Genomic DNA, 57,671 nt, shown 5'->3' on the forward strand with positions numbered 1-57,671 from the left:
CTTCTTACGAAAACCTCTTTGGGATAATTTAGGACAAAATGGTAGAATTTGTTGATGGATTCATAGAGTTCCGTAGAAATAAGGTCCCGTGCACTGTTGGCATTTTCCCTGGCATATTTTACATTGTTCAAAATGGACGATACAAAACTGGGGTCCACGCCAATTTTGAACAATACCTCTTCCTCCACCAGTGTTCCATTGGAATCCTTATCAGGTTCCCCAACCATAAACAACATCGACCTAAGAACAAACTGTCTGTCCTGGGAAATTTGGTTAGGTGCGTCCAGGGACGAAAAATAATTCACGTTCATATAACGCGCAATGTGCTCGGAACGTTCAATGTATCGTCCCATCCAGAAAAGATTATTGGCTACTCTTGCTAACATGTAGTATTTATTTTTTTAAGACCCAAGTGTCTTTTGACCCGCCGCCTTGGGATGAGTTCACGATTAAATTTCCTTTTTTCAACGCCACACGGGTCAATCCGCCTTTTAAAACGAACTCCTTGTCCTTGCCTAGAATGGTAAACGTTCTTAGATCTACATGACGCTGTTCAAAAGATTCGGAATCATCGATATAGGTTGGATGTACGGAAAGTGACATGATGGGCTGGGCGACATATTTTCTTGGATTTTCCTTTATCTGTTTTCGTACTTCCTCAATTTCCTGTTGGGTAAGCCTGTTGCCTATGGAGATACCATAACCACCTGCTTCGTCCACAGGTTTTACGACCAGGTCCTTTATATTTTCCAATACATATTGCAACTCGTCCGGTCTGCTACAATGATAGGTATGCACATTGTTTAGGATGGGTTCCTCTTTCAGGTAATATTTAATGATGTCCGGCATATAGGTATAAACCGCTTTATCATCGGCGACTCCCGTGCCAGGTGCGTTTGCAAGTGTTACGTTCCCTTTTTTGTAAGCGGCGAATAGGCCCGGTACGCCCAAAGCGGAATCCGGCCTAAACTCCAATGGATCCAAAAATGCATCGTCAATTCGCCTGTAGATTACATCCACCTTTTCAGGTCCTTTGATGGTCTTCATGTACACAAAATCGTTTTCAACGAACAGGTCACGTCCTTCTACAAGTTCGACCCCCATGGTCTTTGCCAAGTAGGAATGTTCATAAAAAGCGGAATTATACATGCCCGGCGTGATAACAACGCAATTTGGGATATCTACACCTTTTGGTTTTACGGATTCCAATTGCTCCAATAGGTTTTCCGCGTAGTCCGTAACCGTATAGGTCTGGTAATGGTTAAAAACCCCAAAGAGGGCCCGTTTCAAGGCCGTGCGGTTGCAGATTACGTAGCTCACTCCGGACGGACATCTAATATTGTCCTCCAAAACATAATACTGGCCATCTTTGTGTTTAATGATATCGGTTCCCGATATATGATTGTAAATGCCACCGGGTGGATTGAGCCCTTTCATTTGATCCAAGTAATTGGCCGAAGACGTAATGAGTTCCAAGGGAACGACCTTATCCTTTAATATATTCTTATCGTGGTAAATGTCCCACAGAAAAAGGTTCAATGCCTTGGCCCTTTGAATGGATCCCCTTTCAATGATGTCCCACTCCTCCGGGTCGATAATTCTTGGGAATAGGTCGAAGGGAAAAATCTTTTCCTGAACATTGTCCTCACCATAGACCTGAAAGGTTATTCCCTGATTGAAAAAAGATGCTTTGGCCTTGGAGTTAAGGTTGATATAATCCTGGATGGAATGCCCGCCATAAATATCAAAAAGCTTTTGATAGATATCCTTTATGTTTCCTTTACTATCGTAAATTTCGTCATATAAATCAGGGTTTCTCTGATAGGAGGAAAAAATTTGGTTCTCAACGTTAGACATACAATTTGTTTTCATAAAAGGTAAAAAATTTTATAGAAAAAACGCTTAGTATTTCAACATAAATAGGGTGCTTAAATTTTCTTTTCTATAAAAATCCTGCGACTTTTTTGTTTAAAAACGTGTTTCTCCAATTAGGACACCATCGGTTAAGAATTTAGCCGTAAATTATCTATTTTTAACTCCTAACTAAATTTTGAAACCAAACATCCAAGTTGTTTTTTTCACGTATTCATTTGCGACTTATTGGATGTAAACAGTAATTTTTAAGAATCAATACCCATTAATACATGAAAAAAACATCCCCGTTATGGCTGTTTTTGGCCATACTATCCCTATCACCGGTTTTTGGTCAGTTTTCAGAGAAAAAAAAGGATTTCCAAAAGTTTGAAGGCCTTTTCGATTTCTATTACGATTCCAAAACCGACAAAATTTATCTAGAGGTACCCCAATTGGAAAAGGAGTTTCTATATGTTTCTTCCTTGAGCAGTGGCATCGGAAGCAATGATATTGGCTTGGACAGGGGGCAATTGGGAAATGAACAGGTAGTCTTTTTCAGGAAGGCCGGAAACAAGCTCCTTTTGGTGCAGCCTAATTTAAAGTTCAGGGCCTTGACGGACAATGCCCTTGAAAAGAAATCCGTGGAGCAGGCCTTTGCAAAATCCATTTTATATGGTTTTCCCATTGAAGAGGAAAAAGATGGGAAATATATTATTGATATATCGGGGTTTTTAATGCAGGATATCCATGGAGTTACGGAAAGACTCCAAAGCACCGATCAGGGAAGTTATACGCTGGACAAGGAAAAAAGTGCCATGGCGATGGACCGTACCAAGGCCTTTCCAAAAAATATTGAATTTGATATTACCCTAACCTTTAAGGGAAGTCCCAAAGGAAGCTATGTGAGAAGTGTGGTGCCCAACCCTGGATTGATTACCGTGGCCCAGCATCATTCATTTGTGGAACTCCCCGATGACAATTTTGAAAAGCGCGAGTTCGACCCCAGGTCAGGGGCCTATCCCTTTTCCTATTACGATTATGCGACTCCCGTTGAGGAGTCCTTGATAAAAAGGTTTATCCCTAGGCATCGGTTGGAAAAGAAAAACCCCGATGCCGAGGTCAGTGAAGCGGTAGAACCTATAATCTATTATTTGGATAACGGAACCCCGGAACCTGTTCGTAGTGCCCTTTTGGAAGGTGGCAGGTGGTGGAACCAAGCATTTGAGGCCATTGGGTATAAGGATGCTTTTCAGGTAAAAATGTTGCCGGACGATGCGGATCCTTTGGATGTTCGCTATAATGTCATTCAATGGGTGCACAGATCTACTAGGGGATGGAGCTATGGTTCCAGCGTGTCGGATCCCAGAACCGGTGAAATAATTAAAGGACATGTTAGTTTGGGAAGTTTACGAATCCGTCAGGATTTTTTAATTGCACAGGCTTTGATGAACAAGCCTTTTGCGGAAAGGGACGATAATTACCAGCCTATGTTGGATTTGGCCTTGGCGAGAATCCGTCAGTTATCGGCACACGAAATAGGGCATACTTTGGGCTTTTCGCACAACTTTGCCGCCAGCACCAATGGAAGGGCTTCGGTGATGGATTATCCACATCCCCAGTTTTCGGTCAAAAATGGTGAAATCGATTTTTCCAATGCGTATGATATGGGCATCGGGGAATGGGACAAGGTAATCGTGGCCTATGCTTATAGCGATTTTCCCAAAGGTACCAATGAGCGGGAAGCGTTGAACGAAATTTTGGAAAAAGCAACTTCGGATGGTCTACGGTACATATCCGATCAAGATGCGCGTCCACAAGGCGGGGCCCATGTATTCGCCCACCTTTGGGACAACGGAAAGTCTATCAGTGACGAATTGTTGGATATGTTGAAGATCAGGGAGACCGCCATCGCAAACTTCTCTATAGACAATATCCGCACCAATGAGGCCAATTCCGTTTTGGAAGACGTTTTCGCACCCTTGTATTTTTTCCATCGGTATCAAACAGAAGCGGCAACAAAGATCATAGGCGGTTTGGATTATAACTATACCGTAAAGGGGGATGGCCAATTGACCGTTGCCCCTGTAGATAAGCGAACTCAGGAACAAACCTTAAAGGCAATTTTAAGGACCTTGGATGCCGATGAAATTGCAATCCCAAAGGAGAAATTGAGTTTGTTCCCTCCCAGGGCCATTGGTTTTGGAAGTACCCGGGAATCCTTTAACGGCAAGACGGGCGTCACCTTTGACGCACTTTCCGCTCCAGAAACGGCCGCCGATATGACCCTTGGACTATTGCTACATCCGGAAAGGGCTTCCAGATTGATCCAACAAAAGGCTTTGGACCCCAACAATCTTGGATTGGAAGAGGTATTGGCCGAAGTAGTTTCCAATACCTTCGGGAAAAATCTGAAAAATTCCTATAGCAATGAGGTACAGCAAAATATCAATTTTAGGGTGCTATTTCATCTGATGAACTTGGTAGCGAGTGATGCCGTCCATCCGCAGGTAAATGCGATCGCCAACATGCAGCTAAAAAAATTGAATGCCATGAATATGGAAAATGCGGCTATCAAAGGGGAAATTAGCCGTAGGATCACTGATTTTTATGAACACCCAGATGAATTTAAAGTTGTCGATGCGCCAAAGATTCCGGATGGTTCGCCCATAGGCATGGATTGTTTTCATTAATCCAAAGTAGTATCCTGTAATGACAATAAATTTGATAAGCGACACGGTCACCAAACCTACGGCTGGTATGCTGGATGCCATGATGTCTGCCCAAGTTGGGGACGATGTGTTCAAAAATGACCCTTCGGTCAATGCTTTGGAGGAAAAAGTGGCCACCATGTTCGGGATGGAGGCGGCACTTTTCTTCCCGAGCGGTACCATGACCAATCAGACCGCCATAAAATTGCATACCCAACCCGGAGAGCAATTGATCTGTGATAAATATGCCCATGTTTTTAATTATGAAGGCGGAGGTGTGAGTTTTAACAGCGGCGTTTCTTGTCGGCTCTTGGATGGACACCGGGGCATGGTTACCGCAGCACAGGTAGAATCGGCCATAAATCCACCCGATTTTTATCACAGTCCGTTGACTTCCTTAGTATGTATTGAAAACACGACGAACAAAGGGGGTGGTGCCTGTTGGGATAATAAGGAATTAAAGAAGATTAAGGCGGTTTGCGAAAAGCACGGTTTGCATTATCATTTGGACGGCGCCAGATTGTGGAACGCCTTGGTGGCTAAAAATGAATCGCCGGAACAGTATGGCGCCCTCTTTGAAACTATTAGTGTATGTTTGAGCAAAGGCTTGGGATGCCCGGTGGGTTCCGTACTTTTGGGAAGCAAGGAGCATATTCACCATGCCTTACGGATACGAAAAATATTGGGTGGGGGCATGCGCCAGTCGGGATTTTTGGCCGCTGCAGGAATCTATGCTTTGGACCATCATATTGACCGACTTTCGGAAGACCATCAAAAGGCGGCAGAAATTGGTAAGGAACTAACGAAGCTGTCCTTTATAAGGAAAGTGGAACCCATAGAAACCAACATCATCATTTTTGAAATTGAGGAGGATTTTATGTCCAGTGCCGACTTCAACTCCAAATTGCAGGAAAAGGATATCCATATCATAAGCATGGGGCAGGGAAAGTTGCGTATGGTAACGCACATGGATTATACCAATGAAATGCACGACTATTTTTTGGAAACCTTACGGCGTTTCTAGGTTATCTAAAATTGGCCCTTTTACGGTTCCAGGATGTTTCGTAGGTTTTTGATGCCGTTTTCCATACCGGCTTCGGAGTTGTAAAAACCACTGCTGCCAATTACGGTTCCTTGGTCGTTTTTTAGATTGAACAGAAATTTACCCTCGAAATTCGTTTTGCGTTCGAACCTTTTAGTTGGAAGTTCGACATTCTTTAGTTCGTTAAGCGTATGCTCCATGGATTTGGAATCCTTAAATTCCACACTTTCCAACAGCACTTTTCCCGTGGCAGATTTTACCACAAACTGGTAAAATTCATCATCCTTGTTTTTGACCTCGATCATACCAATTCTTTCTTTTAAAGATAGGTAATTTCAAAGAATAGGGACTGGAAAACGTTCAAGCCATCGCCATAAAGTTCAACGCTCAGTCTTACCTACAAATCAAAACTTTATTTCTTGGGAGTGCCATGTAGGCCTGCCAAACAGTAGCTTACTTCAACAAAGAATCCATTCCTGGAATATTGGGCATTCCTTCCTTGGCAACAGACGCCAATTCGGTTTCGTTTATGCTCGTCGCCCTTTTAATGGCCTTGTTCAGCGTTAAGATTAGAAAATCCTCCAACTGCTCCTTGTCGGACAAAAGTTCTTCTGAAATTTCGATTTTTTTTATTTCCCTATTGGCGGTGATAGTTACGGAAACGGACCCATCGGAAGATTTTTCATCGATAAGGACCGTGTCCATCCGCTTTTTGGTCTCTTCCACTTTTTTTTGGGTTTCCTTTAGTTTGCCCATCATACCCATCAAATCTCCGAACATAGCTGATTTTTTTGTTTTCGTTTATATTTCAAAGGTACTAAAATGTTCATATTCGTTGCGGATCCAAAATCGGCCTAACATACAGAAACGCTCCAAATAATAAGTTCTATTTTTGCGACCATCTTAAAATTGAAAAGAGAACAGAATGACACAGCGCAATGCACCGGTAGCCAAAAAACGACCTAAGGAATTAGTTGCCCATAACGATGTTAGAATCGATAATTACTACTGGCTTAACGAGAGGGAAGACCCTGAGGTTTTGGCCTATTTGCAAAGTGAAAACGACTTTTACAATGCCATGACGGCGCATACCAAAGCTTTCCAAGAGGCACTTTTTAAGGAAATGAAGACCAGGATCAAGGAAGATGATGCCTCCGTACCCTACAAGCTAGATGGATATTGGTACAAGACCAGATATGAAGTAGGGGGTGAATATCCCATTTATTCCCGTTTCAAGGAAACCTTGGATTCCGAAGAAGAAATCATGTTCAATGGGAACGAGATGGCAGAAGGTTTCGAATATTTTAGTTTGGGCGGAATCGCGGTCAGCCCCAATAATACTTTGGCCATTTTTGGTGTGGATACCGTTTCAAGAAGGGAATATACACTTCAGGTAAAGAACCTTGAGACAGGTGAAATATATCCAGATAAAATAGAGAATACCACAGGTGGCGGTGTTTGGTCCAACGATAACAAAACCTTTTACTATACCAAGAAGGAACCGGTTACCCTAAGATCGGATAAAATATACAAACACGTTCTGGGAACCCCCGTAGCAAAGGATGAGTTGGTGTTTCATGAGAAGGATGATACTTTTAGCACCTTTGTGTACAAGACAAAATCTAAAAAGTATATTGTAATAGGTTCCCATAGTACCTTGACCTCGGAGTTTCAGATGCTCTCCTTGGAAAGACCGGAGGAAGGTTTTAAGGTATTTTCCCCTAGGGAAAGAGGGGTGGAGTATTCAATTTTTCATTTTGAGGACTCTTTCTATATCCTGACAAATAAGGACGGTGCTACCAATTTTAAGTTAATGAAGGTGGGAGAGGATAGCACGGAATCCAGGAATTGGCAAGAGTTCATTCCGCACAGGGAGGATGTGCTATTGGAAGATGTTGATATTTTCAAGGATTACTATGTTCTTTCCGAAAGGGAAAACGGACTCAACCAGATTCGGATAGTCCGTTGGGACGGTTCGGATGCCTATTACCTGCCTTTTTCAAGTGAGACTTATACAGCCCACGTGGGCAACAATCGGGATTTCGACACCCAAATTTTAAGATATAGCTATAATTCATTGAGAACTCCAAGTTCTGTAATCGATTTCAATATGGCCACCAAAGAGGAGACCGTCATGAAGGAACAGGAGGTACTTGGGGGAAATTTTGATAAGGACAATTATATTGAAGAACGTCTTTGGGCCACGGCAAGGGACGGGATAAAAATTCCTATTTCCTTGGTATACCATAAGGATACGGTTTTATCCAAGAATACCCCGCTTTTACAATATGCCTATGGCTCATATGGGTACACCATAGACCCCTATTTTTCAACGGTACGCCTCAGTTTATTGGACCGAGGTTTTGTCTATGCCATTGCCCATGTAAGGGGAGGTGAGTATTTGGGGAGGAAGTGGTATGAGGATGGAAAGCTTTTAAAGAAGATGAATACCTTTACGGATTTTATCGATTGTTCGAAATACCTGATTGAACAGCAATTGACAGGTCCCGATCATCTGTATGCCATGGGTGGTTCCGCAGGCGGTCTTTTGATGGGCGCTGTCATCAATATGGCCCCTGAGCTTTACAATGGAGTAATTGCTTCAGTACCCTTTGTTGATGTGGTCACCACAATGCTTGATGATTCAATTCCACTGACTACCGGGGAGTATGACGAATGGGGCAATCCAAACGATTTGGAATTCTACAACTATATGAAATCCTATTCTCCGTATGACAATGTAAAGGCCCAGGGTTACCCCAATTTGTATGTCTCCACGGGTTTGCATGATTCCCAAGTGCAATATTTTGAACCTGCCAAGTGGGTCGCCAAATTAAGGGAATTGAAAAAAAATGATACCTTTTTATTTTTTGATATCAATATGGAAACTGGTCATGCAGGGGCTTCCGGCAGGTTTGAGGCACTTAGGGAAGCCGCAAAGGAATATGCATTTCTGTTGGATTTGGAAGGAAAAATAGTACTGTAGAAAAAAAATAGTAGATTTGTAGCAAATTTTAACAAATCTTTGATTTGCTAAAAACAAAAATCGTACCCCCCTATGGAAAATAAGATAAAGGCTAACAACAATATCTTAGAATTAATTGGGAAAACACCCTTGGTGAAACTTAACAGGATTACCGAGAATCTTACAGGTGACTTTTATGCCAAAGTTGAGGCATTCAATCCAGGTCACTCCTCCAAAGACCGCATCGCAATCCACATAATAGAAGAGGCCGAAAGGAAAGGCCTCTTGAAGGAAGGCAGTACCATTATTGAGACAACTTCTGGGAATACTGGTTTTAGTATTGCCATGGTAAGTATTATCAAGGGGTACAAGTGTATTCTGGCGGTCAGTTCTAAGTCTTCTGCCGATAAAATCGATATGCTACGTTCCATGGGTGCGGAAGTGTATGTTTGTCCTGCCCATGTGAGTGCGGATGATCCAAGGTCCTACTACCAAGTAGCGAAACGTTTGCATGACGAAACCAAGAACTCCATATATATCAATCAGTATTTTAATGAATTGAATATGGAGGCCCACTATCGATCAACAGGTCCTGAAATTTGGGAACAAACAGCCGGACAGATTACGCACTTGGTGGCCTGCAGTGGGACGGGTGGTACTATTTCCGGTACGGCCCGATATTTAAAGGAACAAAACCCGAATATCAAAATCATTGGAGTAGACGCCTATGGTTCCGTTTTAAAGAAATATCACGAGACGGGAACCTTGGATACCAATGAAATCTATCCGTACAGGATTGAAGGATTGGGTAAAAATTTGATTCCAACTGCCACGGATTTTGAGATTATCGATGAATTTATAAAGGTCACCGATGCGGAAAGTGCACATACCGCAAGGGAAATTTCCAGAACGGAAGGCATTTTTGTAGGGTATACCAGTGGAGCCGTTATGCAGGCCGTGAAACAACTGGATGAATTGAACACCTTTGATGCGAACAGCAAAGTCGTTGTTATTTTCCCAGATCACGGTTCACGGTATATGAGTAAAATTTACAGTGACCAGTGGATGGAAGACCAAGGCTTTTTGGAGGCCAATCCAGTGGAAGCGAAACAGGAAATCCAGTTCATTAAGTAAGCTGAGGTTTAAGAATACTACCAAAAGCGGGCTTTTTGCCCGCTTTTTTTTATTCATATCTACCTTGGGGAAAGCCCACGAGGCATTCTTCGAAGACGAACTTTTTATTTCGTGACTAACCTAGGTATAGTAAACCCTTTGGCGGTGCCAATAAATTATTTGTGAATGCTGTCCAAAAATTTTTACTTTTGCAGGCAGAACCAAAACTAGGTGATGAGAGATTTATTTGAAAGAATCATAGAAAATAAGGGCCCGTTAGGTAAATGGGCTTCACAAGCAGAGGGATATTTTGTATTTCCTAAATTGGAAGGTCCAATTTCCAATAGGATGAAGTTCCAAGGAAAGGATGTAATTACCTGGAGTATAAACGATTATTTGGGTCTTGCAAATCTACCTGAAATAAAAAAGGTAGATGGTGAAGCAGCAACGGAGCACGGAGCAGCGTACCCAATGGGCGCACGTATGATGAGTGGTCATACGGACTACCACGAGCAATTGGAACGGGAATTGGCAGAATTTTCCCAAAAAGAGGCTTCCTACTTGCTTAATTTTGGTTACCAAGGGTTTATGTCGGTTATCGATGCATTGGTTACAAAGGATGATATTATTGTGTATGACGTGGATTGCCACGCCTGTATTATCGATGGTGTTCGATTGCATATGGGTAAAAGGTTTACGTTTACCCATAACAATGCCGAGAGTCTGGAAAAGAACCTTGAGCGAGCCACCAAAATGGCGGACCAAACAGGAGGAGGTATTTTGGTAATCTCCGAAGGTGTTTTTGGGATGCGGGGCGAACAAGGGATTCTTAAGGAAATTGTCGCGTTAAAAAAGAAGTTCAACTTTAGGTTATTGGTAGACGATGCCCATGGTTTTGGAACGTTGGGCAAAACCGGAGCAGGTGCAGGTGAGGAGCAAGGTGTTCAGGATCAAATAGATGTGTATCTGGCCACATTTGCCAAATCCATGGCTGGTATTGGTGCTTTTGTTGCGGCCGATCAAGAAATAATCGATTACCTAAAATATAATTTGCGGTCCCAAATGTTCGCAAAATCCCTTCCAATGGTTTATGTGAAAGGAGCTTTAAAACGTTTGGACATGTTACGTACCATGCCGGAGCTTAAGGCGAAGTTGTGGGAAAACGTTAACGCCCTTCAAAACGGTTTAAAGGAGCGAGGTTTTGATATTGGGACCACTACTAGCTGTGTCACCCCTGTATATTTGAACGGTAGTATTCCAGAGGCGATGGCATTGGTAAAGGATTTGAGGGAAAATTACGGTATTTTCTGTTCTATTGTAGTATATCCAGTGATTCCTAAAGGGTTGATTTTGTTGCGTTTGATACCAACGGCAACCCATACCATGGAGGATATTAGCGAAACTCTGGATGCTTTTTCCGCTATTAGGGACCGATTGAAAAACGGAACCTATAAAAGATTATCCGCAGCGGTTGCAGCGGCTATGGGAGAGTAGCGTTCGATTTTTCAATAAGTAATAAATAAAGCCCAAACATTAAGTTTGGGCTTTTTTATAGGCTTTTTCTATAGGTTCTTCTTCTTTTGTAAACCTCTGGGCTAAAGTGCTTCCACATTTGTTTTATGGCAATGTTTTCTTCCAACTCTGGAGTTCTGTAACACATTTTTATACCTTTTTCCGTGAATACCTTGTAATATTCATTGAATATGATGGCGGTAACACCTTTGTTCTGGTATTCAGGGTGGATGCCTATCAAATAAAAGATAGCATCCTTACTGTTCCTTTTTGCCGATAATAGATGAAAAATCCCAAAAGGTAACAATGTGCCATTGGCTTTTTGCAAAGCCTTGGAATAAGAGGGCATTACGATGGCAAAGGAAATTACCTTGTCATTTTTGTCCAGAATAAATTTGATGTACTCCGGATTGATAAAACTGATATATTTTTTTTTGAAATAGGCCTTTTGTATTTCGGTAATGGGAACAAAGGAAGAAAGCTTTGCGTAGGTTTCGTTAAAAAGGTCGAACATCTCGTCCACATAGGGCATAACCTCCTTGGTGCTTGTAAAGTTCATTTCTTTTAGGCCATACCTCTTTTTAACAATGTCATTAAGTTTGGTAAAGAGTGCAGGATCTGCATTACTAACGGGGAATTTGTTCTCCATGTACTCCTTCTCCTTTACAAATCCAAAATTGGCGTAATGCTTTTCATAATAGGGATGGTTATACCAAGTGACCATAGAGCCAATATGATCAAAACCTTCCACAAGTACTCCTACTTTATCCAGATTGGAAAAACCTACCGGTCCCTCCATAAATTCAAGTTGGTTTTCCCTTCCTATTTCCGCAACTTTTTCCAAAAGTAGTTTGGAGACATTGGGATCGTCTATAAAATCGAACCAACCAAATCGCATTTTCTTGATCTGTTGCTGCTCAATTTCCAATCGGTTGATGATAGCGGCGACCCTACCAACAATGGAATGATTTTTATAGGCTAGAAAAAATCGGGCATCCGCATCTTTGAACACGGGGTTTATATCCTTGTTAAAAGAGTCAAGTTCGTCCTTTATAATAGGGGGAACCCAATATTTGGAACCCTTGTAGAGCGAAAAAGGAAAGGTTACGAACTTCTTTAGCTCCTTGGTATTTGCAACCTCTTTTAATGTGATCATCGATGCTTCTTAGAAGCATCAATATTAGGAATATTAATCAATACCTAAAAATTAAGCAAAGGTTAAAAGTACTAAGGGTATCGAAACTTAGAAGTCAATTTCGCTGTCGTCCCTATTTCCTTTTTTCTGGGCCTTTTTGAGTTTTCTCAATTGCTTTTTGGACGGTCCCAAATCCACGTCTTCCGCACCGCTTCCCCGGGATTTTCTATCTTTTCGTTTCTCCTTTTTCATGGAGTTTTTCTTGATGGCACCCCCATTTTCATTGGACTTTTGGTCTTCGATGGGTACCAATTTATCTTTGTGGAAGTCAAACCTATAGGAGCCCCCGGCATTCACAAAAACACGGGACGGTGTATTTTTAAAACTTGCCCCTAGTCCCATATCCACTTGAAGTTGCTCATTGAACAAATAGGCAACCCCTCCACGTAATAGTAAATCTGAATAGCGATCGCTGTGTATTCCCTGATGTTCCAAAAAGGTACTCCATTTGGGGTTTCTAAAGGCATGTGAGAAGGAAATTATATAACTCAATTCCGGGTCATCGGTTCCAATTCTATCATAAGCCGTATTGGTGATCATGACCATTCTTGGCGTCATTCTACTCTGTGTTGCAATCATTACTCTGGGCGAAACGGTGGGTTCTCCCGGATAGTAGGGATTGTCGCCCAAAACAAAATTGGCTCCCGCATACAGGGAGACGGCAGGCAACAAGTTTTTAAACTGGAACTTATGATTGGCGCGCCAACTATAAAGATTGGGTTTGTTTCGCTCCGGATTTTTATACGGGTCGTAGATTAAATACTTAAGTCCCAATCTGTTCCTGGAAAAATCCCTTCTCTTGGCCTTAAGGTCGAAGAATTCGTATATAATGTCCTGATCTTGAAAAGTACCTTCATAATTTAGTTCCAATCGCTCAAACAACAATCCGTATCGCAAGGAGAAGTTGGATCCCCAAGAATCAGATTGCGTATTCAAAAGTGCATGGTCGCTCTGTTCATAAAAAAGGCCCATTTCCAACTGCACGACATTTCTTCCAATGGCATAGGCACTTACGGAAAGTCCAGGCCTGTTGGAATTTATAACATCCGTATATTGGGCCAGGACGGACATAGGTGCAATCAATAAAACCAGTAGTTGTAATAGGATTCTTCTGCTACTAAAGGGCTTGCCCATGGAAACGACTTTATAATTATTTTAATACTTTGAATCTAGTTATACAACGTGATAATTGTATTTTTGATATGTAGCAATCCAAATAAATGGCATTTTTAAAAACTATATTGGTAATTCTCTTGGTGTACTACCTGCTGAAAATTTTGGCAAGGATGTTCGCGCCGAAAATATTGAATTACGCGGCCAAAAAGACCGAATCACATTTTAGGAAGACCTTTGAAGGATTCCAGCCAGAATCCAATCAGCAAGAGGAGCAAGTAGGTGACGTTATCATCAAAAAAAAGTCGGCCAAGAAAAGGAGCAATTCCGAAAAAGTTGGGGAATATATCGATTTTGAAGAAATAGACTAGTTATCTTTGTCTAACCAACCACCGGAACATGAAGAAAGGTCTAAAATTCTTTATTACCCATTTTTTTGTCACCGTATTCCTTATCATCGCCGCACTGGCCTACTTTCATCCAGTACTTCAGGGAAAGGTAATTTTTCAGAATGACATTGCCCAGTACACGGGCATGGCCAAAGAACAAAACGATTTCAGGAAAAGAACGGAAACAGAGCCTTACTGGACCAACAGTGCTTTTGGGGGCATGCCCACGTATCAGTTGGGGGCAAACTATCCCCACAATTATGTCAAGGAATTGGATCGGGCCATCCGATTTTTACCAAGGCCCGCAGATTATCTATTTCTTTATTTTATCGGATTTTATATTCTTCTCTGTTGTTTGAAGGTAGATTATAAACTGGCCATTGTAGGGGCTTTGGCCTTTGGCTTTTCGAGCTATTTGATCATCATCATTGGAGCGGGGCACAATGCAAAGGCCCATGCATTGGGATATTTGCCCATTCTTTTGGCGGGCATCGTGTTGGTTTTCAGAAAGAAATACCTATCCGGATTTTTAGTGGCGGCCTTGGGAATGGCACTCGAAATTGTGGCCAACCACTACCAAATGACCTATTATTTCATGTTGCTGGTACTGGTTTTGGGGATAGCGTATTTGGTCGATGCCATCAAACGAAAGGAATTAAAGCACTATGTTATCTCGGTTGGAATTTTGGTAGCGGCTGTCGCATTGGGTATTGCCGCAAATGCCACAAGCCTTCTGGCCACGAAGGAATATGCAGATTGGAGTACCAGGGGCAAAAGTGAACTGACCATTAATCCTGATGGTTCCCCAAAGGCGAGCACGGATGGATTGAGCAAGGAGTACATCACGCAATGGAGTTATGGAATTACGGAATCCTTAAACTTGTTCGTTCCCCGGCTATTTGGTGGGGCAAGTCAGGAAAACCTAGGTGAGGACTCAAAATCCTTCAACTATTTGATAGACAAAGGACTGCCCAGGTCCAGTGCCTTGGATTTTGTTAGCGGACTACCTCTTTATTGGGGAGAACAACCCGGGACATCCGGTCCTGCCTACATTGGGGCCATTATATTTTTCCTGTTTATTTTGGGATTGTTCTTGGTCAAGGGAAAACATAAGTGGTGGTTGTTGTTTGGGGTGTTGATGTCATTGATGCTTTCCTGGGGAAAGAATTTCAGCGGACTCACAAACTTCATGATCGATTATTTTCCACTGTACGATAAGTTCAGGGCGGTTTCCTCCATCCAGGTCGTATTGGAATTATGTGCGCCCCTCTTGGCCATCTTGGCCTTGAAAAAGATATTTTCACCTAAAGTCCCTCCCTCGGATAAGTTGAATTCCTTAAAATATGCCGGAGCGGTAGTTTTGACTCTAGGAGTCTTGTTGTTCCTTGTCAAGGGAATGTTCGATTTTACGGGGCCTTCGGACGAACGGTTGCGCATGACCGGTTTAGAGGAACTTCCTGAAATGTTGCGACTGGACCGTAAGGCCGTGTACACGAACGATCTTATTCGGTCATTGATTTACGTGTTGATAACCGTTAGCTTGGTCTGGTTGTATCTCAAGGGGAAACTCAAGGAAAATTGGGTCGTATTGGGAATCGGAATGCTCGTGGTATTTGATTTGGTAGGGGTGAACCTTAGGTATGTGAACGCCGATAATTTTGTGGCCAAACGAAGGATGCTTGAGCCATTTCAGGCTACGGAAGCGGATAAGCTGATTATGGAAGACGATGGGGTATATAGGGTTTTTGATCAGACCGATGGTTTTGATTCGGCAAAAACGGCCTATTTCCATCAAAGTATTACCGGTTACCATGCGGCCAAACCTGCAGGCATGCAGGATTTGTATGAGTTCCATATCTACAAAGGGAATCTTTCCGTATTCAATATGCTGAACGTTAAATATGTGATTCGGCAAGACCAGGAAGGCAACATATTCCCCATTCAAAATCCGGATGCCAATGGAAATGCTTGGTTTGTTAGTAAGCTGAAGCCCGTAGAATCCGCCAACGAAGAGATACTCGCTTTGGATAGTCTGGATACCAAGAACGTTGCCGTTTTTAATTCCGAAAAAATAAGGAATATCAATCGTCAAGGTTTTCAAGTGGATTCCACCGCCACGATTCAATTGACGGACTATGAGCCCAATCACCTGACCTACAGTTCCAACAATCCAAATGCGGGTGTTGCGGTTTTTAGTGAAATGTACTACCCAGAAGGTTGGAACGCCTATTTGGATGGACAACGAACCGACCATTTTAAGGTAAACTATGTTTTAAGGGCGATGCGTGTTCCCGAGGGAAAACATACCATTGAATTCAAGTTTGAGCCGGAAGTCGTAGAACAAGGTAGCACGATTGCCTTGGCAAGTACCATTCTCCTTGGTTTGGTGCTTTTGGGTGGCATTGGATATTCTTTTTGGAGAACCAAAAAAGGAGAAACTTCCAAATGAAACGCGTTTTGGTCATCACGTATTACTGGCCCCCGGCAGGCGGCCCCGGAGTACAACGATGGTTAAAGTTTGTAACCTATTTTCGGGATTTTGGTGTGGAGCCGGTGGTTTACATTCCCAAAAATCCACATTATCCTTTAAAGGATGCCTCTTTGCTTGATGAGGTTCCAAAGGATATCAAAATCATTGAAAATACAATTTTTGAACCCTACGGACTTTCAAAATTGATATCCGGCAGGAAGACCAAACGAATAAGTTCCGGTGTCATTTCCGAGAAGAATCAGTCCGTATTGGAACGGGTCATGCTTTGGATACGGGGAAATCTTTTTATTCCCGATGCCCGAAAATTTTGGGTGAATCCGTCCGTTAAATTATTGGGTCCTATTTTGAAGGAGGAAGGGATAGAAACCATCATTACTACCGGACCCCCGCACAGTGTACATCTTATCGGACTTAAATTAAAGGAGCAATTGGGGCTGCAATGGATAGCCGACTTTAGAGATCCTTGGACCACTATTGGATATCACAAAAAACTGAAGCTAACGACATCGGCACAAAAAAAGCATAAGGAACTTGAGCGAAAGGTCTTGAATACTGCCGATAAAATCGTGGTCACGAGCAAGACCACGAAGCAAGAATTCCAGGGCCTTACCCCAAAACCCATCAAAGTAATCACCAATGGTTATGACATGGGGGAAAGAAAGCCCGTTACCTTGGATGAAAAGTATACCATAGCCCATATTGGATCTATGCTTACCAAACGAAACCCATGTAAATTATGGAAGGTGTTGGGTGAATTGGTGCGCGAAAATCCGGAGTTAAAAGAATCCCTACAATTAAATTTTGTGGGCGTCGTGGGGCAGGACATCCTGGATTCCCTGAACGAATTCGGTTTAAATAGATATGTTACCATCATGGGATATGTACCCCATGAGGAGGCGGTTTTATATCAGCTGAAATCACAAGTATTATTATTGGTGGAAATCGATTCCGAGGAAACAAAAGGAATCATTCCTGGAAAATTCTTTGAATATGTACGTTCAGGAAGGCCTATTTTGGGTATTGGGCCTGAAAATTGGGAAGTAGCGGAAATGATAACGGAAACGGCATCGGGCGAGGTTTTTAACCACACCCAGGAGACGGAGCTTAAGAAGGTACTTTTAAACTGGTTTCAGCAGTTTCAGAATAATTCATTAAAATCATCGGCTACGAATATTGAGCGCTACAGCAGGCGTGAACTAACGAGGCAATTGGCAGATTATATTTAGCATGGGCATCGTACTAAAACAATCCTTGAGCAATACCATGGTTACCTACCTTGGATTTGCCATTGGTGCGGTAAATACGCTATTTCTATATACCAATATTATGCAGCCGGAACATTATGGTCTGGTTCAATTGATTTTGTCCGTATCCGGGGTTCTTATGCCTATCTTGGCCTTTGGAGTGCCCAATAGCCTTGTAAAGTTTTACAGTAGTTTTAATACCGAAAAGGAGCAGGACCAATTTTTGGGCATGATGCTTTTTCTACCGTTGCTCTTTATCGTTCCTATAGGTGTAATCAGTTTTTTTGCCAATGAGGCCATTGGGAAATTGCTATCAAATGAAAACCCGGTTGTGCGGGACTATGTTTGGCAAATATTCCTGATCGGAATTTCCATGGCCTATTTTGAGGTTTTCTACGCATGGGCCAGAATCCGGATGAAGTCGATTTTTGGAAATTTCATGAAAGAGATTTTTTGTAGGATAGGGCAGAGCCTTTTACTGGTTCTCCTTTGGTTGCAGGTACTGGATGTGCCCCAATTCATCAATGCCTTGGTGGGGTTTTACATTTTGAGAGTGGCTATCATGAAGTTGTATGCGTACCGACTTCGGTTTCCAAAATTGGCCGCTGTACTACCTTCCAATTGGCGGGAAATCCTTCAATACAGTGCCTTGATAATCTTGGGAGGGTCTACCGCCATTGTACTTATGGAGGTGGACAAGGTCATGCTCAACAATTACTTGCCCATTGAAAACGTGGCCTTTTATGCCGTTGCAGGCTTTATGGCTACCGTAATTGCCGTACCCAGTAGGGCGATGCATCAAATAACCTACCCCATGACGGCCGAATATATCAACGCCAATGATATGAAGTCGCTTGGAGAATTGTATCGGAAAAGCTCCCTGACCTTATTCATAGTTTCATCCTTGCTGCTGATTTTAATACTGCTGAATTTACAGGATTTGTACAAACTTTTGCCATCGGATTATAGTGAGGGATATATCATTGTGTTTTGGATAGGTTTGGTAAAAGTCTATGATTCCTTGTTGGGCAACAATAACTCTATATTGTTCAATTCCAAATACTATACATCTGTGTTGTTTTTTGGTGTTTTATTGGCCATTTTGGCGATAGGTTTCAATCTTTGGTTGATACCAAAATTTGGGCTGCAGGGAGCTGCCATTGCCAGTTTTTCGGCGTTTTTTATTTACAACTCATTGAAGTTGTACTACGTGAAAACCAAGTTTGGTCTTCAGCCTTTCACAAAGGAAACTTTAAAAGTCCTTTTGTTGGTACTAGGGTTAGCGCTTGTTTTTTCCGCGATACCGTTTTCATTTCACCCCATCTTAAATATAGGGGTCAAAAGTATTTTAATTTCGGTGGTTTATTTATTGATACTTTATAAATTCCGAATTTCAGAGGATATCCATGCCGTTTTGCATAGATACTTGCGTAGAAAATAATTTATATTTGACGTGATTCTTCCGATTTTCGTAAACCGTACTGCTCTTTATAAACTTTAAGCAAAACTAAAAATAGGTTTACAATTAAGGGACCAAAAATTAGTCCTACAAATCCAAAAAGGGGTATCCCCAGAAGTACACCAATAAGGGTTATCAATGGATGGATGCTATCCAATTTTTGAAGTAACAAAAGCCGAATAAGGTTGTCAGTAGAACCTACCACGACCATTCCGTAAATAAAAATTCCCCACGCCTGAAAGTCGTTTCCACTGGCCAGACTCAAAACGAATACCGGAAAAATCCCGACAAAGGTCCCAATAAAAGGTATCATGGATCCTATGGTGACGATTACGAACCAAAACCACGGATTATCAATGTCGAAAATAAAAAAGCCTATAAGAGCGATAATTCCTTGTGCAATTGCTACCAAAGGTATTGCTATTGCGTTGGAACGGACCACCTTGTCTATTTCATTTCCCAGGGTAACCAATGTTTTATTGCTCAACGGAATATATTCCATTAAGGAATCCCTCATTTCCTTTGGACCTATGAGCATGTAATATAAGATGATCAAAAGTACCCCAATGGAAACAACTATGTTAAGGGTGCCACTTGCAAAGCCCGAAAAGTTGTCAGTAACCCACCCCGATGCCTGTTGCGGGTCAATGGCATTTGAAATATCATAACCCAAATGCTTTTCCAATACGAAGACTTGTTCCTTAAAAGCACTGATAACTTGTTCCGATTTATCGGCCAAGTTACCAATTTTAAATCCTAGCATATAAATGGCACCGGATAATGGGATGCAGATGCCAATGGTGGCCAAAGTAATCAGAATAATTGCGGACCACCTTTTTCCCAATCGGGTCTTTTGGAGTCTTTTCATCCATTTTCTTAGGATGACATACAACGTAAGTGCTCCCAAAACCCCCGAAATATAGGGTAACATGGAGTCGAATATGAGCCAGCCAAAAAAAAGAATCAATATTAGCAGTAATAATTGCCGGATCAACTTTGGATGTATTTTTTTCAATCTACTTATGGAATTAGGTTTTTGGGAAGCTACCAGGTTTTGATCAAATAGATTGATGCACATGGTGAAATATGTAGTCTAATTGCAATTTGTATCAAATTAAATTGGATTAAAATATGTCAAAGAAATTCCTATCAGCAAAAAAAAGCCCTGCAGCAAACGAATTTGCTACAGGGCTAAACAACTAACCAACCTAAAAACTATCTTTAATTATTCATAATTCCTTCGAGAAGCTGATCTTGAATTGCTACTTCTGGTAGTACCTCGGGACGGTGCTTTATTCACCGACCTTGTAGATCTGCTTACCGTGCTCCTATCGTTAGAAGGAGTTTTGGAAACGGTCCTTTTAACGGTTCTCTGGGTTACTTTTCCACGATCGCTACCACGGTTCACCGTACTTCTTTTGACAGGTGCATTATAGGTAGTGGTACTTCTTTTAACCGTAGTACTTCTTGGGGTTCTGGTTACTTCCCTAGTGGATACTACTTTTCTTTTTTCGTTACCTCTGACCGTATTGTTACTACCTCGGTTTACCGTTGTGGCACTGCTTCTGTTCACGGTAGACGACCTTCTAACGGTATTGTCATAATTTCGTCCGTTGTTTCTTGAAGCTACACTTCTACCAGATTTAAAATCATCACTTCTTCTAGCCGTATTGGTATTGGAACGGACGCTGTTATTGTTTCTATAGGTCACGCCCTTATTACCTCTGTAGGAGTTCTCCCTAACCGCCACTCTATTGTCATTTCTATAAATGCTGGCCCGCTCGCGCCTTACTTGATTGTACCTGTGCTCCCTACCGATCTCTACATAAGCCCTACGGGTGTTGAATCTGTAAGGTCTGTAATAGGTGTATCTAATTGGCGTGTAGAACCTTCTGTAAGGTCTGTTGAAAACCAAGGCGAATCCTATGGCCGGTCTTACGAAAAATCCATGGAATGGTCGGTATACATAATGTCTGTTATAGATGTTTATGAATCCGGTATGGTAATCGTAAAATCCCCTGTTATCATAGAAAACGAACATCCCACCAACGCTGCGTACCCTATTGTTTCTATATCTAATATCCACGTCGCCTATTTGGGTAACCCTACCATAAAAGTCGTAATAAATAGGAACGTTTTCCACTTGAATCACCGCACCGTAATCATCATACTGTGCGTAAGGGCTATAATCATATCCTGAGTTGAAGGTTATTCCATTTCTTCTTCCAGTAACATAATCCTCAATGTAGAAATCGAACTCCCCATCTGGATATACTGAAAACGTAATGCCATTTTCAACAAAAATAAATGAGTTGTTGTACCTATAAGCATTGCGCGTTGCAACCTTATCTTCTACTGTACTTTTGGCCAAGACACCTGTAGTGCCCAAAATTACCGCCGCAAAAAGGAGTACAAAATTTTTCATGATATAAGGTTTTAAATTCTAAGTGCAACTATTTGCACTCGCCTGATATAAAACAAACAGCGTGCCAAAAATTTATCAATCCATGTAAAGTATTGATAAACAGAATATTAAAAAATAATTAACTCCCCTAAATTTCTATTCTAAAGGGATTATAGCTTTACCTGAAGATATTTCGCCGTAAAAGATTTGGAGTTTTTTGCCACTTCCTCAGGGGTGCCCTCTGCCAAAAGATATCCCCCGTTTTCGCCGCCACCGGGACCTAGGTCGATTATATAATCGGCACATTTGATAAGGTCAATGTTATGCTCAATTACTACAATTGAGTGTCCTTTCTTTATCAAGGCGTTGAAGGATTTCAAAAGTTTTTGGATGTCGTGAAAATGGAGTCCGGTCGTTGGTTCGTCAAATATAAAAAGTGCCTTGTCCTTTGTAGCACCTTTTACCAAAAAGCTAGCCAATTTGATACGTTGTGCCTCACCACCGGATAGGGTAGAGGAGGATTGCCCTAAGGTTACATAGCCCAAGCCCACATCCTGTAAAGGTTTAAGTTTGGCAACAATCTTATTTTGTAACCCAATTTCAAAAAAAGCGATGGCATCGTCAATGGTCATATTGAGAACATCATCAATATTCCTATCGTTGAAGGTGACCTCCAATACGTCCTTTTTAAACCGTTTTCCGTTGCAGGTATCGCATTCCAGATGAACATCGGCCATGAACTGCATCTCTACAGTGATTTCACCTTCTCCCTTGCACTTTTCGCATCGGCCACCATCCACATTAAAGGAAAAGTGTTTCGCTTGATAATTCCTGATTTTGCTCAGTTTTTGGCCCGCATAGAGGTTCCGTATTTCATCATAGGCCTTTATATAGGTAACCGGATTGGAGCGGGAGGAGCGTCCTATGGGGTTCTGGTCCACGAACTCCACATGTTTTATGTGCTTATATTTACCCTTTACGGAACTGAACTGGCCGGCCTTTTCACCATAACCTCCCGTTTCTTTGAGAATGATGGGATACAACAGTTTTTTTACCAAGGTGCTCTTTCCACTGCCCGATACCCCCGTAACCACGGTAAGCATATCCAAGGGAAAGGTCACGTTGATATTTTTAAGGTTATTGGCTCTGCACCCAATAATTTCTATATGGTTTTTGGAAGTCCTTCTTTCGATGGGGACCTTTATTTCTTTGGTACCGTTCAAATAACTGGCAGTTAGGGAGGTGGAATTTAGGATATCCTCCATGGTGCCTTGGGCTACGATGTTTCCGCCATGGGTACCGGCTTCCGGGCCAATATCTATTACCTCGTCTGCAGCTTTCATGATATCTTCGTCATGTTCCACAACGATGACCGTATTGCCCAAATCCCTTAGTGACAGCAATACTTCGATCAGGTTTTCCGTATCCTTGGGGTGAAGCCCAATACTGGGTTCATCCAAAATGTACATGGAACCTACCAGACTACTCCCCAAGGAAGTGGCCAGATTTATCCGCTGGCTCTCCCCACCGGATAAGGTATTGGACTTTCTATTCAGGGTTAGGTAATTAAGTCCTACTTTGTCCAAGAACCCCAAACGAGTATTGATTTCCTTTAAAAGCCTGTCGGCTATTTTGGCATCATGTTGAGAAAGTTCCAAATCGCTAAAAAATGGTATCAACCGCTCAATGGGCAGTCCCACCAAATCCGAAATGGACTTGCCGCCAATTTTTACATATTCCGTCTCCGGTCTAAGTCTTTTCCCATTGCAAACATTGCATTTTGTCTTGCCGCGGTACCGGGAAAGCATCACCCTATTCTGGATTTTATAACTTTTTTCCTCTAGTGTTTCAAAGAATTTATGAAGGCCGATGAAATGCTTGTTCCCGTCCCAGACCAATTTTTGTTGTTCTTCCGATAGTTCAAACCAGGGTTTGTGAATGGGAAAATCGAATTTATAGGCACTGTTCACCAACTGATCGCGGTACCAGCCCATGCTTTCGCCCCGCCATGGAAAAACGGCATTCTCATAAATGGAAAGGGCCGTATTGGGTATTACGAGGTCTTCATCGATACCGATGACATCGCCATACCCTTCACATTTAGGACAGGCCCCATAGGGATTGTTGAAACTGAAAAGATGTACGTTCGGTTCTAGAAATGTCATGCCGTCCAGTTCAAACTTATTGCTGAATAGGCGTTGGTTGGAATTTTCCATCTCTTCAATGATACACTGCCCTTTCCCTTCAAAAAAAGCATTGTCCACGGCATTAGCCAATCGGTTATAAAAATCTTCATCGTCCTTGGTTATGATTCGATCTACCACTAGGTCAAATTCCTTACCAATATCGGCAGGTGCCTGATCTATTCGAATTACCTTGCCTTGGTATTTTATACGGGCATATCCTTGCTTGGAAAATAACTGGAGCGATTTTACAGAATTCCTGTCCTCCCTAATTTTTATGGGGGCCAAGAGCAATAATTTTGTATCGGTTTCAAAGTTCTTAACGTATTCAATAACATCGGATACGGTATTCTTCTTTACCTCATTACCTGATATGGGCGAAAAGGTTTTCCCAATTCGGGCGTAGAGCAGCTTTATGTAATCGTAAATTTCGGTAGTAGTGCCAACGGTCGATCGTGGATTCGTTGAGTTTACCTTTTGCTCAATGGCTATGGCTGGGGCAATGCCTTTTATATAATCGACTTTGGGTTTGTCCAATTTCCCAAGGAATTGCCTAGCGTAGGAGGAAAGGCTTTCTACATACCTTCGTTGCCCCTCGGCAAAAAGTGTATCGAAGGCCAAGCTCGACTTACCAGAACCCGATAAGCCTGTTATAACTACCAATTTGTTCCTGGGAATTACAACATCGACATTCTTAAGATTGTGCAATTTAGCACCCTTTATAATTATGTTTTTTTTAGGGTCAACCTGGGATAGTGTAGTCATAGCATTCAATAAAATTGCAAAGATACACTATGGAGTTTAGCTAAAAATCCAAATGCCACAAATCTCATTTCATCGAGTAGTTTTTCACATTTTTTTTGGAGTATTTATTTTTTTATATATTTGAACTTCAATAAAAAAGAAGTGCCTATAGCCTAAAATTACTTTTGAAGTTAAAAATAATGTAAAAATCCGCTTGCCCCATGGGCTTTCGGACCCCCAATTTAACCCACAAAAGTAAGGCTTATGTTACAGGAACTTGAAGATTCCCATTTGGTTAAGGATTACATGAACGGTAACGAAAGGGCCATTGAGGTTCTAATCAACCGTCACAACGCACGTTTGACAGGTTTCATCTATTCCAAAGTAGGGGATCGGGAACTCACCGAAGATATTTTTCAGGATACCTTTATGAAAGTCATACGCACACTCAAGCGAGGTGCTTATAATGAAGAAGGTAAATTTTTGCCTTGGGTAATGCGTATTGCCCACAATCTAATTATAGACCATTTTAGAAAAAGCAATAGAATGCCCATGTGCGATGGAACGGATTCGTTCAACATTTTTTCGTTGATGGGTGACGAAAAATTAAATGCCGAAAAGCAATTGATCAAGGAGCAGATCGATACGGATCTGTTAAGAATGATAAAGGAACTTCCCGAGGACCAACAACAAGTTTTGCATATGCGTCTATTTAAGGATATGAGTTTTAAGGAAATTTCTGAAAATACGGGTGTAAGTATCAACACGGCTCTGGGCAGGATGCGCTACGCGTTGATCAACCTTAGGAAGCTTGTAGAAGCCAATAGTATAGTTTTAACGAATTAATTGGTAACAGGTCGAGTGGATCTACTATATTGGTTCCGTTGGCGTTTTTTAGATGTAACCAAAACGGAAGAATATGGAAAAAATTTACCAGACTACAGAAAACACTTCTAAAAAAGTATCCGCGAAACCTGAAACGATCAAGTTTTTACTGGATTATTCAAAATCACTCAATATAACGGAAGCCAAAGGCATACAATTTGAAAGTAATTTGAACTAGTTATATTTTCTACTATACTACAGGAACCCCGGGAAAGCATTTCCCGGGGTTTTGTGTTTTATCGATTAAGGTACTACTAGCGGAGGTTTACCACATCCAGGTATTTACATAGCCTTTTTTAAATGGCGTAAGTAACTATTAAAATGTGTATTTATTGTACAGAAAATAAGTTTCCATGTTTTCACATCAGAAAAAGGCGGTTTTACAACATACTTTTTCCTACAGGGTGTGATTTATCTAGTTTTATATCAGAATTGAACGACTAATTACAATTAATTAATAACCAAATCAGGATCCCCACCCTGTCACCTAATGAAAGTAACTAATATGGAATTACAGATTGAAGATTCAGAACTAGTAAGAGATTATATCAGCGGCGATGAGAAAGCATTGGAAATCCTTATCCACAGACATAATCAACGTATTACAAGCTTTATTTATTCCAAAGTATTGGATAGGGATATAACCGAGGATATTTTCCAGGATACCTTTATCAAGGTTATCAAAACCCTTAAAAAAGGAAACTACAGTGAAGAGGGCAAGTTCCTACCTTGGGTAATGAGAATTGCGCATAACCTTATTATAGACCACTTTAGGAAAAATAAAAGGATGCCAATGTTTGAGGGGAATGAGGATTTCAATATCTTTTCTGTAATAGGTGATGACAAATTGAATGCCGAAAAGCAGTTGATCAAAGATCAAATTGATACGGATTTAAGGGAACTGATCGAAGAATTACCGGATGATCAAAAAGAAGTTTTGATTATGCGTATCTACAAGGATATGAGCTTCAAGGAAATTTCCGAAAACACTGGGGTTAGTATCAATACGGCACTGGGGAGAATGCGATATGCCCTGATCAACATTAGAAAAATAATCGAAAAACACAATATCGTTCTAACGAATTAATCCTACTCAAGAATAGCTGAACAATATTTCCATTTTAGTTGCGTTAAATTAATGTAACAACAATGGAAATATGGAAAAAATCTACTCTAATTATCAGGAAAGAACTGAGTTTAAAAAAGTTTGCCCAAAAACGATCAACTTTTTGTTGAGTTTTTCAAAGGCTTTGTACGATGTAAAATACAAGGACTTGGAGTTCGAAACTTATTTAAACTAGAATACTGACCCGCTTAGCGGGTCTTTTTTTTATGTAAGTATTCATCGATTACGGATTTCCTTCCAATCGTTTTGGTGATGATATCCTTCTCAAGATCCCAACCTCTAGCTGGCGAGTAATCCCTGCCGTACCAAATGATCTGTAGATGTAGGTCGTTCCATAATGGCTTGGGAAACAACCTTTTGGCGTCCTTTTCAGTTTGCACGACATTTTTTCCGTTTGAAAAGCCCCATCGGTACATCAACCTATGGATGTGCGTATCTACTGGAAATGCTGGTATACCAAATGCCTGTGAAACCACCACACTGGCGGTTTTGTGACCTACGGCCGGAAGTTCTTCCAATAATTCGATTTCCTTAGGAACCTCCCCGTTGTATTTTTCAATCAAGATTTTTGACAGTCCATGTATTCCTTTGGATTTCATGGGTGACAGCCCAACGGGTTTAATGATTTCCCTAATTTCCTCCACCCTCAGTTTTACCATGTCAAAAGGATTGTCCGCTTTTTCAAAGAGTAGGGGGGTAATTTGATTGACCCTAACATCCGTACTTTGGGCGGACATGAGGACCGCGATCAAAAGGGTGTACGGATCCTTATGTTCCAGAGGAACGGGAATGGTGGGATATAGTTCCTGTAATTTTGAAATAGCGAAAGATACCTTTTCTACCTTCGTCATTTTTGTTTAATTTTATAAAAATAATATTGAACAAAATATAAGATAATTGACTATGAAAACACTAAAGGAAGGGGATAAGGTCCCCCAATTTTCAGCCAAAGATCAAGACGGCAATACTATTAATTTATCCGATTATAGCGGAAAGAAATTGATTGTTTTTTTCTATCCCAAGGCAAATACCCCGGGCTGTACTGCCGAAGCATGTAACTTAAGGGATAATTACAAAGCACTTCAAGGTGCTGGTTATGACTTGCTTGGTGTTAGTGCCGACTCCCAGAAACAACAATCTAACTTTAAGAACAAGTATGATTTTCCATTTCCGCTCCTGGCCGATGAGGACCACACGGTCCTGAAAATATTTGGGGTGTGGGGTCCAAAAAAATTTATGGGACGGGAATATGACGGTATTCACAGAAAGACGTTTGTAATCAATGAGGAAGGTACAGTGACCAAGGTTATCGACAAGGTAAAGACCAAAGACCACGCCGCCCAGTTATTGGACTAAAAAAACCCCCGTATAGGGGGTTATTTTTTTTCTATTTCCTTTTCAATTTCTTCCGGTTTCGAAAGTTCTTTTTTATTGAATAGGTTTTTTTCCTTGATGATTTCTGCAATACCTTCTGGCAGCATTTTTTCCCATCCGTCTTCACCGTTCATGATTTTTCTCAGTACGTCCCTAGAGAAAATATCCATGATATCCGGTTCATAGTCTATAATGTCCATGACCTTACCGTTATACTTGAAGAATTTGTAAAGCTCCTTCATCCTTGGATGCACCTTTACATTGTTGCTGGTCATGACCTGGCCGGTATCCGGGTTTTTCATTGGATACAGATACACCTGTAAATCTTTAAAGAATAATTTTCCAAAGGCCTCCAAAATACCACCGCTCAAGTGGCGATAGTACTTTTCATCAAAAATATCGACAAGATTGTTGACTCCCATAGTAAGTCCGATCCTATTCTTGGTGTAATTGTTGAAATACTCTACCAGTCTGTAGTATTCCTGAAACTTGGAAATCATAACGAAATGCCCAAGGGAGCATAGTAGTTCCGCACGGTCCATAAAATCTTCCTCGTCAATTTCTCCGGATGCTTTTAGGTTCGACAACGTGATTTCAAAGATTACAATACTGTTTTCTTGATCAACCTGTGGATCTCTAACAAAAATATCATAGGACTTATGGAACATGTCCATATTCACTTTGGTAACCGGTCTAAAACTACCTCTAAGGGCTAAAATATTCTTTTTGTAAAGTACTGCGGCAGGCAAAAGGTTGTTTCCGTCCGGACCGAACATTACCGCGTCGGTCATATCGTTTCTGATCAGTTGAAGACTCATCAATCGGTTGTCAACATCCTTGAAATTGGGCCCTGAAAAATTGATCATGTCAATTTCCAAGGTGTCCTTGTCTATATGATCATATAGATATTTCAACATTTTCTTGGGCTTGTGGTACTTGTAAAAAGCACCATAGATCAAGTTAACTCCCAAGATACCTAAGGTCTCTTGTTGCAGCCTGGCCTCGTTTTGTTTAAATCGTACGTGCAGGACTATTTCGTCGTATTCTTTCTGTTTGGGGTCCAATTGATATCGGATACCTACCCAACCATGTCCCTTATAACGTTTTGAGAAATCTATGGTGGCAACGGTATTGGCATAGGAAAAGAAAACCCTGTTGGGGTGTTTTTCCCGGCTGATTCGTTCCTCCATCAACTGCATCTCATATTTGATCATGGTTTTCAGCCTGGCCTGCGTTACATAGCGGCCGTCTTCCTCCACTCCATAAATGGCATCGCTAAAATCCTTGTCATAGGCACTCATGGCCTTGGCAATGGTACCAGAGGCCCCGCCCGACCTAAAGAAATGACGAGCTGTTTCTTGTCCGGCCCCAATCTCGGCAAACGTGCCGTAGATATCGGGATTTAGGTTGATTCTTAAAGTTTTGGCTTTGATCGAGGGTATATTCTCGAAAACACTTTCTCTCTTTAAAACTGAGGCCATTCCTATAAATTGTTTCAACAAAGTTATGAAGAAAGGGCAACCTAACGGCGAAACCAATCAAAAAAATGCGGCTTCCCATTAAATTACGTAGGGGCCTATCGCTTTGCCGTAAGCTTATTCCTATTTGGGCCGCTATTTCTTAAATAAGGATTACATTTGGTGAATATGGATGAAGGCCTTAAAGTTACTTTTCTAGGAACGGGAACTTCCCAAGGTGTACCCGTCATTGGTAGTGAACACCCGGTGTGTTTGAGCGAGGATTCCAGGGACAAAAGACTTCGGGTGTCCGTCTTGCTTTCTTGGGGAGGCTATAACTATGTGATTGATTGCGGACCGGATTTTAGACAACAAATGTTGGTCAATAAGGTTAAAAAACTGGACGGGATCCTGTTTACCCACGAGCATTCGGACCACACGGCGGGCATCGATGATATTCGGCCTTATTTCTTTAGGCAAGGGGATATTCCCATATTCGCCCATAAACGGGTGGTGAAATCCTTAAAAAGACGCTTCGATTATATTTTTCAGGATAAGGACAGATATCCGGGGGCACCTTCCGTGGCAATCAATTTGGTGGAAAAGGATACCGATTTTGAGATAGGGGACCGTCGCGTCACGCCCATTCAGGTAATGCACAACAGGCTAAAGGTTTTTGGCTATCGCATAGGTGGTTTTACCTATTTGACCGATGTAAAATCAGTTGCCGAGGAGGAACTTGAAAAGATAGTGGGCACCAAGGTATTGGTGGTCAACGCCTTGCGCATAGAGCCACACCATTCCCATTTTAACTTGGAAGAAGCGCTGGACTTTGTGAAAAAGGTGAAACCACAGCGCGCCTATTTTACCCACATAAGCCATTTGTTGGGTTTTCATGCCGAAGTTGAAAAGAGTCTTCCTAAAAATGTACATTTGGCCTACGATAATCTCACTATTGCGATATAAACCATGAAGAAGAACATTTATTTGTACCTGTTTATTTTTTCCGCCCTGATCTGTCTATATCTCGCGGTTAGAGGCAGTAAAATGTCCGTAGTGAATACGGCCAGGATACAAAGCTTGGAGGGCAAGGTTGAAAACCTTAAGGATTCCCTGCAACAAAGTGAATTGCGTGCTTTGGAAATGCAATATTTTTCCTTGGAGAACAATGACGATGCCCTGGCCTATTACGACCATTTGGAATTGGAAAATCCTACGCGTTATATTTCCGATAAATTACTGGAAACCAACGAATCCCAGGGGGATAATCCGCTGGTACCTTATGAGGGTATGCAAAACGATTTTAAGATCAACAAAATCAAGGTGCTGAACCACAAATGGATTTTGGCCGATTTTTCAGATGGAATGTATTGGGGCGAAATCCTGATTCGCTATGAGCTAAAGGACGATCTGGGCGTCGATTTTACCCTTATAGACCAATTATTATACACCCGAAGCAACTAGCGGTTTGCTTCCAGCCACTTTTTAAAGGCATAGAAATTCTGCGGTGCCACCCCGTGTCCCACAGGAAACTCCTCAAATACATGGGAAACTCCCAATTTGTCTAGAAGTAGCGGAGCCTTTTGCGCCCATTCAATAGGGATCACTTGGTCCACCTGTCCGTGCGAGGCATAGATTTTTAAAGAATCGAATTTATTTTTGGTGTATCCTTCTTTTAGAATCCGCTCGTTGATATAGCCGCTTAGCGCGACCACTCTTTTGATTTTTTCGGGATAGGAGAGGGCAACGGCATAGCTAAGGATGGTACCTTGACTAAATCCCAGAAGGGTTACATCCGCTTCATCCAAATGATAGGCAGTACAGGCCTCATCGATAAACGTGCGGATTTTGTCCCGGGATTCAATCGCCTGCGCATCGTCGCTCCATTTTCCCTGTTCGTTGTCAAAATGAATGGCGTACCAAGCATAGCCAAAAGGTTGAAGGGTATAGGGCGCCCTCACTGAAATGATGCAATACTCGTTGGGCAATTCGTCCGCAAAGGAATAAAGGTCTTCTTCATTGCTGCCGTAACCGTGCAACATAAACAGTACGGGGGATTTTCCCTGCTTTATGGAGGAAGGTTTTATGATGTGTTCCAAGGATAAGGGGGCCGTCGTCATGTACTATTGAATAAAGGTGAACCATTTTTGAAAATAGGTCCCAATGATGGGGACAAGTTGCTTTTTGTTGTTCAGGGCACCCAAAAACCCATAAAACCAAAGGGCCAGATAACAAATATAAAGTCCGTAAAGGCCGTACTGATTGTACCAAACACTGGAAAAAAGCGCAAAGGCATGGAACAACAGGTGTATCCCAAAAGCCTGCCGTATATGGAACCTGGCAAATTCATGTTTGGGCTCCACGTTCATGGTAATGGCGATAAGGGCCCCAATGAGGGTCAAATAGGAAATGATGGCCGTGTTTTTTCCGGCTACTGCATTTGCTGCCATACTACTCGTTTAATTGGACTTGGTTGTTGGCAATGGTTCCCAGCACTTTTCCCTTCAGGGTATGGCCCAGAAAAAGACTGTTCTTTGAACTGCTTTCTATATGGGATTCCGTAAAGGTATATTCCTTCGTTGGGTCAAAAAGCGTCAGATTGGCCTTGGCACCTTCTTTTAGTTCCAGATTTTCGATTCCGAAGGCTTCCCTGCCCCGGGTTAGGATGTCAATGGTTTCCTCGATTGAAAAAAGCTGGTTCAAGGCCCCAAAACTGCTTTCAAGTCCTGTAGTACCGTAATCGGCATTGTCAAATTCCACCTTTTTCAGTTCTATGTTCAAGGGGCTATGGTCACAGGTCACAAAATCGATGGTGCCATTTTTAACCGCTTTAAGGAGTTCCTTGGAGTCCTTGGAAGTGCGTAACGGCGGAAGGACCTTGTAGTTCGTGTCAAAATCTTCCAACGCGTCGTCCGTATGGAACAGGTTATGAACGGCCACGCTGCAGGTTACCTGTAGCCCTTTTTTCTTGGCCGCTGCCACCAGTTTTACGGAATCTGTGGTACTTAGGGTAGGGATGTGCAGTTTGCCGCCGGTATATTCAAGGATGAACAGGTCCCTGGAAACCTGAAGTTCTTCGGCCAAGGCGGGTATGCCCTTTAATCCCAGTTTGGTACTTACGACCCCTTCGTTTACGATGCCCTTTCCGGCTATATGGGTGTCCAGCGGAAAGCTTATTACCATACCGTCAAAATTTTGTGCGTACTGCAGGGCGATTTTCAACAGGTTTGGGTTGGAAACGGCATGCTTGAAATCGTAGAAGCCCACGGCCCCTGCGTTCTTCATATCGTACAGTTCTGCCAAGGCCTCCCCTTTGCCACCAACGGTGAGGTTTCCCAAGGGGTGCAGCTTGGTCAAATGCCCCTTGCCCGCGTTTTTTAGAAAGACGATATCGGAACTACTATCCGGCAGCGGAAAACTGTTAGGATTTAGCACGATGTCCGTAAATCCGCTCTTGGCGGCCGTATCTAGCCCGTTTTCAATGGTTTCCCTTTCCTCATAGCCCGGTTCGCCAAAGCTTATCCCGGTATCCATCCATCCTACGGAAACATGTAAATTGGGGAATTCAATGATTTTTGTCTTCGCCGGCGCATCGATGGAGGTGGCAATCTTTTCTATAAGGCCGTTCTTGATTAATATATCCCTCTTCTTAAGGTGGTTTTCCTTGGTTGCCCCATTTACAATCTTTACCGATTTTAGAAGTATGTTCATCTAAGCCTTATTTTAAGAACCTCTGAAGTGCGGATTCCATTAGTACAAAAACCAGTGCTAAAATAGCAAACCATTTCCAGAATTCGTTGACGCTGCTTGATTTTTGGACATCCTCAAAAAAACGGGAAATGGAGTCAAAGACCCGGTCGCTTTCAACCGAACCGATATCCAAATATCTGAGCTCACTTTCCTTGCGGTCGTAGTTGAAACTTATTTGGCCAAGGGCCTCATTACCGTTGCTAATTTGAAAGATTCCGTCCGTTTTGGGGTTTTCATCAAAGGTCAGTTGCACTTTTTTTGGCAGGGAAATTTGTTGGGGAATAAACTCATAATCGTCCTTTGCAACCTTCAAAATACGGTCCTTGGAAAGGGAGATGGGTATTTCCAAAGTCGCTTGGGTCCCTAGGGTCTGGTACAGTTGGGGCAATTTTAGGCTGTTGCGGGCCATGTTGTAAAATGTGGGAACGATGAGGGGGGAATTCTTAAAATTGGAGTTTTGCTGGTTTAAGGCCGATGCAAAGAAAAAGGCGTTTTCGTTCCCTGTCAAAAATGCGTTCCCGTTCTGGAACGTAAGGACTTTAGGACCTTCGGAACTAAAACTGTAGAAACTTTCTACCTCCGGATATTGAAAATTCGTCACGCGTTTGTTGAACACATTTTTATAGATGGGATGCTCGAACGCAATACCGGAAATGGAGGCCTTCTGGGGTAGCAGTGGGCCGTAGCTCGTATTGAAATAGGAAGCGGCAAGACCGTTATAGGAGGCTATATCGATGCTCTGTGCGGGAATGACCACAAAGCTGCCCCCGTTCGCAACAAAGGTACGCAACGTACTTTGCAATCCGGCGGGAATCTGCTCCAATTCATTCAATACCAATAAATTATAGTCTTCAACGGCACTGTAATTCACTTGGCCCAAGGGCGTGCTCCCGAAATCAAATTCGTCCGGGCCGTAAATTCTTCTGAGGAATTCGGGGTCGTTTTCCGAGATGGCCAGCACCCTGATTTTCTTCGGACTGTCCAAATTGAAGTAAAATTCGTTGTCGTATGAAAGTCCGGTGTCCGAAATAACGATCCTACCGGCGATGGCCGCATTGGCGGGTACGGAAAACGTGACCGATGCATTTCGGCCGTTCGCAAAGGGCGCAGCAGTTTTCGCGATTAGATTGTCCCCATTATAAAGGGAGACCGGGTGGCTTTCTAGGGTTTCATTGGAGGATAACACAGCGGTCAATTCCACTACCGCATTGTCCGATTCCGAAATATAGACCGAATCGATGGAGACGTTCAGCAAATCCTGTGGCACCTGTTTTATAAAATAGATATCGGGGTTTTCCTCCGTATCGGGTAGGGGTCCCAGACGTTCTTGAAAATCGGAAATAAAAACGGTCCTTTTAATAATGTCCGGGTCGTTTTGGAAGAGGGTAGTACTGCGTAACAGTACCTGGTCCAAGGACAGTTGATTGGTGCTGGGTGCCAGGTCGATGAGCTCATTTTGTATGTCCGCAATTTCCACGTCCTCGAACACCCGATCATTCGTCAATAGGGAAAACGAGCTGTTTTTTGGAACGTTCTTTATGATTTCCTGCACCATGTTCTGCAGGAGGGAGCCGTTGTCCAATTTCGCCTCCATGCTAAAGGAATTGTCCAGGTAGATGACCGTTTGCTGGGGTTTTAGGGCATTTTCATTGGCACTGAAGGGCTGGGCGAACGCAAGGATCAAACTGGCAAAGATTCCCAGTCGGGCCAAGAGGATAAGCCACTTTTTGAGTACACTGCTCCTTCTGGATTCCGAAACGACCTTTTTGAGCAGTTTTACATTGGTAAACGGCGTTTTTTTGAATCTGCGGAGCTGAAAAAGATGGATAATAATTGGAATGGCTAGAAGCAAAAGGGCCCAAAGAAGTTCTGGATATTTAAACTGCATTCCTTAACGTGATTGGTCAAAGATAGGGATTTTGTTCGTAGGAGTAGACGCGGTTTTTTTATTCTTCTGGTGATTATCGTAACCGAAAAATTAGCAGAAAAAGAAATAGTCCGTCATGTGCTTCAAACCCAGTTTCTTAAAATACCCTCTTATTTCCTCTTGGGCCTGTTCATTGGCCACGGTCACGATGCTTTGTGAAGCACCGATTTTAGCCAGTTCTTGAAACGAAAGTAGGGTCTTGCCATAAATTTTCTTCCCGATTTTCTTTGGATTGTTGCAGATCCATGTGAATTCGATATGCTGTTCGATCAGGGATTTGGCAATCTTTTTCCCCTTAAAACCCGCGCCCCAGACCACGAGCAGGCGTTTTGGATTATAATCCAGCTTTAAAAAATAATGGAGCTTGATGTCCAAAAAATAGTTTTGGGCGTAGTGTTCGCTGGTTCGGGAAGTGCGGTGGTCATAGTCCCTCCAATACAGTAAGGTTTTATCGCAGGGAATGATGTTGAGTCCGGCTTCATAGAACCGAAAGGTAAGGTCGTAATCCTCTGGATATCGATATGGATTAAAACCGTCACAGGCATCAAAATCAGTTCTATGCACCATCCAGCAGGGGGAGGGAATGACACATTCCTTATAGATTTCGCTAAAATTGCTGCCCTTTGCCGTTAGTCGGTTGAGCCATTTTTCATAGCGGTCGTAGCCATCGCTAATACCCCGGAGCGAGAAGTATCTTACCTGCCCCACGGCAACATGTCCCGGGCCATGTTCCAGCAACGAATTTGTCATAACCTCCAGTCGGTCTGGGGTCATGATATCGTCGGAATCCATTCGGGTGATGAAGGTTCCGTTGCTTTGGGCATAAGCCGTCTGCAAGGCATGGATCACACCGGCACCGGAATTTTCAACCACCTTGATACGCGCATCCTTACTGGCATATTCCTGTACGATTTGCAGACTTTCATCCGTGGAGTGGTCGTTCACGGCGATGACTTCCCAAGATGGGTAGGACTGTGCCAAAATAGAATCCAGGCATTCCCGGAGATAGGGCGCCGTGTTTTTAAAGGGAATGAGGATGCTTACCAAGTTTGCCTTCATTCCGGAAAAGTACTAAAATAAGCACTTTATAAGCAGCATTTAATGGGACGGTAACTTCTATGGCTTTGTAGACCGGAGCCATTGTAGCCATCTAGCCAATGCCTTACGGTCCTCCTTTTCCCTATTTTGTGGCATGAATAAAGGACCTGATTTTGAAAAATCCAACTAAAACATATCCAAGAAAATAGCATAAAAAATAGAAGTTTGAGGTCCCTTTCAATGACCAAATAAAATAATCGTTGGCTCTCATTCTTGAAGGTCAAAGAACGATTATTGATTTTAACTAATAACGTAATACCTACTTTTGGTCAAAGGTTTTTCCATAGGCTTTCGCCTTTAGAGGGGTTTACCTCATCATTTTGGACATTCACAACATAAAATTGCCATTGTCTTCATTATTCTTAAAATTGGTTTATTATTAGAAAAAATGAGTGTTCGCAGTTTTTTGGTTGTTTTACTGTTATTGTCCTCCATATTGGCGGTTGCACAGAATCTACCGCCAGTTGGCAATGACGATTTTTACAATGTGGGTTACCAAATCCCATTGGCGATAGATGACCTGCAGGGTGTTTTGGCGAATGACACGGATGCCAATTTTGGCACCAACCTTCGATCTAGGACAGCTCCTGTTATCGGACCAAGTTCAGGAAGCCTTACCTTGGATACTGATGGTAGTTTTTTGTACACTCCCAATACAGGGTTCGTTGGTACTGATAGTTTTACCTATAGGGTATGTGATGAGGGTACTCCAACGGAGGTAGTATCCAGATTTGATTTTGACGATCCCAATTTGGCCCTGGCTACCATTGGACCAAATGCAACTTCTGTAAATCCTTCCGCAGGTCAGACAGGTTGCGGAATCTATTTTCCATCAGGTGCCGGTGGTTCTGCAGGTTTTGACATCAATATACCTAATACGGGAGGTATTTTTGATTTTACCAGTTTTACGATTTCCTTTGAATACGAAGATCAAGAGAGTACTGCAGATATAATTACTGCCGGAAATTTTAGGGTATACCACATTTCGGGCAATAATATGGGGCTACGGGTAGACGTCATCAATGGATCAACCGGTTTGCCGGATTCCTTTACTGTGAATTTAGGAAGTTTTGTTTCCGGTAATGTGCCATATACCATACATTATGACGAACTCTCCGGAAACGTTACCTATACGGCAAATGGTGCAACCAGCGTTTTTGCATTGGCACCCGCCTTTTCTCCCCTAAATACGGGGTTGGCCACAAACATTATTTTGGGTAGGTTCATGGATGGTAGTGGATCTTCACGGCCCTCATTGTGCAGCATGGAATTTGTGGACAATAGCTACCTGTGCGATACCGCAACGGTATATTTAAACGTTGTCGCCAATATCGTGACGAATAGAAGAATTACGTATAGGGTAAAGCGCAATTGACGAGCCTTTGTTGTTTTTGACCTTCCCTTATTCTGTCCAAATGGCACCTATGACCAAAGGAAATTAATACATTGCGCATTGTGGACTGGGTGGCAAAAGTTGTAGAAGAAATGAATGCCATCGGATTTTTTGAATATTTCTACTATTGGATTATTTATTTGAATTGAAGCAGGTGGTAAGGCTTCCAGTTTATGGTATTTCCCGGAATAGGCACGACTACGTACACACAAAAACCCTCCACAAATTGCGTTTGTTGGTTTTGTATTTTCATCCGCTTACAAAAGCGCGCTTTTGACGGTTCTTAAAATACAAAACCCGCAACTTTCGTTGCGGGTTTCTTTTGCGGAGGAAGAGGGATTCGAACCCCCGGAGGTGTGACCCTCAACAGTTTTCAAGACTGCCGCATTCGACCACTCTGCCATTCCTCCTTAGCGGGTGCAAATATAAAACCCTTTTTTCATCTTTTAAAAACTTTTTGGACTTTAAATTATGTGCAAAAGCTATTAAATATATTATTTGAACAGTTCTGACATAGATGTATTGATTCTAAACAAGTTACTTAAAATATAGTGTTAAAGTTTTCGTTATGGTTATCTATTTAAGGTTTGTTTAAATACAAGTTGACCATTACACTTTTCTTATGCGGGTATCCTTGCTATCAAGTTTTTTTGTGTTTTTTATGTACTCCCTTTTCGTAATTACGGGTAAAAAAAGTCCCTTCGACAATAAAAGCGGTAATTCATTTATTCAAAAAACGCACGAGTTTGATGTTGCCATTTTGAATAATGGAGCACCTTTAACTTCTTCGTTAACAGTTATTGATATTTCTTGTTTTGGCTCTAACGATGGCCAAATACAAGTCGCTGCCTCTGGTGGTACAGGACCTTATCAATATGAACTTCTAGATAGTACTGGTTCATTTGTTCTTGTTCCTTCTCAATCGACTAGCGTGTTTGTAAATTTGGGTCCAGGGGATTACTTAGTTAGGGTTGTTGATACCGATTTATCTAATATAGACGCGATTGCCACCATAAATGAACCATTACCAATATCAACCACTATTCTTAAAAATGATACTTGTAGTGGGGTGAACAATGGAAGCTTAGAAATTACGGTATCAGGTGGTTCTCCCAACTATGAACATAGTTTAGATGGTGTAACTTTTTTATCATCAAATGTTTTTGAGAACCTTTCTGAAGGTACTTATGAAGTCTACACTAGGGATTCAATGGGTTGTTTCATAATGGACTCCATAACAATTAATGGCATTGATTGTTCAACAAGTTCATTACAAATGAATTCTGATATATCAGTAAATGAAGCTGATGATTTAGCCATTTTTGAAGTTGTCCTTAACGGTAATGCTCCTGGCGGATTTACAGTGGACTATGCGGTTAACAACGGATCTGCTTTAAGTCCAGATGACTTTTCTAGTTCCAATGGTACACTTTCTTTTGCAGGAAACGACGGTGAAGTTCAAAATATATCAGTTTTAATTAATGATGATAATCTTCTGGAGTCTACTGAAGATTTTACAGTTGTAATTTCAAATGTAACTGTTCCTGAAATTAGTATAAGCGATGCTACCGCCGTAGGTACAATTATTGATAATGATAGTTCCAATTGCGAAATTATTGAGATTATTGCCTCAGATGGAAGTACAGGCGAACTTTTTGGAAAGGGGTCGGCAATTTCTCCTGATGAGAGAACAATTGCTGTTGCTTCTTATTATGATAATGAAAACGGATATCATAGCGGTTCTGTTTACATCTATGAAAAACAAGCAAACGGTAGTTGGATTGAAACCCAAAAATTGTTCTCGATGGATATTGAGGCCGAAGATATTTTTGGATTTTCGCTTACATTCTCAAACGAGGAGCTTTTTATAGGGGCTTATGGGAAGAATTCAAGTACTGGAGCGGTTTATGTTTTTCAAAAGGATGTAGCTAATCTTTGGAATGAAACACAAAAGTTAGAAGCATCCGATGCCTATTTTTCTGATCATTTTGGATATTCCCTAAGTGTATTTGAGGATAATTTATTTATAGGAGCTCCCAATGATGATGATACTGCAATAAATACGGGTTCGGTCTATGTGTTTGAAAAAGTGAATAATAATTGGTCTGAGAAACAAAAACTAGTTTCCTTAGATCCGGAAACCTATAATGGCTTTGGTATTTCTGTTGATGTTTATGAGGATACTGCAATAATTGGTTCTTGGTATAGTAACGATTTAGGTGATAATAGTGGTGTGGCCTATTTATTTACAAGAAATAATACTGGCACATGGGTTCAACATCAGAAGATATTGCCCAATGACGGACTAGCAAATGAATTCTTTGGTAGGAAGGTTGCCATATCCAATGATACGGTTCTAGTGTCTTCTTTAGTTAATTTTCAAGGTCCTGATTGGGATGGTGCGGCCTATGTTTTTAACAAGGATGTAAACAATGTATGGACACAAACCACAAAGCTGGTACCAGATGATTTAAGCACGGGCGACCGTTTTGCTGAAAGCATTTCCATTGAAGATAATTTTATTGTAATTGGTGCTTCAAGGGATGATGATGGTGCAACATCGAGCGGTTCTATTTACACTTTTAAAAGAGATGGAAATGGAGAATGGGCGTTTTTTGAAAAATTTACGAACTGCACACCCAGCGAATATGAGAGCTTCGGTGATACTATGGTGGCTACAGGATCTTTAATTGTGGTTGGCACTTACTTAGTAAGTGAAATGGGTTCTGCACACATAATAGAAGTTGATAAACCTGAAGTATCTCCATTGGTTGTCAATAGCACTGAAGTAAATTCGGTTAGCTGTAGCGGTGAAACAAATGGTTCTTTATTAGTAAATGTCGAAGGAGGTACACAACCCTATGTTTTTTATCTTCAAGATACCTTGGGAAATCCAGTAGCTTCTGCCCAGAGTAGCGGTAAATTTTCAAATTTAGCGTCTGGCTACTACCATGTAGTCATTGAAGATGTAAATGGGTTAAGCGAAGCTATTCTAATAGAAATTGGAGAACCAAGCCCTTTACAATATGATATTTTCGTTACTAATATAATCTGTGAAAATGCAGCTGATGCCAGTATTGAGATTATTAATACCACAGGTGGAAGTGGAATTTATTCATATTCTTTAAACAGTTCCGATATTTCCTCGTCTCAGACAGAAAGTCTCTTTGAAAATTTAACGGAAGGAACTTATACCGTTTCTGTTTTTGATGCCAATGGTTGTATTTCTGTATCAGAAGTAGCAATTACAACTAATTTTGATAACTCGGATTTTGATCAAGATGGTATTTCAGACTCTTGTGATGATGATATTGATGGGGATGGTATTCTTAATGCTTTAGACCAATGTCAGGAAACCCCCTTAGGTAGTTTGGTTAATAGTGATGGTTGTGAGATGTTTACTCTACCCGTTACCAATTTTAGTGTGCAGACTAATGGAGAGACTTGTGCTACGAGTGATAATGGAAGCCTACTGGTAACAGCAGTTGAAAATTTGGGTTACACGGCAACTTTATCGACAGAAGGGGGGGTAATAGAAAGTAAGACTTTTAGAACCTTCGTCAGTTTTCAAAATCTGATGGCCGGCAACTATGATGTTTGTATTTTGGTTGATGATGAACCAGGATTTGAAAGGTGTTATTCAGTTCAAATTACGGAACCTGAACATTTGGATGTAATCCCGACAATAGACCCGAACGGAAAATCCATTACCCTAAAAATGAAGGGTGGGACTAATTATAGAGTAGCATTTAATGATCAAATCTATTTCACCTCAGAAAGTGAGATTACCATACCCATCACTAAGGGTAAAAATCAAATAGCTGTACATACGGATATAGATTGCCAAGGTGTTTTTGAAAAGGAATTTACCATTGAGGGGTTCAATAAAATTTTGGCCTATCCCAATCCCGTTTCAAATGGTGAAATTTCGCTCTATTTTTCTAATACAATAGCTGATAATATATCGGTCAGTTTATTCAATAATGCGGGTATGGAGGTATATCAAAATACATTCGCTGACATTGGGAGTTCTGTAACACTTGATGTAAGTAATATAAGTTCTGGAGTTTACAATTTGTTAATTGAGACGGAATCCAAAACAGAGTCCTTGAGAATTATAATTGAGTAGCATCATGAAAAGTCGATATCATATAATTTGGTTGTTTACCTTAGGCCTATTGATTTCTTGTTCCAAGTCTAACGAGCGACCACCTGAAGAAGAGGAACAAATATTTCCGCCAGAGGCAGTAAACTTGGTATTCCCCGAGAATAATTCCGAATGTCAAGAAGGGACTGTGATAAATGAATCACAGAGTAGTCTCACTTTTAGTTGGAATGCATCTGAACACACGGATAGTTATGAAATTCACATAAGAAATCTCGATAATGGTTCTTTAGAAGTATACGAAAGCGTAAACACTGAAATGGTTATTACCCTTGATAGGGGTGTACCCTATAATTGGTACGTTGTTTCAAAGTCCGAATCAACTTTAGAAATCGCCGAAAGCGAACATTGGAAGTTTTATAATGCTGGACCTGGTGTTGAAGCATATGCTCCTTTTCCAGCAGACTTACTGAGTCCCGTTAACAATGAGACGGTTGCATCGGGAACTACGAACATTCTTCTGCAATGGGAAGGGGCAGATGTAGACAATGACATAGCTTACTTTGAGGTGTTTTTTGGAACTGAAAACCCACCAACCTCCAGCATCGGTACAACTGCAAATAAGGAATTGAACGTGGATATTAGCAGTGATTTGATTTATTATTGGTTTGTGAAAACCACCGATGCATCCACTAATACTTCAATTTCCGATATTTTTAAATTCAGGACTGAATAGGAAGTGAAAACTTTTGGGTCAACTAATATATTTCAAATTTAAATCCATCTGTAATGATATAGGAACTAAAGGTAGTATCACGGTCGTATTTATAAAATCTAAAATCGATACTTTTTAATCCGAAATCCCAAATATGCAGTTGGGCAAAAATATCCGTACGGGAAACCCCCGCTGGCGTGAGCATGATGCCCGTGCCGAGTTACCTCTAATCATTTTAGGCAGTTCCACGGCAAAAAGGAACACAGAAACGGTATTGAAACAATCGGACCCAATCGAAAAAGAACGAACTAAAAAATATTCCAAATGAAATATGCATTTCCTTTTATTGCCCTCGTGGTGCTCGTTTTCTCCTGCCAACCCAAATCAGGTGAAACGGACAATTCCCAACCGCATACTCCTGTAACTATCGGGGCCAAAACCCAACTCACCAAGTCCTACATAGACCCCGGTCCTGGGTATTCCCAAGCGGTGGTGGTGGAAGCGAATGGCATAAAAACCATCCATATCTCCGGGCAAGTGGGCACGGGCCCCAATTTTGAAAGCCAGTTTAAGGAGGCCTTGGAGGGGCTTTTAAAAACCTTGGAACATTCGGGGGCCAGCTTTGAGGACGTGGTCAAATACAATACCTATATCGTGGATTACCAACCCGCCTATCTCGATACGTTCAGGACCGTTCGCAAACAACTTTTAGGCGATAAGGATATGCCGGCCAGTACCTTGGTGGGGGTAGAGGCCTTAGGCCTTCCGGAATGGAAGGTGGAGATCGATGCGATAGCGGTCGTGCAAAAAAAATAAAAAGTCATTTTGAACCATTGGAAAAAATTTTCGTTGAAATGTGAATGACATTTTTTTGAACGGAGTGTGTAGATTTTAATGGTCGTACTATGCTAATAAATTAGAGTTGGTATTGTCCGTTGAAAATCAGCCATAATGAACGAAGGATTGGAAGTGCGGTGCGCTAGCACAACGCATGTAAACCCGATAGTGAATGGTGCGCAGCAATTGCCTATTTTCAACTTGATTTTTTTGCTTCGTTTTTTAGTTCTGCTGAGCGAAGTCGAAGCATCAAGAAAAAAATGAAGGGAAAGCCATGAGTATTGATGCAATCTAAATATCCGGCAATTTTTATGTTAAGAATTATGTCATTGGTAACCATATAACATGCATGCGGGAAATCTAATTTCAAATTAGATTTCTCGTCGCCTTGCCTGTCTTGGGCGACAGGCTAAGGGCGCTGTCGAAATGACCCTCGCTGGCGCGAGCATTTGCTATTACCTAATTACAAAATGAAATCCATTGTATTGAAAAGCCATCCAGACAGGGCAGATAGGTTTTCCATCCTGACCGTTTCCCGCGATCAGAACCTGTTCCAATCCGTTGGCACCCCTTCATTTTGGCAAATACGCAAATTCGAGCATATTTAATTAACTATTCCTCGATCGCACTTGATAATAGGTGTTAAATAAAACATAAGTTTTTCCACCAAAAGCGTATTACAATTAGATTTGAGTTACCAACGTAATCAAACGACCACCTTTTCAACATGAAGTTCAAATATATCATTTACGTGCTGCTCGCCGTGGGTTTGGGAGGCATGATCGTATACCGTATCAATGCCAATGCCGACATTGGGAAATCGGGCAAACCGGCCAATGAAACCACCAAGACGACCGTAAAGGGGGTGGTGCTAAAACCTAGAAAATTCGATGACAATATTTCGCTTTCCGGCACCTTGGAGGCGAATGAGCAAATTGAGATACGGAGCGAGGTTTCCGGTATCGTAAAGAGCATCAACTTCCAGGAGGGCAGTAAGGTTTCAGAGGGCCAGGTACTTTTTAAAGTGGACGATGTGGAGCTACAGGCCCAACTTTCCAAAGCCAAAACGGCCCAAAAACTGGCCGCCGAAAATGAACGTAGGGCCCAGTTGTTGCTGGACAAGCAAGCGATCAGTCAGGAAGAATATGACATCGCCAGTGCCGATTTCCAGTCGGCCAGCGCGGAGGCCTCCCTCATTTCGGCCCAGTTGTCCAAAACGGTCGTTCGGGCACCCTTTTCGGGCACCATTGGGTTGCGCTCCATATCGGTAGGGACCTATGTCACTCCCGCCACCCCAGTCGCCAAGCTGGTTAATACAAACCAGTTGAAGATAACCTTTTCCATTCCGGAAAAATATGCCTCCCAGATACGAAAGGGCTCCAACCTTACCTTTAAGACATCGGATGCTTCCAGGGACTACTCGGCCACCATCTACGCCATAGAACCGGAGGTGGAGATCGCTACCAGGACTTTGCGCATGCGGGCCGTTGCGGATAATTTGGACGGCACGTTATACCCGGGTGCCTACGCCAATGTGGTGCTGCCCCTACAGACCGTCGATGACGCGCTTTTGGTTCCGTCGGAAGCCCTGATACCCGTACAGAACGGGAAGAAAATTTTTGTATCGGAGAACGGAAAGGCCAAGGAAATCGATGTGGAAATCGGTTCCCGTACAGGCTCCGAAGTACGTGTGCTTACTGGACTGAACGTTGGCGATACCGTATTGACCTACGGGGTCATGGCCTTAAAGAACGGGGCTTCGGTCAACGTTGAGATAGAGGAACCCAACCAAAATCCGGCCGAGTAATGAACCTGTCCACACTTAGTATAAAACGGCCGGTACTTACCATCGTAATGAACATTACCTTGGTCTTATTCGGGGTCATTGGATACACGTATTTGGGTATCCGGGAATTTCCGTCCATAGACCCTGCGCAGGTGTCCGTACGCACAAGTTATTCAGGTGCCAATGCGGATATCATCGAGTCACAGATCACGGAACCCCTTGAAAAGGCGATAAACTCCATCGATGGCATTCGCAATATTACCTCTTCCAGTGTGCAGGGTTCCAGCTCCATCAATATTGAGTTCAACTTGGACAAAAATTTGGAGGAGGCCGCCAATGATGTACGCGATAAGGTTTCGCAGGCCATACGTAATTTGCCGGAAGACTTGGATGCGCCTCCGGTGGTTTCCAAATCCGATGCGGACGCGGAGCGAATCCTTTCCATGACCGTACAGAGCGACAATAAGAACATTTTGGAATTGTCCGATTATGCCGAAAACGTCATCACGCCAAGGATAGAGACCATTCCCGGGGTGAGCAGCGTACAGATCTGGGGCCAGCGCAGGTATGCCATGCGCCTTTGGATCGACCCGATAAAATTGGCTTCCTACGGACTTACGGTGGCCGATGTGCGCAGTGCCCTCTTGGCACAGAACGTGGAACTCCCATCCGGTAAACTAACAGGCGAGAATACGGAACTCGCCGTAAAGACCATTGGAAACCTGCAGACGGAAGAGCAGTTCAACAATATCATTATCAGGGCCGAAGGTGAAAAATTGGTACGGTTGAGCGATATCGGTCGTGCCACCTTGGAAGCTGAGAACATGGAGACCAAAATGAGCGATTCCGGTCAGCCCATGGTCGCTACGGCCATCGTACCCCAACCCGGCACCAACTATCTGGAAATCGCCGAAGCCTTCTATGAGGAATACGAAAAGCTTAAAAAGGAATTACCGGAGGGATTTAAGCTCAACGTAGTAATTGACGACACGGTTTTTGTTAAAAAGGCCGTAACCGAAGTTGGGGAAACTTTGCTGATTTCTATCGTCCTGGTAATCCTGGTCATCTATCTGTTCTTTAGAAACTGGTCCATGGCCCTGCGTCCCCTGATCGATATTCCCGTTTCCCTTATTGCCACGTTTTTCATCATGTGGATGTTTGGGTTTTCCATAAACGTGCTAACGCTATTGGCCATCGTACTGGCAACCGGTCTGGTGGTGGACGATGGTATTGTGGTCACGGAAAATATCTATAAAAAAGTAGAGGAGGGGATGAGCCCTATTGAAGCGGCCATAAAAGGCTCCAAAGAGATCTTCTTCGCCGTTATTTCCATTTCCATTACCCTAGCGGCGGTTTTCCTGCCGGTGATTTTTTTGGAAGGCTTCGTAGGCAGATTGTTCCGGGAATTCGGGGTGGTATTGGGTGCGGCCGTTTTGATTTCCGCCTTTGTTTCCCTTTCCTTAACACCGATGTTGAATGCCTATTTGATCAAACCAGGGAAGCAGAAACAATCCAAATTCTATCATTTTACGGAAAAGTATTTTGTTAAAATGAACGATTATTATGCCGATAGCCTTCGGGGTTTCATGAAGCGGAAGTGGCTCAGTTTCCCCATACTCATTGGATGTTTGGGGCTTATAGCACTCTTTTATACCCTTTTGCCCAAGGAAACAGCTCCCTATGATGACCGAAGCTTTGTACGCCTGAACGTTACCGCCCCGGAAGGTTCCTCGTATGAATATATGGACCGATTGATGACGGACATCACCGAATTGATCAATGACTCCATCCCTGAAAAAAAGGTGAGCCTGATATTGACATCGCCCGGTTTTGGGTCGTCCTCGGTCAACAGCGGGAGGGCCAACGTGGCGCTTGTGGACCCCAGTGAACGGGAGCGTTCCCAACATGAGATAGCCAATGATTTGGGAAGATGGGCCAAGGCCTATGTGGGCGGAAAGTCCAATGTATCCGAAAGGCCCACCATTTCTGTGAATAGAAGGGGAGGACCGCCCATCCAATTCATCATCCAGGCACAGAATTTTGAAAAATTGGAGGAAAAAATTCCAGAGTTTATGGCCCTAGCGGAACAGGACGAAACCTTCTCCTTTGTGGACGTAAACTTAAAGTTCGACAAGCCGGAAATCTATGTGAACATCGATCGGGAAAAGGCGGAAAGCTTGGGGGTTTCCGTACGTGATGTGGCCCAGACCCTACAGCTTTCCCTCAGCGGACAGCGTTTTGGGTACTTTTTGATGAACGGCAAGCAGTACCAGGTCATTGGTCAGTTCGATAAAAAGGATAGGGACGCACCCGTGGACCTGACCTCCATTTTCGTACGGAACGATGCCGGTTTGTTGATCCAGCTGGACAATTTGGTACAAACGGTGGAGCACAGCAGTCCGCCTCAATTATTTCACAACAACCGATACATGTCCGCCACCGTTTCCGCAAATTTGGCTCCGGGCAAGACCATCAACGATGGTATCGAGGCCATGGAAGCGATCAAGGATAAAGTATTGGACGAAACCTTCACTACCGATCTGGGAGGGGAATCCAGGGATTTTGTGGAAAGTAGTTCCAATACCCTTTTTGCCTTTGGCCTAGCCTTGTTATTGATATTCCTTATTCTGGCGGCCCAGTTTGAAAGCTTCATTGACCCTTTTATCATCATATTGACGGTGCCGATGGCCGTTGCAGGGGCCATGTTCTCCTTATGGTTGTTCGGTCAGTCGTGGAACATATTCAGTCAGATCGGGACCATCATGTTGATCGGTCTGGTGACCAAAAACGGAATCCTGATCGTAGAATTTGCCAACCAGCTTCGGGAACAGGGCATGTCCAAAGGCGAGGCTATCTTCAAGGCCTCGGAATCCCGCTTGCGTCCTATTTTGATGACAAGTTTGACCATCGCCCTAGGTGCCTTGCCCATTGCGTTGTCACTGGGTGCGGCCTCCACCAGTAGGATAGGCATGGGAGTGGTCATCATTGGAGGAACCCTATTTTCACTGGTACTCACCTTATTCGTAATTCCGGCCCTGTATTATTTATGGTCCAAGGACCGCGTGGAACGGCCCGAGTTCAAAGTTTTAGAAACCTATTAAAATGCCATACCGAATCCCTTTACGTTCAATTTTTATTTTACTGAACATTTTTAGTATCGCCGCGCAGGAAGTACTTACTATCGATGAGACCGTGAAATTGGCCCTGGAAAACAACTTTCAGATACGAACGGCCAAAAACGACCTAAAGATCGATGAGTACGGGGTGAGTCCTGGGTATGCCGGCATGTTACCTTCGGTGCAAGCCAGTATAACGGACAACAATAGGACCATCAACCTATCGCAAGTACGTTTGGACGGTACCGTACAGGAACTGGACAATGCAGTGAACAACAACCTAAATTATGGTGTGGCCTTGGACTGGACGCTGTTTGATGGCCTGCGGATGTTCGCCAATTACGAACAATTGAAGGAGAATAGGAACTTGGGGGATGCGGAACTGAAACAGGTCATATTGACAACCGTAGGTGAGGTAATGATTACCTATTACGATTTGGTACAACAACAGCAGCAACTTTCCGCGTTGGACAGTACCATTTTAATTTCAAAACAACGGGTGGAATTGGCCCAAAACAGGTTTACCATTGGGAAGGCCTCCAAATTGGAGGTCTTGAACGCCCAGGTGGATTTGAATACGGACGAAACCCTGATGCAGCGCCAAAAGGAACTGTACGTGAATACCAAAATACAGCTAAACCGACAATTGGCACGGGACCTGGAAACCGATTTTACCGTGGCCCCGGAAATTTTTGTGGATGAATCCCTGCTGTTACCGGAACTACAGACCAAGGTCTTGAGCGAAAACCCGCAATTGATGGCCTCACAGATAAGCAAGCGAATTTCTGAACTGGAATTGAAACAGATAAAGGCCGCCAGGTTGCCTACCATCACCGCAACCACAGGTTATATCATTAGCGAGTCGGAATCAAGTTTGGGCTTTATCGTATCTTCCAATTCCAAGGGTTTCAGCTATGGCTTTGGAGCCACCTTAAATCTATTTGACGGCTTTACCCAAAACAGGGACGAGAAAATTGGGAAATTGCAGATAGAAAACTCGGAAGTGGCCATCGCCCAGCAAAAGCAGGACTTATTGACTACCCTGGGAACTACCTATCAGACCTACCTGACCAATATGAGCTTGATCGATCTTGAGGGAAACAATGAGGCTATTGCCAAGGAGAATTTGGATATTACGGTAGAAAAGTACCGCATCGGGATTATTCCTCCCATTGAGTTCAGGACCGCCCAACTAAATTATATCAATGCCAAGGTACGGTTCAGCAATGCCAAATTCCAGGCAAAACTCTCCGAAATCATCCTCAAGCAACTGGCGGGAAATTTAACGATCTAGAAAACTACGTACCGCACATCAGTCCATCACAAAGGTAAAACCTCCGGTAACGATGTAGGAGCCAAAAGTAGTATCCCGGTCGTATTTGTAAAATTTCAGGTCAAAGCCCTTAAAACCAAATTCCCAAATATGCAGTTGGGCAAAAATATCCGTATAGGAAACCCCAAAACCAAATTGGTTGGCTACGTATTGAGACAGATCAAAATCGGATGTATAGAACTCCTGGGTGGATACATGAGTTTCGTAGCCCCCAAAGTAGTCCGCCGCAGTTTGTTGGTAATAACGATAGGAGGGATACAGTGTGAATTTTTCCGAAATTTTAACGGGTATCTCCACACTGGCCGTATGCGAATTTATGCCCCAATCGTCCAGATAATAGCGGTAGAAGGTACGTACGGTTATCGATTGGTTCAGGAACCAATTCAGCCTTCCGCCCATGGCAATCTTGAACCGGCTATCGGGTAGGCGCTCCACGTCATCCGCCAATTGAAAACCCTCGATAAAGGAATCCGCCACATCGCTAAAATAGACACGTTGAAAAGGGGTGGAAAGCAGTCCTTGCTGTTGGACAAAATCCAGGGCGAGCGAGCCCTGAAGGTTTTTATGCAATATCTGGGAAAAGCCCAGGCCTAGGGCATAGGAGTTCCGGTTCGTTTTGTCGAATTCGGTAAAATTGGGATTGTAGTTTACATTGCCGGTAATTTCCGTCGGTCTAAAAAATCCGATGCCATTGTTCCCAAAGGGCCGCAATTCAAAGGGATAAATGGTGTTCCAAGAATCCAGATAAACAGAGGCATTAAGACTCAATTCCGTATTTTTTTCGTTGAAGAGCCTGGAATAACTTCCGCCGAAACCGATCGAGAAATAATCATATTCCGATGAAACCGAAAGTTTCCCGGAAACGATGTTGTTGCGGTCATCCGAACTGTGGGAGTAAGATCCCGTCAAATTCACCCAAACGTCCCCGCTGGAAGCCCCGGAACTGGCCACGTAAGGATCCGCCCGGCGTACGCCATCAAAGGGGTCGATGTTACTGGAGGATGCCGACGTATAGGCGGATACCCCCGCATCTATGGTGAGCACATCGTCGTCGTTCAAGGGAATGGATACCACAAAAGTACCCGTGGCGTCTGTAAGTTCTTCGGTGCCTATCCCACCACTAACGGCGGCATTGTCACCCGTTTGGGAATAATAACTGGATAGGAAATCGACCTCCGTGGTTTCCAATACCCTTTTTTTATAGGTTTGGGCATTGCCCGTATCTTGTGCGGATGCCCAGAACCCAAGGCCCAACAAAAAGACAAGTACTAAATTTTTTAAATGGGTCATAGTGAACAGTTCTAGGATTCCTTAGTTACAGCCGCAACCGCCACCTGTTTTTCCACCGTTGGCTCCCGCCGCCGCTTCCCTGTAAGAGTGCATGGTGGTCACATTTCGGTCACAAGGTTGATCGGCCAGAATCATATCCGGATCGTTGATATTTACTTTTTCGTATTCCTTGACTACGACGCAGCTACCTAGGCAAACGCCCATGAGCCCTAGCATCAGCAATTTTTTTATCATAATTTGTCTATTTTGATATTATCCGATTTTGAAATAGTTCCATGATCATCTATGATGATGCATTCCACCTTGGGCAACTGATTGATCCTGTCCAATCCAATTTCCGTTCCCATGACAAAGACAGAGGTTGCGAGCGCATCCGCCAGTTCCGCCTTAGGGGCAAAAACGGTCACACTGATAATTCCCGTGGCCGGATAGCCCGTTCGCGGGTCAATGATGTGGGCATAACGTTTGCCGTTAAAGTTTACGTAGCGTTCATAGTCGCCAGAGGTGACCACGGCACCATCGATGATCGGCAGCAGGGCAGAAACCTTGTTTTTGTCCATAGGGTTGGTAATGGCCACTTTCCAATATTCTCCGTTGGCCTGTTTTCCCCACGTGTTCATATCGCCGGATGCGTTTATGATGCCCGCGGGAACGCCCGCATCCATTAACAATTGCTTGGCCTTGTCCGCCGCATAGCCTTTGCCTATGGCCCCGAACCCAATTTTCATCCCCTCCAATTTTAGGAAAACGGTACTTTCGTCTGGATCCAATACAATGTTTTGAAACCCGACTTTCGATACGGACGCCGCAATATCTGCTTCGCTGGGCATGACTTTCATGCTGCCATCGAATTTCCAGATTCGGTCCATGGAGGCATAGCTAATGTCAAAAGCGCCGTCCGTCAATTTGGAAATCCTAATCGCTCTTTGGATCAGTTCAAACAGTTCGGCATCCACTTGAACGGGTTTAATACCTGCATTTCTGTTAATTTCCGAGGTTTGTGAATTGGGGTCCCAAGAGGAAATCAATTTTTCGATCCGGCTGATTTCAGCGACGGCCAAATCAATATATCCACTGGCAGTAACGGAGTCGGTGGCAACTACGGTAATGTCGAATCGGCTGCCCATCATTTTCAGGGTCCGCTGAAAGTTTTGCTGCGATAGGGCCAACCACGAGGTCAGTAGGACGCAAATAAAGAGTATCTTTTTCAAATTATTCCGTAAAGGAATCCAAAAGTTGTATATAATCCTTTGGGTTCATTTTTTTATAACTGGTCTCACCTTTTATCTTTCCTTGTGCGTCCATGACTACCACAAAAGGAAAGATGCCGTTCTTATTATACTGTTCTGCAAGCTGGGCATTGGCCCTGGCCCGATCTTCGGGTAAGGCGTTCTGTTTTTTTCGGGGAAAGTCCGCTTGGAGCATTACGTAATGGTCCTTGGCGTATTTTTGGAATTCATCCGTACTCCAGACCTCGCGGTCCAGTTTAATGCAGGGCGCGCACCAATCCGAACCCTGGAACACCAAGATAATCGGTCTGTGTTTCTCTTGGGCGATTTGTTGCGCCGTGTTGAAATCGGTTTGCCATTCCTGGCCAAAAAGGCTTGTCAGTCCTGCAACGAATAAAATGGTAAGCAGTTTTATTTTTAAGTTCATATCTTTTTTATGTTACCCTTTGTCAATTCCTGTACCAAAAGCTTTCGGTTAGAATAGGTTACCTTATTCCCCAATCAGGTTATACGTGCCTTTTGTCAAAAATTGGGTGTTGGGTGCAAAACTGTTGGCTTCTTTAATCACGGAGAAACCATCCAGTTCTTCATCTACAGAAACTTCTTTTTGTGAAAAATAATATGTGTCCCCTTCCTTTTTTTCAAAAATCAAAACGTTGGGGATGTTGTCTATGGTTACGATGGCGTTACTGGGCAAGGCTTTTTCCTGAACATTGTCCGTTATGATGTTCGCTTCCACGAACATGCCCGTTAGGAACTTTTCCTTGCCTTCATCCTCCAAATGCCCGTGTACCTTTATGGTCCTATTTTCATCGATGGAGGTACCCACCAAATAAACTTCAGCATGGAAGGTGTCTCCCGATGCTTCTGGAATCCTAAAGGTAATTTTTTGTCCTTTCTTTACCTTCATGATGTCCTTCTCAAACACTGATAGTTCCAAATGAACATGGTCGTTATTGATAATCTCCATAATGGCCGTAGCGGGCGAAACATAGCTTCCCTTGGTCACGTTGACTTTGGTAATGCTGCCGGAAATGGGCGCTTTAATCGACACCGTGGAAACAATCGTTCCGTTTTTGACCTGTTCCGGTGAAATGTTCAGCATCTGCAGTTGCTTTTGTAAGCCGCTATGTCGGGCCAAAGCCGATTTATAATCGCTCTCCGATTTCAAAAAATTCTTTTGTGAGGTGATGTTTTCTTCAGACATGATGGTATGCCGTTCATACTCGGCCTTCAAAAACGAAAGTTGTTCGTTCACTTCCAAGTACTGCTGTTGAAGGCTCACAAATTCAGGATTCTCCAAGGTCACCAAGGTTTGCCCTTTGCTTACCTTGTCCCCGATTAAAAAAGGCGTGGTTTTAATATAGCCGCCCATGGTGGCGTTTACCATCGCCCTATTTTCTGGCGGTACGTCTATCATTCCGTTTACGCTTACCCTAACTGGAAATGATTTTTCTTCTATTGTGCCCATTTCCATGCCCAGTTGGTCATATTGTGCCTGGGTTACCTTTATAAAAGAGGATATTTCAGTATCTGCCGAAGTTTCGTTGGTACTGCTTTTTTCGCCACATCCTGTAACGCCCGCTGAAAGTACCAGTGTTAGAAAGTAATATATATATGATTTCATGGTGTATTAATTATAAGGTTAGGTAATTGATGGCAATTACCGTCGAATTATATTCTTTAAGCTTAGTTAGGTATTCTAGTTTCACGTCGTAGGCGCTTTCCAAACTCTGTATGTACTGATAAAAATCGATTTCGCCGTTTTGGAAACTACTATTGGCCATTTTTAGAATCTCATCGGACAGTTGGCCACCTTCGGTTTCATAATATTCCAAGGATTGGGTGAGCACCTGTAGCTGATTTTTTAAGGTTGCTAATTTGGTGCCAATTTCTATTTCATAATTTGTATACGCCGCTTGCGCACTTTCCTCCGCTATTTTTGCCGATTTTATCTTAGAGGCCTTGCCCCCAAAAAACAAGGGAATCTTTAGGCCCAGTTGGTAGCCGTGCAAATTCCCGGAAATCCCCTCATTGGTACCTTGAAAGTACTCCACGCCAATATTGGGCAATAACTGCTGGCTTTCCAGGTTCTTCTCGGCCTTTCTTAACCCGATTTGATTCCGATAATAGGCGATTTCCGGACTTGCGTCCAACACTACGTCCTTTAAAGGAACCTTTAGTAGGGGCTCATTGGCAATGGACAGGCTGTCCTTGGCCTGAATGACCATCATCAAATTCTCATGGGCAATTTCCACGTTTTGCTGCGCTTCGGTGAATTTCAATTGTATCTGGCGCTGTTTTGAGGTGGCCGTTATCTTCTCCAAATAGTTGGTTTCGCCCAGTTCAAAACGCCTAGTGGCCATTTTGGAAAAATTACCGTAGAGACTGTCCAAAATTTTAAAGACATCGGCCATTTCACGGGCTACCTGATATTCATAATAACCGGCTACGACCGCTCTTTCCAAATTTTTGGATTGGATGTCAAAATTGCTTTTGGCCAGATTGTACAGCTCCTTGTTCACCCTCCTTCGCGAAAAATAGACCGTTGGAAAGTCGAAAGTCTGTGCCACCCCAAAAACCTTTATGGGTAAATTGTTCAATGCCAAATTGTTTTCGTCGTAGGCGTAGTACACATCCGTCCTATCAAAATCGAAGGCACTGTTCACAAAAGCATCCGATGCTTCCATACCCAATTGATATGCCTTTAGACCCGCATTGTTTTCAATCGCCATGGGTATCAGTGCCTCCAAATTCTTGGTCGGTTGTTGGGCTTTCGCTTGGAATGACCCAAAAAGGACCATAAGACCTATAACAAGATTGGTCTGTTTTGAAAGGCCCATACTTTTTTTCTCTATATGACTGCTTAGATAGGAATACAAAACAGGCAATACTACTAGGGTCAATATAGTGGCCGTTATCAGACCGCCAATAACCACGGTTGCCAAGGGGCGCTGTACTTCGGCCCCAGCATTGGTAGAAATGGCCATGGGTAAAAAGCCCAATGCGGCTGCCGATGCGGTCAAGAGAACCGCCCTGAGCCTGTCTTTGGCCCCTTCCTTGATCAAATCGTTCAGGCTTTCAAATTTCCCCGTAGCTTTCAATTCCTTGAAATGTTCAATGAGTACGATACCGTTGAGCACCGCAATACCAAAGAGGGCGATAAAACCAACCCCGGCCGAAATACTAAAGGGCAATCCGCGTATCCATAACAACAACACACCGCCCACGGCCGCCAATGGGATGGCGGAATAGATCATTAAGGCTTCCTTGACCGATTTAAAGGCGAAGTAGAGGAGTATGAAAATAAGTATCAAGGCAATGGGTACTGCGATCATCAATCTCGATTTCGCACTTTGGAGGTTTTCGAATTGACCTCCATAAGTAATGGAATATCCCACTGGAAGCGTAACGTTCTCGTCGATAAGCTTTCTAACATCGTCCACAACGGACTGCAAGTCCCTATTACGTACGTTGATACCCACAACGATGCGCCTTCGCGTATCGTCCCTGGAAATCTTGGCCGCACCTTTTTGGTAGCTGATTTCCGCCAGTTCGCTCAACGGAATCTTACCTCCAGCGGGGAGGTCCACATAGAGATTTTTGAGGTTGTCGATGTCACGGCGCTTTTCACTGTCCAATCGAATGACCAAATCGAACTTCTTTTCCCCTTCAAAAACGCTCCCGGCCGTTTTTCCGGCGAAGCCCATGGAAATCATGTCGTTCAGTTCTTGGATGTTGAGACCGTATCGGGCAATCTTGGACCGATTGTAGTTCACGTTCATTTCCGGTAGGCCCGCAATTTTTTCTACGGAAATATCGGCGGCACCGGGAACGTTTTGTATCAGGTCGCCAATTTCCTTTCCTTTTTTGGCAAGGATGTCCAGGTTTTCACCGAATATTTTAATGGCAATATCGGCACGAACCCCCGTTATCAGTTCATTGAAACGCATTTCAATAGGTTGGGTAAATTCCACTTCCATACCAGGAATGACGGACAGGGCTTCCTTGAACTTATCGGCGAGCTCGTCCTTGGATTCCGCCGATGTCCATTCGTCCTTTGGATTCAACACGATAATTACGTCGCTCTCCTCCATGGACATGGGATCGGTAGGAACTTCCGCGGCACCAATTCTGGTCACTACCTGTTTAACTTCCGGGAATTGTTCCAAAAGGATGCTTTCAATTTCCGTGGTGATTTCCACCGTATTACTGAGGGAGGTACCTGTCTTCAACACAGGTTGGATCACAAAATCCCCTTCATCCAAGGTGGGGACGAATTCGCCCCCCATGGATATATACAAGGAAATGGCAATCGCCATAAGCACCGCGGCAAAGCCCAAAACTATTTTTTTACTGCGCAGGGCCCAATCGATAATTGGGTCGTATTTTTTGGTCAACCAATACATCAACCGAACGGAGATGTTCTTATCGGTTGTTTTGGAGGGTTTTAGGAAAAGGGAGGATACCACGGGGACGTAGGTGAAACAGAAGATCATGGCGCCTATCAATGCGAAACTGAAGGTCAGGGCCATGGGCTTGAACATTTTGCCTTCCACACCGCTCAATGAAAGTATGGGGATAAAAACGATCAGGATGATCAACTGTCCAAAAATAGCGGAATTCATCATTTTGTTGGCCCCTGTGTAGGTGATACTGTCTCGGAGTGCTTGTTGCTCGGTTCTTGTCATCCCGGAAAGCTCCGCTCTTTTTTTGGTGACATTGAACGCGATGAATTCCACAATGATGACGGCGCCATCTATGATGATACCAAAATCGATGGCACCCAAACTCATCAAATTGGCGTCCACGCCAAAAATGTACATCAGCGAAAGCGCGAACAATAAACAGAGCGGGATTACGGAGGCCACAACCAAACCCGACCTAAAATTTCCTAGTAACAGGACCACTACAAAAATAACGATCAAACAGCCCAGGATGAGATTTTCAGTCACCGTAAAAGTCGTTTTGGCAATAAGCTCGCTGCGGTCCAAAAAGGCATTGATATACACACCTTCCGGTAAGGATTTTGCGATATTGGCCACCCGTTCCTTCACGGCCTCGATTACCTTTTTGGCATTGGCGTCTTTTAGCATCATCACCTGGCCCAGAACCTTTTCACCTTCGCCGTTGCCCGTAATGGCGCCAAATCGGGTTGCGTTACCAAAGCCCACTTTGGCCACGTCCTTTATATATATGGGAACGCCACCCTCATTTTTCACAACGATATTTTCGATATCCTCAAGGGAGTTCACCAAACCCTCCCCTCTAATGAAAAAGGCCTGGTTTACTTTTTCTATATAACCGCCACCTGCCACGCTATTGTTGGTCTCCACCGCGTGGAATACTTCTTGGGCGGTGATGTCCATCGCATTGAGCTTTTCGGTGTTTATGGCGACTTCATACTGCTTTAAAAAGCCGCCCCAGGTGTTGACCTCTACTACACCGGGAATCCCGGAGAGCTGTCTTTTTACGATCCAATCCTGTATCGTTCTTAGGTCTTGGGCCGTGTATTGATCTTTATATTCCGGTTTTACGTCCAGGATATACTGGTAGATTTCACCCAATCCGGTGGTAATGGGACCCATTTCGGGCGACCCGAAATTTTCCGGTATTTTTTCGGAGGCCGATTTTATTTTCTCGGCGATCAACTGTCGGGGCAAATAGGTGCCCATATCGTCCTCAAAAACGATAGTTACTACGGAAAGTCCAAATTTGGAAACCGACCGGATTTCCTTCACACGCGGTAAATTTGCCATTTCCAACTCTACCGGATAGGTGATGAACTGTTCTATATCCTGTGTGGAAAGGTTTCGTGATGTTGTGATTACCTG

At 43.0% G+C, this 57,671-nt stretch carries 46 protein-coding genes and 1 tRNA gene (2 of these 47 cut by a window edge); 24 read left to right on the forward strand and 23 right to left on the reverse strand.

The window, feature by feature from the left end; all coding sequences use genetic code 11:
* Both FEK29_RS10340 and FEK29_RS10345 read right to left on the reverse strand, forming a co-directional pair.
* On the reverse strand, positions 1-386 hold the start of the coding sequence (locus tag FEK29_RS10340; RefSeq protein WP_138258360.1) for an alpha-E domain-containing protein. It extends 562 nt beyond the left edge of the window; the window shows 386 of its 948 coding nt (coding positions 1-386); the start codon lies at positions 384-386; the stop codon falls past the left edge of the window.
* Between the two features lie 7 nt (positions 387-393).
* The gene (locus FEK29_RS10345) at positions 394-1,857 is read right to left on the reverse strand and encodes a circularly permuted type 2 ATP-grasp protein (protein WP_138258361.1); all 1,464 of its coding nucleotides are present in this window, start codon (positions 1,855-1,857) and stop codon (positions 394-396) included.
* 287 nt (positions 1,858-2,144) lie between these two features.
* Between FEK29_RS10345 and FEK29_RS10350 the strand changes: the two genes are divergently transcribed.
* Together FEK29_RS10350 and FEK29_RS10355 are read left to right on the forward strand one after the other, a co-directional pair.
* A complete protein-coding gene (locus FEK29_RS10350) occupies positions 2,145-4,544 on the forward strand; it encodes a zinc-dependent metalloprotease (RefSeq protein ID WP_138258362.1) in 2,400 nt (799 codons plus the stop codon).
* Positions 4,545-4,563: 19 nt separating this feature from the next.
* Complete coding sequence (locus tag FEK29_RS10355; RefSeq protein WP_138258363.1) at positions 4,564-5,586, forward strand: threonine aldolase family protein; 1,023 nt, start codon at positions 4,564-4,566, stop codon at positions 5,584-5,586.
* Positions 5,587-5,606: 20 nt separating this feature from the next.
* On the opposite strand, the gene FEK29_RS10360 is transcribed toward FEK29_RS10355, so the two are convergent.
* Together FEK29_RS10360 and FEK29_RS10365 are read right to left on the reverse strand one after the other, a co-directional pair.
* The gene (locus tag FEK29_RS10360) at positions 5,607-5,909 is read right to left on the reverse strand and encodes a YegP family protein (RefSeq protein WP_138258364.1); all 303 of its coding nucleotides are present in this window, start codon (positions 5,907-5,909) and stop codon (positions 5,607-5,609) included.
* Positions 5,910-6,057: 148 nt separating this feature from the next.
* Positions 6,058-6,384: a YbaB/EbfC family nucleoid-associated protein gene (locus FEK29_RS10365; protein WP_138258365.1), complete on the reverse strand. Its 327-nt coding sequence runs from the start codon at positions 6,382-6,384 to the stop codon at positions 6,058-6,060.
* Between the two features lie 145 nt (positions 6,385-6,529).
* Here FEK29_RS10365 and FEK29_RS10370 point away from each other — a divergent pair, with 145 nt between their 5' ends.
* From FEK29_RS10370 to FEK29_RS10380, 3 genes are all read left to right on the forward strand, one after another.
* The gene (locus FEK29_RS10370) at positions 6,530-8,590 is read left to right on the forward strand and encodes a S9 family peptidase (protein ID WP_138258366.1); all 2,061 of its coding nucleotides are present in this window, start codon (positions 6,530-6,532) and stop codon (positions 8,588-8,590) included.
* A 72-nt stretch (positions 8,591-8,662) separates the two neighbouring features.
* Complete coding sequence (locus FEK29_RS10375; RefSeq protein WP_138258367.1) at positions 8,663-9,703, forward strand: PLP-dependent cysteine synthase family protein; 1,041 nt, start codon at positions 8,663-8,665, stop codon at positions 9,701-9,703.
* A gap of 213 nt (positions 9,704-9,916) precedes the next feature.
* Complete coding sequence (locus tag FEK29_RS10380; RefSeq protein WP_138258368.1) at positions 9,917-11,176, forward strand: aminotransferase class I/II-fold pyridoxal phosphate-dependent enzyme; 1,260 nt, start codon at positions 9,917-9,919, stop codon at positions 11,174-11,176.
* A 55-nt stretch (positions 11,177-11,231) separates the two neighbouring features.
* On the opposite strand, the gene FEK29_RS10385 is transcribed toward FEK29_RS10380, so the two are convergent.
* Together FEK29_RS10385 and FEK29_RS10390 are read right to left on the reverse strand one after the other, a co-directional pair.
* Complete coding sequence (locus FEK29_RS10385; RefSeq protein ID WP_138258369.1) at positions 11,232-12,350, reverse strand: GTP cyclohydrolase; 1,119 nt, start codon at positions 12,348-12,350, stop codon at positions 11,232-11,234.
* Between the two features lie 87 nt (positions 12,351-12,437).
* A complete protein-coding gene (locus tag FEK29_RS10390; RefSeq protein ID WP_138258370.1) occupies positions 12,438-13,523 on the reverse strand; it encodes a transporter in 1,086 nt (361 codons plus the stop codon).
* Positions 13,524-13,609: 86 nt separating this feature from the next.
* Here FEK29_RS10390 and FEK29_RS10395 point away from each other — a divergent pair, with 86 nt between their 5' ends.
* From FEK29_RS10395 to FEK29_RS10410, 4 genes are read left to right on the forward strand one after another with little or no spacing between them, the layout of a single operon-like run.
* The gene (locus FEK29_RS10395) at positions 13,610-13,873 is read left to right on the forward strand and encodes a DUF4834 family protein (protein WP_138258371.1); all 264 of its coding nucleotides are present in this window, start codon (positions 13,610-13,612) and stop codon (positions 13,871-13,873) included.
* Positions 13,874-13,901: 28 nt separating this feature from the next.
* The gene (locus FEK29_RS10400) at positions 13,902-16,340 is read left to right on the forward strand and encodes a YfhO family protein (RefSeq protein WP_138258372.1); all 2,439 of its coding nucleotides are present in this window, start codon (positions 13,902-13,904) and stop codon (positions 16,338-16,340) included.
* Positions 16,337-17,608, forward strand: coding sequence for a glycosyltransferase family 4 protein (locus tag FEK29_RS10405; RefSeq protein ID WP_138258373.1), 1,272 nt, complete (start codon positions 16,337-16,339; stop codon positions 17,606-17,608). The genes FEK29_RS10400 and FEK29_RS10405 overlap by 4 nt, the downstream gene beginning before the upstream one ends.
* A 1-nt stretch (position 17,609) precedes the next feature.
* A complete protein-coding gene (locus tag FEK29_RS10410; protein ID WP_138258374.1) occupies positions 17,610-19,067 on the forward strand; it encodes an oligosaccharide flippase family protein in 1,458 nt (485 codons plus the stop codon).
* A 1-nt stretch (position 19,068) separates the two neighbouring features.
* On the opposite strand, the gene FEK29_RS10415 is transcribed toward FEK29_RS10410, so the two are convergent.
* The 3 genes from FEK29_RS10415 to uvrA form a co-directional block, all read right to left on the reverse strand.
* A complete protein-coding gene (locus FEK29_RS10415; RefSeq protein ID WP_317129178.1) occupies positions 19,069-20,163 on the reverse strand; it encodes an AI-2E family transporter in 1,095 nt (364 codons plus the stop codon).
* A 147-nt stretch (positions 20,164-20,310) separates the two neighbouring features.
* The gene (locus FEK29_RS10420) at positions 20,311-21,510 is read right to left on the reverse strand and encodes a hypothetical protein (protein ID WP_138258375.1); all 1,200 of its coding nucleotides are present in this window, start codon (positions 21,508-21,510) and stop codon (positions 20,311-20,313) included.
* Positions 21,511-21,659: 149 nt separating this feature from the next.
* The gene (uvrA, locus tag FEK29_RS10425; RefSeq protein WP_138258376.1) at positions 21,660-24,437 is read right to left on the reverse strand and encodes an excinuclease ABC subunit UvrA; all 2,778 of its coding nucleotides are present in this window, start codon (positions 24,435-24,437) and stop codon (positions 21,660-21,662) included.
* Positions 24,438-24,680: 243 nt separating this feature from the next.
* On the opposite strand from uvrA, the gene FEK29_RS10430 reads away from it, so the two are divergent.
* The 3 genes from FEK29_RS10430 (at position 24,681) to FEK29_RS10435 (ending at position 26,388) form a co-directional block, all read left to right on the forward strand.
* Positions 24,681-25,262, forward strand: a complete 582-nt coding sequence (locus tag FEK29_RS10430) for an RNA polymerase sigma factor (protein ID WP_138258377.1) — start codon at positions 24,681-24,683, stop codon at positions 25,260-25,262.
* A 73-nt stretch (positions 25,263-25,335) separates the two neighbouring features.
* On the forward strand, positions 25,336-25,479 hold the full coding sequence (locus FEK29_RS18055) for a hypothetical protein (protein WP_162850214.1): 144 nt from the start codon (positions 25,336-25,338) through the stop codon (positions 25,477-25,479).
* A 327-nt stretch (positions 25,480-25,806) separates the two neighbouring features.
* Entirely contained in the window at positions 25,807-26,388 is a 582-nt protein-coding gene (locus FEK29_RS10435) for an RNA polymerase sigma factor (RefSeq protein ID WP_138258378.1), read from the forward strand.
* Between the two features lie 227 nt (positions 26,389-26,615).
* Here FEK29_RS10435 and FEK29_RS10440 read toward each other — a convergent pair whose 3' ends face one another.
* Positions 26,616-27,278 (reverse strand): endonuclease III domain-containing protein, encoded by a 663-nt coding sequence (locus FEK29_RS10440; protein ID WP_138258379.1) that lies wholly within the window; start codon positions 27,276-27,278, stop codon positions 26,616-26,618.
* Between the two features lie 52 nt (positions 27,279-27,330).
* Between FEK29_RS10440 and bcp the strand changes: the two genes are divergently transcribed.
* Entirely contained in the window at positions 27,331-27,783 is a 453-nt protein-coding gene (bcp, locus tag FEK29_RS10445; protein ID WP_138258380.1) for a thioredoxin-dependent thiol peroxidase, read from the forward strand.
* Positions 27,784-27,803: 20 nt separating this feature from the next.
* Here the strand turns inward: bcp and FEK29_RS10450 are convergent, their stop codons facing one another.
* Entirely contained in the window at positions 27,804-29,282 is a 1,479-nt protein-coding gene (locus tag FEK29_RS10450; RefSeq protein ID WP_138258381.1) for a nucleotidyl transferase family protein, read from the reverse strand.
* Between the two features lie 165 nt (positions 29,283-29,447).
* Here FEK29_RS10450 and FEK29_RS10455 point away from each other — a divergent pair, with 165 nt between their 5' ends.
* Positions 29,448-30,224, forward strand: coding sequence for an MBL fold metallo-hydrolase (locus FEK29_RS10455; protein WP_138258382.1), 777 nt, complete (start codon positions 29,448-29,450; stop codon positions 30,222-30,224).
* A gap of 3 nt (positions 30,225-30,227) precedes the next feature.
* The gene (locus FEK29_RS10460) at positions 30,228-30,722 is read left to right on the forward strand and encodes a hydrolase (protein WP_138258383.1); all 495 of its coding nucleotides are present in this window, start codon (positions 30,228-30,230) and stop codon (positions 30,720-30,722) included.
* Here FEK29_RS10460 and FEK29_RS10465 read toward each other — a convergent pair.
* The 5 genes from FEK29_RS10465 to FEK29_RS10485 all read right to left on the reverse strand — a co-directional run bounded on the left by FEK29_RS10465 (position 30,719) and on the right by FEK29_RS10485 (position 35,994).
* Positions 30,719-31,378, reverse strand: a complete 660-nt coding sequence (locus FEK29_RS10465; protein ID WP_138258384.1) for an alpha/beta hydrolase — start codon at positions 31,376-31,378, stop codon at positions 30,719-30,721. The two genes, FEK29_RS10460 and FEK29_RS10465, sit on opposite strands and share 4 nt — an antisense overlap.
* Before the next feature lie 3 nt (positions 31,379-31,381).
* Positions 31,382-31,708, reverse strand: coding sequence for a hypothetical protein (locus FEK29_RS10470; protein ID WP_138258385.1), 327 nt, complete (start codon positions 31,706-31,708; stop codon positions 31,382-31,384).
* Position 31,709: 1 nt separating this feature from the next.
* Entirely contained in the window at positions 31,710-32,969 is a 1,260-nt protein-coding gene (locus FEK29_RS10475) for a dihydroorotase (RefSeq protein ID WP_138258386.1), read from the reverse strand.
* 7 nt (positions 32,970-32,976) lie between these two features.
* Entirely contained in the window at positions 32,977-34,896 is a 1,920-nt protein-coding gene (locus FEK29_RS10480) for a BatA domain-containing protein (RefSeq protein ID WP_138258387.1), read from the reverse strand.
* 90 nt (positions 34,897-34,986) lie between these two features.
* The gene (locus FEK29_RS10485) at positions 34,987-35,994 is read right to left on the reverse strand and encodes a glycosyltransferase family 2 protein (RefSeq protein ID WP_138258388.1); all 1,008 of its coding nucleotides are present in this window, start codon (positions 35,992-35,994) and stop codon (positions 34,987-34,989) included.
* Positions 35,995-36,421: 427 nt separating this feature from the next.
* Here FEK29_RS10485 and FEK29_RS10490 point away from each other — a divergent pair, with 427 nt between their 5' ends.
* Positions 36,422-37,408 carry an Ig-like domain-containing protein gene (locus FEK29_RS10490; protein WP_138258389.1) on the forward strand — a complete coding sequence of 329 codons (987 nt, stop codon included), beginning with the start codon at positions 36,422-36,424 and terminating at the stop codon, positions 37,406-37,408.
* A 343-nt stretch (positions 37,409-37,751) separates the two neighbouring features.
* Here FEK29_RS10490 and FEK29_RS10495 read toward each other — a convergent pair.
* A tRNA-Ser gene (locus tag FEK29_RS10495) sits at positions 37,752-37,836 on the reverse strand.
* A 212-nt stretch (positions 37,837-38,048) separates the two neighbouring features.
* On the opposite strand from FEK29_RS10495, the gene FEK29_RS10500 reads away from it, so the two are divergent.
* The 8 genes from FEK29_RS10500 (at position 38,049) to FEK29_RS10525 (ending at position 49,279) form a co-directional block, all read left to right on the forward strand.
* Positions 38,049-41,555, forward strand: a complete 3,507-nt coding sequence (locus FEK29_RS10500; protein WP_138258390.1) for a Calx-beta domain-containing protein — start codon at positions 38,049-38,051, stop codon at positions 41,553-41,555.
* A 4-nt stretch (positions 41,556-41,559) separates the two neighbouring features.
* Entirely contained in the window at positions 41,560-42,267 is a 708-nt protein-coding gene (locus FEK29_RS10505) for a fibronectin type III domain-containing protein (RefSeq protein ID WP_138258391.1), read from the forward strand.
* Between the two features lie 133 nt (positions 42,268-42,400).
* Positions 42,401-42,574, forward strand: a complete 174-nt coding sequence (locus tag FEK29_RS17945) for a hypothetical protein (RefSeq protein ID WP_161595343.1) — start codon at positions 42,401-42,403, stop codon at positions 42,572-42,574.
* On the forward strand, positions 42,571-43,062 hold the full coding sequence (locus FEK29_RS10510; protein WP_138258392.1) for a RidA family protein: 492 nt from the start codon (positions 42,571-42,573) through the stop codon (positions 43,060-43,062). Before FEK29_RS17945 ends, FEK29_RS10510 begins: the two co-directional genes overlap by 4 nt.
* 491 nt (positions 43,063-43,553) lie before the next feature.
* On the forward strand, positions 43,554-43,691 hold the full coding sequence (locus tag FEK29_RS17950) for a hypothetical protein (RefSeq protein ID WP_161595344.1): 138 nt from the start codon (positions 43,554-43,556) through the stop codon (positions 43,689-43,691).
* Between the two features lie 119 nt (positions 43,692-43,810).
* Positions 43,811-44,890: an efflux RND transporter periplasmic adaptor subunit gene (locus tag FEK29_RS10515; protein ID WP_138258393.1), complete on the forward strand. Its 1,080-nt coding sequence runs from the start codon at positions 43,811-43,813 to the stop codon at positions 44,888-44,890.
* Positions 44,890-47,970 (forward strand): efflux RND transporter permease subunit, encoded by a 3,081-nt coding sequence (locus FEK29_RS10520; protein WP_138258394.1) that lies wholly within the window; start codon positions 44,890-44,892, stop codon positions 47,968-47,970. The genes FEK29_RS10515 and FEK29_RS10520 overlap by 1 nt, the downstream gene beginning before the upstream one ends.
* Before the next feature lies 1 nt (position 47,971).
* Positions 47,972-49,279, forward strand: a complete 1,308-nt coding sequence (locus FEK29_RS10525) for a TolC family protein (RefSeq protein WP_138258395.1) — start codon at positions 47,972-47,974, stop codon at positions 49,277-49,279.
* Between the two features lie 18 nt (positions 49,280-49,297).
* Here the strand turns inward: FEK29_RS10525 and FEK29_RS10530 are convergent, their stop codons facing one another.
* The 6 genes from FEK29_RS10530 to FEK29_RS10555 form a co-directional block, all read right to left on the reverse strand.
* Positions 49,298-50,608, reverse strand: coding sequence for a DUF3570 domain-containing protein (locus FEK29_RS10530; RefSeq protein ID WP_138258396.1), 1,311 nt, complete (start codon positions 50,606-50,608; stop codon positions 49,298-49,300).
* A gap of 21 nt (positions 50,609-50,629) precedes the next feature.
* On the reverse strand, positions 50,630-50,842 hold the full coding sequence (locus FEK29_RS10535) for a DUF4266 domain-containing protein (protein ID WP_138258397.1): 213 nt from the start codon (positions 50,840-50,842) through the stop codon (positions 50,630-50,632).
* Complete coding sequence (locus FEK29_RS10540; protein WP_138258398.1) at positions 50,839-51,819, reverse strand: FAD:protein FMN transferase; 981 nt, start codon at positions 51,817-51,819, stop codon at positions 50,839-50,841. The genes FEK29_RS10535 and FEK29_RS10540 overlap by 4 nt, the downstream gene beginning before the upstream one ends.
* A 1-nt stretch (position 51,820) precedes the next feature.
* The gene (locus FEK29_RS10545; RefSeq protein ID WP_138258399.1) at positions 51,821-52,264 is read right to left on the reverse strand and encodes a thioredoxin family protein; all 444 of its coding nucleotides are present in this window, start codon (positions 52,262-52,264) and stop codon (positions 51,821-51,823) included.
* 63 nt (positions 52,265-52,327) lie between these two features.
* On the reverse strand, positions 52,328-53,464 hold the full coding sequence (locus tag FEK29_RS10550) for an efflux RND transporter periplasmic adaptor subunit (protein WP_138258400.1): 1,137 nt from the start codon (positions 53,462-53,464) through the stop codon (positions 52,328-52,330).
* 10 nt (positions 53,465-53,474) lie between these two features.
* A protein-coding gene (locus tag FEK29_RS10555) for a CusA/CzcA family heavy metal efflux RND transporter (RefSeq protein WP_138258401.1) crosses the window boundary here: on the reverse strand, positions 53,475-57,671 show its 3' portion. The gene runs 141 nt beyond the window's last position; 4,197 of the gene's 4,338 nt are visible here — the last part of the coding sequence; the start codon falls outside the window, past its right edge — the gene reads right to left on this strand; the stop codon is at positions 53,475-53,477.

Origin of the sequence: Maribacter aurantiacus, from assembly GCF_005780245.1 — a bacterium.
Classification (GTDB): domain Bacteria; phylum Bacteroidota; class Bacteroidia; order Flavobacteriales; family Flavobacteriaceae; genus Maribacter; species Maribacter flavus.

Excerpts from the sequence above, each read along its gene's own strand:
- FEK29_RS10405 (WP_138258373.1), top strand. The coding sequence starts at position 16,337 with ATGAAACGCGTTTTGGTCATCACGTATTACTGGCCCCCGGCAGGCGGC.
- FEK29_RS10370 (WP_138258366.1), top strand. The coding sequence starts at position 6,530 with ATGACACAGCGCAATGCACCGGTAGCCAAAAAACGACCTAAGGAATTA.
- FEK29_RS10435 (WP_138258378.1), top strand. The coding sequence starts at position 25,807 with ATGGAATTACAGATTGAAGATTCAGAACTAGTAAGAGATTATATCAGC.
- FEK29_RS10450 (WP_138258381.1), bottom strand. The coding sequence starts at position 29,282 with ATGGCCTCAGTTTTAAAGAGAGAAAGTGTTTTCGAGAATATACCCTCG.
- FEK29_RS10480 (WP_138258387.1), bottom strand. The coding sequence starts at position 34,896 with ATGCAGTTTAAATATCCAGAACTTCTTTGGGCCCTTTTGCTTCTAGCC.
- FEK29_RS17945 (WP_161595343.1), top strand. The coding sequence starts at position 42,401 with ATGCAGTTGGGCAAAAATATCCGTACGGGAAACCCCCGCTGGCGTGAG.
- FEK29_RS10505 (WP_138258391.1), top strand. The coding sequence starts at position 41,560 with ATGAAAAGTCGATATCATATAATTTGGTTGTTTACCTTAGGCCTATTG.
- FEK29_RS10530 (WP_138258396.1), bottom strand. The coding sequence starts at position 50,608 with ATGACCCATTTAAAAAATTTAGTACTTGTCTTTTTGTTGGGCCTTGGG.
- FEK29_RS10385 (WP_138258369.1), bottom strand. The coding sequence starts at position 12,350 with ATGATCACATTAAAAGAGGTTGCAAATACCAAGGAGCTAAAGAAGTTC.
- FEK29_RS10360 (WP_138258364.1), bottom strand. The coding sequence starts at position 5,909 with ATGATCGAGGTCAAAAACAAGGATGATGAATTTTACCAGTTTGTGGTA.
- FEK29_RS10525 (WP_138258395.1), top strand. The coding sequence starts at position 47,972 with ATGCCATACCGAATCCCTTTACGTTCAATTTTTATTTTACTGAACATT.
- FEK29_RS10395 (WP_138258371.1), top strand. The coding sequence starts at position 13,610 with ATGGCATTTTTAAAAACTATATTGGTAATTCTCTTGGTGTACTACCTG.
- bcp (WP_138258380.1), top strand. The coding sequence starts at position 27,331 with ATGAAAACACTAAAGGAAGGGGATAAGGTCCCCCAATTTTCAGCCAAA.
- FEK29_RS10350 (WP_138258362.1), top strand. The coding sequence starts at position 2,145 with ATGAAAAAAACATCCCCGTTATGGCTGTTTTTGGCCATACTATCCCTA.
- FEK29_RS10390 (WP_138258370.1), bottom strand. The coding sequence starts at position 13,523 with ATGGGCAAGCCCTTTAGTAGCAGAAGAATCCTATTACAACTACTGGTT.
- FEK29_RS10455 (WP_138258382.1), top strand. The coding sequence starts at position 29,448 with ATGGATGAAGGCCTTAAAGTTACTTTTCTAGGAACGGGAACTTCCCAA.
- FEK29_RS10345 (WP_138258361.1), bottom strand. The coding sequence starts at position 1,857 with ATGTCTAACGTTGAGAACCAAATTTTTTCCTCCTATCAGAGAAACCCT.
- FEK29_RS10375 (WP_138258367.1), top strand. The coding sequence starts at position 8,663 with ATGGAAAATAAGATAAAGGCTAACAACAATATCTTAGAATTAATTGGG.
- FEK29_RS10415 (WP_317129178.1), bottom strand. The coding sequence starts at position 20,163 with ATGTGCATCAATCTATTTGATCAAAACCTGGTAGCTTCCCAAAAACCT.
- FEK29_RS10400 (WP_138258372.1), top strand. The coding sequence starts at position 13,902 with ATGAAGAAAGGTCTAAAATTCTTTATTACCCATTTTTTTGTCACCGTA.
- FEK29_RS10355 (WP_138258363.1), top strand. The coding sequence starts at position 4,564 with ATGACAATAAATTTGATAAGCGACACGGTCACCAAACCTACGGCTGGT.
- FEK29_RS10465 (WP_138258384.1), bottom strand. The coding sequence starts at position 31,378 with ATGACGACGGCCCCCTTATCCTTGGAACACATCATAAAACCTTCCTCC.
- FEK29_RS10510 (WP_138258392.1), top strand. The coding sequence starts at position 42,571 with ATGAAATATGCATTTCCTTTTATTGCCCTCGTGGTGCTCGTTTTCTCC.
- FEK29_RS10380 (WP_138258368.1), top strand. The coding sequence starts at position 9,917 with ATGAGAGATTTATTTGAAAGAATCATAGAAAATAAGGGCCCGTTAGGT.
- FEK29_RS10440 (WP_138258379.1), bottom strand. The coding sequence starts at position 27,278 with ATGACGAAGGTAGAAAAGGTATCTTTCGCTATTTCAAAATTACAGGAA.
- FEK29_RS10460 (WP_138258383.1), top strand. The coding sequence starts at position 30,228 with ATGAAGAAGAACATTTATTTGTACCTGTTTATTTTTTCCGCCCTGATC.
- FEK29_RS17950 (WP_161595344.1), top strand. The coding sequence starts at position 43,554 with ATGAAATCCATTGTATTGAAAAGCCATCCAGACAGGGCAGATAGGTTT.
- FEK29_RS10410 (WP_138258374.1), top strand. The coding sequence starts at position 17,610 with ATGGGCATCGTACTAAAACAATCCTTGAGCAATACCATGGTTACCTAC.
- FEK29_RS10550 (WP_138258400.1), bottom strand. The coding sequence starts at position 53,464 with ATGAAATCATATATATATTACTTTCTAACACTGGTACTTTCAGCGGGC.
- FEK29_RS10475 (WP_138258386.1), bottom strand. The coding sequence starts at position 32,969 with ATGAACATACTTCTAAAATCGGTAAAGATTGTAAATGGGGCAACCAAG.
- FEK29_RS10500 (WP_138258390.1), top strand. The coding sequence starts at position 38,049 with ATGCGGGTATCCTTGCTATCAAGTTTTTTTGTGTTTTTTATGTACTCC.
- FEK29_RS10485 (WP_138258388.1), bottom strand. The coding sequence starts at position 35,994 with ATGAAGGCAAACTTGGTAAGCATCCTCATTCCCTTTAAAAACACGGCG.
- FEK29_RS10470 (WP_138258385.1), bottom strand. The coding sequence starts at position 31,708 with ATGGCAGCAAATGCAGTAGCCGGAAAAAACACGGCCATCATTTCCTAT.
- FEK29_RS10490 (WP_138258389.1), top strand. The coding sequence starts at position 36,422 with ATGAGTGTTCGCAGTTTTTTGGTTGTTTTACTGTTATTGTCCTCCATA.
- FEK29_RS10420 (WP_138258375.1), bottom strand. The coding sequence starts at position 21,510 with ATGAAAAATTTTGTACTCCTTTTTGCGGCGGTAATTTTGGGCACTACA.
- FEK29_RS10535 (WP_138258397.1), bottom strand. The coding sequence starts at position 50,842 with ATGATAAAAAAATTGCTGATGCTAGGGCTCATGGGCGTTTGCCTAGGT.
- FEK29_RS10515 (WP_138258393.1), top strand. The coding sequence starts at position 43,811 with ATGAAGTTCAAATATATCATTTACGTGCTGCTCGCCGTGGGTTTGGGA.
- uvrA (WP_138258376.1), bottom strand. The coding sequence starts at position 24,437 with ATGACTACACTATCCCAGGTTGACCCTAAAAAAAACATAATTATAAAG.
- FEK29_RS10365 (WP_138258365.1), bottom strand. The coding sequence starts at position 6,384 with ATGTTCGGAGATTTGATGGGTATGATGGGCAAACTAAAGGAAACCCAA.
- FEK29_RS10545 (WP_138258399.1), bottom strand. The coding sequence starts at position 52,264 with ATGAACTTAAAAATAAAACTGCTTACCATTTTATTCGTTGCAGGACTG.
- FEK29_RS18055 (WP_162850214.1), top strand. The coding sequence starts at position 25,336 with ATGGAAAAAATTTACCAGACTACAGAAAACACTTCTAAAAAAGTATCC.
- FEK29_RS10520 (WP_138258394.1), top strand. The coding sequence starts at position 44,890 with ATGAACCTGTCCACACTTAGTATAAAACGGCCGGTACTTACCATCGTA.
- FEK29_RS10430 (WP_138258377.1), top strand. The coding sequence starts at position 24,681 with ATGTTACAGGAACTTGAAGATTCCCATTTGGTTAAGGATTACATGAAC.